The following is a 57318-nucleotide window of genomic DNA, read 5'->3' on the forward strand; positions in this document are numbered from 1 at the left end:
TCGAGAAGCCGGGGCGGATGAACTCGGTCTCGCGCATATGGGCGAGCAGCGAGAACAGCGGCTCCCAGAAGCCGTCGATGTTGGCCATCAGCACCGGCTTGGCGTGGCGTCCGAGCTGTTTCCAGGTTAACTGCTCGACCAGCTCCTCGAGCGTGCCGATGCCGCCGGGCAGCGCCACGAACGCATCGGAATGCTCGAACATCAGCCGCTTGCGTTCATGCATGTCGGGCGTGACGATGAGATCCTTCAGCGGCATCATGACTTCCTTCTTCACAAGGAAGTCCGGAATGATGCCGGTGACGTCGCCGCCATGGTCGAGCACCGCCTTGGCAACCGCGCCCATCATGCCGATGGAGCCGCCGCCATAGACGAGCCTGACGCCGTTCTCGGCGAGCGCCTTGCCGAGCGCTTTCGCTGATTCGATGAAGCTGGGATTGGTCCCGGGGCCGGAGCCGCAATAGACACAGACGGTGCGGATTTCAGTCATTGGACGGATGTGACACTGCAGTTGAAAGGCGTCAAGACGAGGGCGGAGGGCGTGGATTCGCGGGCTTTCACGGAATGATGCGGACTGGATGGATCCATTTGCCTGGGAATGGAGTATGCAAATACTGCGCCGCGGCAACGGAATCCGCCGACGCACGGGTGCATCCGGCGCCCGGACACTCTATATGACCAGCAACGCCGGCATCACAACATGCCGAGACACTCGCTGTTCCAGAACGTTAGATGCCGCCCGATTCCTCCTCCGAACCAGCCGCCAGCCAGCCATCGTCCCTCGAGCAGGGAACGCTGGCCGGCACGCTGCGCCATTTGTGGCCCTTCATCTGGCCGAGCGATCGCGCCGACCTGAAGATGCGCGTGCTATGGTCGGTGGTGCTGCTGATTGTGGCGAAGGTCGCGACGCTGGTCCTGCCCTTCACCTTCAAATGGGCGACCGACGCGCTGACCGGCGCCAACACCGCGCCGATTGCGCCCGCCAACTGGGCGTTCTGGCTGGTGGCCTCGCCGCTCGTCATGACGGCAAGCTACGGCGGGATGCGCGTCCTGATGGCGGTGCTGACGCAGTGGCGAGATGGTATTTTTGCCCGCGTCGCCATGCATGCGGTGCGCAAGCTCGCGACCATCACCTTCGTCCACATGCACGAATTGTCGCTGCGCTTTCACCTGGAGCGCAAGACCGGCGGCCTGACCCGCGTGCTCGAGCGCGGCCGCAACGCGATCGAGACCATCGTGCGCATGGTGATCCTGCAGCTGATCCCGACCATCGTCGAGGTCTCGCTGCTGACGGCGGTGCTGCTCTGGCAGTTCGACTGGCGCTACGTGCTGGTCACGCTCACCATGGTCGCAGCCTATCTCTACTACACCTACATTGCGACCGAGTGGCGCATCGAGATCCGGCGCCGCATGAACGACTCGGACACCGACGCCAACACCAAGGCGATCGACTCGCTCTTGAACTATGAGACGGTGAAATATTTCGGCGCCGAGGCGCGCGAGGCCGAGCGCTATGACCGTTCCATGGAGCGCTACGAGCGCGCCAGCGTGAAGACCTATACCTCGCTCGCGGTGCTCAACGCCGGGCAGGCCGTGATCTTCACGATCGGGCTGACGGTGGCGATGCTGATGTGCGCCCAGGGCGTGCGCCAGGGCCGCAACACGGTCGGCGACTTCGTCATGATCAACAGCATGATGATCCAGCTCTACCAGCCGCTGAACTTCATGGGCATGGTCTACCGCGAGATCAAGCAGGCGATCATCGACATCGAGAAGATGTTCGGCGTGCTCACGCGCGATGCCGAGGTGAACGATTCACCCGGGGCGACGCCTTTGGTGGTAACCTCCGGCCATGTCCGCTTCGAGGACGTCCGCTTCGCCTATGAGCCGGAGCGGCCGATCCTGCAGGGCTTGAGCTTCGAGGTGCCGGCCGGCAAGACGGTCGCGATCGTGGGTCCGTCAGGTGCCGGCAAGTCGACCATCTCGCGGCTGCTGTTTCGCCTCTACGACGTCTCCGGCGGCCGCATCCTGATCGATGGGCAGGACATCCGTGACGTCACCCAGGTGTCGCTGCGCGCCCAGATCGGCATGGTGCCGCAGGACACCGTGCTGTTCAACGACACCATCCGCTACAACATCCGCTACGGACGCTGGGATGCCGACGACGCCGCCGTCGAGGAGGCGGCCCGCCTCGCGCAGATCGACGGTCTGATCCGGATGGCGCCGAAGGGGTACGAGACGCAGGTGGGCGAGCGCGGCCTCAAGCTCTCCGGTGGGGAGAAGCAGCGCGTTGCGATTGCCCGCACCATCCTGAAGGGGCCGCCGATCCTCGTGCTGGACGAGGCGACCTCGGCGCTGGACAGCCATACCGAGCACGAGATCCAGGAGGCGCTCGATAGCGTGTCGCGCAATCGCACCTCGCTCGTGATCGCGCACCGGCTTTCGACCATCGTGGCGGCCGACGAGATCATCGTGCTCGACCGGGGGCGAATTGCCGAGCGCGGCACCCATGCCGAGCTGCTGGGCAAAGGCGGGCTGTATGCCGGCATGTGGAACCGGCAGCGCGAGGCCGAGGAGGCGCGCGAAAAATTGGCGCAAATCGGCGACGATGCGGCGGCGCCGAACCGCAATCCGCCGGATCGGAGCGAGCCGGACGCGGTCGGGCCCGATCGGACCGGCCAGGTGGCGAGTGCCGCCGAATGATGCCGCGGACCGCCCTGATCTGAACTCAAGAATGCATTAAGGATTCATTTTGACCTTCGCCGGCCATCGACCTAGTCAAGGCGGCGGTCCGCTCTGAGGTCAGAGCGACAACACTCAACGAAGCAGGCCATGTCGATCAGCAATTCCATCCGCGCTCAGATCCCGCCGATCCACCCGGAAGGTTATCCCTTCATCGGGGGATTTGCCCTCGTCAGCCTGATCCTGTTCTGGATATTCACCCCGCTCGGCTGGATCGGCACGCTGCTCACCGTCTGGTGCGCGCTGTTCTTCCGCGACCCGATCCGGGTCACGCCGCAGCGGGAAGGGCTGGTGGTGGCGCCGGCCGACGGGCGCATCTCCATGATCACGCGCGCCCTGCCGCCGGCCGAGCTCGGCCTCGGCGACCGGCCGCTGCTGCGGGTCTCGATCTTCATGAGCGTGTTCAACGTGCATGTGAACCGCAGCCCGGTGGCCGGCCGGATCGAGAAGATCTCCTACCGTCCGGGGGCCTTCATCAACGCCGAGCTCGACAAGGCGAGCGAGGACAACGAGCGCAACTCGCTCGCGATCTCGACGCCGCATGGCCGCATCGGCGTGGTCCAGATCGCCGGCCTCGTGGCGCGCCGGATCGTGTCGTTCGTGCGCGAGGGGCAGACCATCGGGGCTGGCGAGCGCTTCGGCCTGATCCGCTTCGGCTCGCGGCTCGACGTCTATCTGCCTGACGGCACGGAAGTTCTGGTCTCGGAGGGGCAGACGGCCATTGCCGGCGAGACGATCCTGGCCGATTTCGACGTGCCCGTGCCCGGCCTGACCTTCCGGAGCCAGTGAACCGTCGTCGGCCGATGATGACTCATTAAAGGTCCTTGAGGCACCTTCCGACACAAGGTTCCGACCAACCCACACGTGGTGTGATCATGAGCTTCGATCCGAACTCTCCCGAACTGCGCCGGCGCCGTTTCCGCCCGATCCCGGTGCGGCTGCTGGTGCCGAACATGATTACCTTGTTGGCGATCTGCGCCGGCCTGACCGCAATCCGGCTGTCGACCGAGGGGCGGATGGAGCTCGCCGTCGGCGCCATTGTCTTCGCTGCCTTCCTGGACGGCATCGACGGCCGCATCGCCCGCATGATCAAGGGCCAGTCGAAGTTCGGCGCCGAACTCGACAGCCTGGCCGATTTCGTCAATTTCGGCGTGGCGCCCGGTCTGATCCTGTATTTCTGGCAGCTCCATGAGCTGCGCGACGGCGGCTGGATCGCCGCCATGATGTACGCCATCAGCGGCGGCCTGCGGCTGGCGCGCTTCAATGCCAGCATTGACGATCCCAATAAGCCGCCCTTCGCCGCCAATTTCTTCACCGGCGTGCCGGCCCCGCTTGGCGCCATCACGGTGCTGCTGCCGGTCTATCTGGCGTTCCTGGATCTGCCGAGGCCGCCGGCGCTGGTGACGGCTTTCTACACGCTGCTGATCGCCTTCCTGATGGTGTCGCGGCTGCCGGTGTTCTCCGGCAAGACCACGCGGATGCGCGTCTCGCCCGAACTCGTACTGCCAGTGTTCGCCTCGGTGGTGTTCTTCGTGGCGCTGCTGGTGGTCTATCCCTGGCACATCCTGTCGGCAGGATCGATCCTCTACATCCTGAGCCTTCCGTTCGGCTGGCGGCTGTATCGGCAGCAGGCGGCGCGGCACTCCGCGGTCCTTGGTGCCGCGGCTGCAGCGCCGCACGCCTCGTCTTCATCCGCGACGGCTTTTGCGCCGACCGGCGCGCCAGCGGCGGAGCAGGGGCAGCGGCCGCCGGAACGGCTGCACTGAGCGCAGGGCCCCAAGACCCAGCGCGCGCTTTGCCGGCTTCGGCGCCTCAGTTATACCGGATGGCCAAGGACGGCCGCGAATGCCGTCCGCATCATCCGGAGAAAACGCCCGTGACAAGCACTGCCGCCGCGCCCCTCGCTGCTTCCGTTCTCGAGGCGCTCGCGCGCTACGATACGCCGACCATCTGCAACGCGATGGAGATCGTGGCGCCCGAACGCCGCCTGGTCGGCTACACGACCAAGCCGCTGGTGTGTCCGTTCCCCGATCTGCCGCCCATGGTCGGCTACGCGCGAACGGCGACGATCCGGTCCGTCGTCAAATCGGGTCTGCCGGCGGACGAGCAGGCGAGGCGGCGCACAGACTACTACGAATATGTCGGCACCGGTCATGGTCCCCGCATCGTCGTGATCCAGGACATCGATGGTCCCGACATCGGCTACGGCGCGTTCTGGGGCGAGGTGCAGAGCAATGTCCACAAGGCGCTCGGCTGCCTCGGCGTGATCACGGATGGATCGATCCGCGACATTCCGCAATGGGCTGCCGGCTTCCAGGCTCTGGCGGGCTCGATCGGTCCGTCGCATGCGTGGGTGCATGCCGAGAGCTTCGGCGGCGAGGTCCGCGTCGCCGGGATGACCGTGCGCTCGGACGATCTGATCCACTCCGATCGCCATGGTGCGATCGTCATCCCGGCCGACATCGCGGCGAAGCTTCCCGAGGCGGCCGAGCTGTGCGCTCGCCGCGAAACGCCGATCCTGGAGATCGCGCGGTCAGCGGATTTCTCGCTCGAGAAGCTCAAGGCCGCCTTGAAGCGGTCGGCGGAGATTCATTGAGCTTCGCTTCGCTCCGGTCCCAATCAGCGAGAGCCGTACCGCTCGGCGGTGCGGCCCCGTTCGGGCCCTGCGCAGGGCCGCTCGCCGAACTGCGACGCTGCAACCGCATCCGGATGACTACGGGGTGACGGCCGAGCTTCCGCCGAAAGTATCGAACGTGGTGGCGAATGACCCGCAAACAGGCCGGGATTCGCCGAAGGTTAAGCGGCCGTCGCTCGTTGAGAAGATTTTATCCATCAAGCTTTACCAGATGGCCAGCCTGTCCCGATAGGCATGTCGCCCGAGGGCGAAGGACATGCGCAGGCTGATATCGAAATCGAGGCCGTTGTTCGGGCGGCTCGACCGGACCGTCGACAAGATGGTTCGGCTGATCGGACATTTCGGCAGCGCCGCGATCGGCCTTTCGGCGATCGCCCTGGTGTGGGCCGGCATCTTCTACACGGTCTCCGAAGAGTATACTCGCACCGAGCAGTCGGCGCTGAAGAACGGCGCCAACCTGGCCCGCGCGTTCGAGGAGCAGATCATCCGCTCGATCCGCGCGGCAGATCAGACCTTGCTCTACGTCCGCGACTCCTATGCCAGGGACCCGCACAACTTCGACATGTCGCTATGGTCGAAGAACAGCCAGTTCCTGTCCGACTTCTCGTTTCAGGTCGTCGTGATCGGAAAGGACGGCATCATGCTGTCCAGCAACATCGATCCGAAGATGCGCGGCCTCGACCTGCGCGACCGCGAGCACTTCCGCGTTCATGCCGACGGCAAGGATGATTTTCTCTTCATCAGCAAGCCGATCTTCGGCCGCGTCTCCAACAAATGGTCGATCCAGCTGACCCGCCGCATCATCATGCCGGACGGTTCGTTCGGCGGCGTCGTCGTGGTCTCGCTCGATCCCGAATATCTGTCGAGCTTCTATAATTCGGTCGATCTCGGCAAGAAGGGCAATGTCACGCTCCTCGGTCTCGACGGCATCGTGCGCGCACGGGCCTCGGCCGGCCCGGGGGGCGTGGGATCCTCGCTCGCCGGCAGCCCGGTGATGAGCGCCATTCAGCACAGAAGCAACGGCTTCTACACCTTCAAGAGTCTGATCGACGGCGTCACGCGCATCTACTCGTTCCAGCGCATCAAGGATCTGCCGCTGGTGGTCATCGTCGGTCAGGCCTCCGAGGAGATCTTCAGCGCCTTCAAGCTCAACCGCGATCGTGATCTGCTGGTCGGGGCGTTGCTGACGGTGGTCATCGGCATCATCACGATCCTGATTGCGCGCTATCAGGCGGGGCTTGCCGCCTCACGCGACGCCGCCGAGGCAGGTACGCGGGCGCGCTCCGAATTCCTGGCGATGATGAGCCATGAGATCCGCACGCCGATGAACGGCGTCATCGGCCTTGCCGATCTCTTGCTGTCGGCGGACCTCGGGCCGGAGCAGCGCAAGATCGCGACGACCTTGCGCGAGTCGGCCGACTACCTGTTACAGCTGCTCAACGACGTCCTCGATTTCTCCAAGCTCGATGCCGATCGTCTGGAGATCGAGCACATCGAGTTCGACCTGCACCGGTCGGTGACGGCGACCGCCGAACTGCTGGTGTCCCGCGCCAAGGAAAAGGGTCTGCAGCTGACCACCTCGATCGCGCCGGAAGTGCCGAGCTACGTGGTCGGCGATCCCGCGCGATTGCGCCAGGTGCTGTTCAACTTGGTCGGCAATGCGCTCAAATTCACCGAATCGGGCGGCGTCCATGTCGATGTCCGTGCCGAGAACCTTGCCGGGCCGAACCTGACGCTGGTGTTCTCGGTGGCCGATACCGGCGTCGGCATTCCCGCAGACGCCGTCAGCCGGCTGTTCAAGCAGTTCTCGCAGGTCGACAATTCCATCTCGCGCCGCTTCGGCGGCACCGGTCTGGGGCTCGCGATCTGCAAGCGCCTCGTCACCTGCATGGGCGGCGACATCAAGGTGCAGAGCAAGGTGGGCGAGGGCAGCACCTTCACCTTCTCGATCCAGGTTCAGCCGCAGCCGGACGTCGAGCAGGTCAGCGCGCACGAAGCGACCATCGCGCCGGTCGGCGAGACGATCGCCGAGGAACGTCCGGCCAGCCTCGAGCCGCTGAAGATTCTCGTTGCCGAGGACAATCTGACCAATCAGTTCGTCGTCAAGAAGCTCCTGGACAAGCTCGGTCACCGCTACGACATCGTCGAGAACGGAACGCAGGCGATCGCGGCCGTGCAGAGGCAGAGCTACGATCTCGTGCTGATGGACATGATGATGCCCGAGATGGACGGGCTCACGGCGACGCGGATGATCCGCTCGCTGCCGCCGCCCGCCCAGGACATCTACGTTATTGCCCTGACGGCCAACGCCACCAGCCAGGATCATCTGGCGTGCACGGAGGCCGGCATGAACGACTTCGTGACCAAGCCGGTCACGCGCGATCGACTGAATGCCGCTCTGCTTCGCGCGGTCGCTGCTACACACAAGGAAAGGCTCTTCGCATGACCGACTTGGTGCAATTCGACGAATCCGTCTATCAGACCCTGGTCTCCGAGCTCGGCGAGGAGGATGCGCTGGAAGTCCTGCGCACGTTCCTCGACGATACCTCGGGAAAGTTCGGCACGCTTGCCGCCAAGTTCGAGGATCGCCTCGAACTGAGGCGCGAGGCGCATTCGATCAAGAGTTCGTCGGCGACGTTCGGTTTTTCGGCGCTGTCGCGCCTGTCGCGCGAACTCGAGGTCGGATCGTCGACGATGGAGCCGGCGCAGATGCTGGAGATGATCCACAAGATGCAGCGATCATTCGATCAGTCAGCCGTCTTCGCCGCGGCTAACCTGCTCAAGTCCGGAGCGTCAGCCGCTTGAGCGAGGTCGGCGTGGTCTGCGGCGCTGCTGTTTACCTTTCATTATGCCTACCGAATTCAGTAACTCGTCCTTAATGGCGGACATTTAGGGTCGTGACACGCGGTCCAGAAGCACCGCGTCGGTCCGGCAGGGTCCGTGGTTTGCGTACGCGGGTGGAGTTGACTCATGGATATTATGACGAGTGCGGGGCTCGTGGCTGGCGTGATCGTCATCGCGACGATGATGCTGCTGGGCGGCGATCTCGAGATGTTCGTCAGCGAGCACGCCGCAATCATCATCTTCGGCGGTTCGATCGCAGCCACCATGATTCGCTTCCCGCTGGGCGTCATGCTGCACGGCGTTCCGCTTGGAATGAAGTACGCTTTCACCATGAGCCGCCTGTCGGCCCGCGAGCTCGTCGACGAGCTCGCCCGCATTGCCGAGATCGCGCGCAAGCAGGGCCCGGTCGGCCTGGAAAAGGTCGAGACCGACGAGCCGTTCCTCGCCAAGGGAATCCGCTACGTGGCCGACGGCTACGATCTCGAATTCATCCGCGACAATCTCGAGCGCGACCGCGACAATTTCCTGATGCACCTGGACGAAGGCAGCAAGATCTATCGCGCCATCGGCGACTGCGCCCCGGCGTTCGGCATGGTCGGCACGCTGATCGGCATGGTGCAGATGTTCGCCAACATGACCGACCCCTCGAAGCTCGGCCCGTTCATGGCGACCGCGCTGCTCGCGACTCTGTACGGCGCGTTGGTGTCGAACCTGATCTGTCTGCCGATCGCCGACAAGCTGCATGGCAAGCTGCTGGACGAGGAAACCAACCGGACGCTGATCATCGACGGAATCCTGATGATCCGTGACTCCAAGAGCCCGGCCCTGGTCCGCGAAATGCTCCTGGCCTATCTGCCCGAGAAGCATCGCCACGCCGAAGGCGAGCCCGTGCCGGCCTGATCGGCTGCGGCGGGGCGATCCGGGGTGGGGTAGGCAATGGCAAAGAAGAAGAGGGGCGATGCGCATGGCGGCGGTCACGGCTGGTTCGTGACCTTTGCCGACCTGATGGGACTTCTGGTCAGCTTCTTCGTGATGCTGGTCGCGTTCTCCACCATGGACAACAACAAGCTGAAAGTCGTCGCAGGCTCGATGCGCGACGCCTTCGGCGTGCAGTCCGAGTCGCGCTATTCGGGCATCGTGGAATCCGACGGCCTGCCGACCCGGCCGAAGCTCAAGAACGCCGCCCACATCTCGCCGGAGGAGACCGCGCGCGAGCCGAGCCCCGAGCAGGAGGAGCGCCAGCATACCAATGGCGCCAAGCTGAAGATCGATCGCCAGTTCGCGCTGGCGTCCGCCTCGCTGCGTCAGGCGCTGCAGGACATGCCGGAGATGACCGAGATCTCCAAGCACATCATGTTCGAAGAGACCAAGCAGGGGCTCAACTTGGAGATCGTCGACCAGGACGGGCGTTCGATGTTCGCGGATGGCTCGAAGGTGCCCTTCGACCGCACGCGACGACTGATCGAGAAGCTGGCCGCGCCGCTGAAGGCGACGCCGCTTCGGGTCCAGATCACCGGGCACACGGCCGCCGGCTTCGTTCCCGCCCGCAGCGATTATGGCGGTTTCGACCTGTCGGCGGATCGCGCCAACGCGGTGCGGCAGATCCTGGAGCGGGAAGGGCTGCCGGCGAGCCACATCTACGCGGTCTCCGGCAAGGCGGACACCCAGCCACTGTTCCCGGACGACCCCTCACTGGCCGCCAACCGCCGCGTGACGATCACCCTGATGCGGGAAGACCCGCCATTGCCGCCCGATTTGAAGCCCTAGCCGGGACGCTTCGCTTCCCGCATCATATTGCCGCATCGCGGCTTGCGAACGGCAACGAAGAGCATCGGCAGGCACTTGATTCGCCCGAGGCAGATCCGACATCTGCCTCAGGATGCTTGGGCTGAAGGCACTTTCCGCGATGCGGCATGCGATATCGGCGTCAGCCGTGCCGTTTGGTTGCGGCCTGGGAACATCGGTCTGCTTACGGTAGAGGCTTGACCTGCGAACGGTCTGCGTTCACACGCGCCGGGCCAGACAGGAAGATGCGTTCCAAGCAACATGACGGCCAGCGCGACATCGACCGAAGGACAGGACACCGCGAGCACGTCGGGGTTCTGGGGGCTGACGCTAGGCAGCATCGGCGTGGTGTTCGGCGACATCGGCACCTCGCCCCTCTACGCCTTTCGCGAGGCTGCGCACGGCGCTGCTCAGGGGCAGCCGGTGTCGCGGATCATCGTGCTCGGCGTGCTTTCCCTGATCCTCTGGTCGCTGTTCATCGTGGTGACGGCCAAATACGTGCTGCTGCTGCTCCGTGCCGATAACAATGGCGAGGGCGGAACGCTGTCGCTGATGGCGCTGGGACAGCGCGCCCTGGGCCGGCGCAGCCTGTTCCTGATGTCGCTGGGCGTGATCGGCGCGTCGATGTTCATCGGCGATTCGATGATCACGCCCGCGATCTCGGTGTTGTCGGCGGTCGAGGGCCTCAAGCTCGCGGCGCCCGCGCTCGAGCACTACGTCGTGCCGCTGACCGTGTTCATCCTGGTCGTGCTGTTCGCGGTCCAGAGCAAGGGGACGGCGCGCGTCGCCTCCGCGTTCGGCCCGGTCATGATCACATGGTTCACCAGCCTCGCCGTGATGGGAATCGTCCACATCAGCGACGACCCCTCCGTGCTTGCGGCCATCAATCCCTATTACGCGGTGCAGTTCCTGCTCTCGCATGGCACGATCGGCCTGATCACCCTGGGCGCGGTGTTCCTCGCGGTCACCGGCGGCGAGGCGCTCTATGCGGATCTCGGTCATTTCGGCCGCAGGCCGATCCAGTCGGCTTGGCTGTTCTTCGTGCTACCGGCGCTGCTGATCAACTATTTCGGGCAGGGCGCCCTGGTGCTGTCCGATCCCGCCGCGATCGAGAATTCGTTCTACCGGATGGTGCCTGAACTGTTGCTGCTGCCGCTGGTGGTGCTGGCGACCGCCGCGACCGTCATCGCGAGCCAGGCCGTGATCACCGGTGCCTATTCGCTGGTCGGCCAGGCGGTCCAGCTCGGCCTGCTGCCGCGTTTCGAGGTCCGCTATACGTCCGAGAGCCATGCCGGCCAGATCTATCTGCCGCGCGTCAACCGGTTGCTGCTGATCGGCGTGCTGCTACTGGTTCTGCTGTTCCGGACCTCGAGCAATCTGGCCTCCGCCTACGGCATCGCGGTGTCCACCACCATGGTGGCCGACGGCATCATGGGCTTCGTGGTGATCTGGAAGCTGTGGAACTTGCGTGCGGCCGTGGCGGCGGCCGTGATCGCTCCCTTCGTCATCGTCGACATGACCTTCTTCAGCGCCAATCTGCTGAAGCTCCTCGAAGGAGCCTGGGTTCCGCTGCTGTTCGGTGCGGCGATGGTCGTGACGATCTGGACTTGGCGGCGTGGCTCGGCGATTTTGGTGCTCAAGACGCGCAAGATCGAGGTTCCGCTGGACGACCTGATCACCAGCCTGGAGAAGAGGCCTCCTCACATCGTCAAGGGCACGGCGGTGTTTCTCACCAGCGATCCGACCTCCGTGCCGACGGCCCTGTTGCACAATCTCAAGCACAACAAGGTGCTGCACGAGCACAATGTGATCCTGACCATCGAGACCGCGCAGACGCCGCGGGTCGATGTGTCGGAGCGCGTGCGCATGGAGAAGATCAGCGAGAAGTTTTCCAAGGTGCGGCTGCGCTTCGGGTTCATGGAATCCCCGAACGTGCCGCGCGCGCTGGCGGTGGCGCGCAAGCTCGGCTGGCAGTTCGACATCATGTCGACGTCGTTCTTCGTCTCGCGCCGCTCGTTGAAGCCATCGTCCCAATCGGGCATGCCGACCTGGCAGGACCATCTCTTCATTGGCCTGAGCCGGTCGGCCAATGACGCCACGGACTACTTCCAGATTCCGACGGGCCGGGTCGTCGAAGTGGGTACCCAGGTAACGATTTAATCGATTGATCTTCCCTGGCGGCTCATGCATGCTTAATTGCATGGCTGAAGCGCATTCTCTTCAGGTCCATAGCAGCGCTCTGCCGCTATAAGCCGCGCGCTCTGCCGCGTTGTGCAGTGAAGCATTAACGAGTCCTCGAGGGGGCTACCCCATGACAGTCGACGTCGCAGCTACGCCCGCGGAAGCGCCGGCGACCAACGGGCATGGCAACGCCCATTCCACGGCCAGCTTCGCGGCGCTGACACTGGGAAGCATCGGTGTCGTCTATGGCGACATCGGCACCAGCCCGCTCTACGCGTTGCGTGAAGCGGTCATGGCTGCGAGCAGCGGCGGCGAACCTGCGCCTCACGCCGTGATGGGGGTGATCTCGCTCATCCTGTGGGCTCTCATCGTCGTCGTAACCCTCAAATACGTCGTGATCCTGCTGCGCGCCGACAACCACGGCGAGGGCGGAACGCTGGCGCTGATGGCGCTCGCCCAGCGCGCGGTCACGCGCGGCGCCAGCGTCATCGTTCTGCTCGGCATCATCTCGGGCGCGCTGTTCTATGGCGATGCGGTGATCACGCCGGCCCTGTCCGTGCTGTCGGCGATCGAGGGCATCAAGCTGGTGACGGCGGCGTTCGATCCCTACGTCGTGCCGCTCACGGTCATCATCCTGGTCATGCTGTTCGCGGTCCAGGTGCGCGGCACGGCCAAGGTGGCAGCGTTCTTCGGCCCGATCATGCTGATCTGGTTCGTGGTGATCGGGATCGCGGCGCTGCCGCCGATCCTGCACCATCCGGAGGTGCTGTGGGCGATCAACCCGCTGTATGCCGTGTCGTTCATGCTGCATCACGGCATCATCGGCTTCATCACGCTCGGCGCCGTCTTCCTGGCCGTGACCGGCGCCGAGGCGCTGTATGCCGACCTCGGCCATTTCGGCAAACGTCCGATCCAGACCGCCTGGCTGTTCATCGTGCTGCCGTCGCTGGCGCTCAATTATCTGGGGCAGGGGGCGCTGGTGATCGCCGATGCCAAGGCGATCGAGAATCCCTTCTTCCTGATGTTCCCGGACTGGGCGCTGATCCCGATGGTCGGGCTGGCCACCGCCGCGACCGTGATCGCGAGCCAAGCCGTCATCACCGGCGCCTATTCGCTGACGCGGCAGGCGATCCAGCTCGGCCTGCTGCCGCGCTTCGAGATCCGCCACACCTCCGAGGCGCATTCGGGGCAGATCTACATTCCGCGCATCAACAAGCTGCTGCTGATCTCGGTCATGCTGCTGGTGCTGATGTTCAAGTCGTCGAGCGCACTGGCCTCGGCCTACGGCATCTCGGTCACCGGCACGATGGTCGTCACCGCGATGATGGGCTTCGTCGTGATCTGGAAGGTCTGGCGCTGGTCGCCGTTCGCGGCGGCCGCGCTGATCGCGCCGTTCCTCTTCCTGGACCTGACCTTCCTGGCGGCGAACCTCCTGAAGGTGCTCGAAGGCGGCTGGGTGCCGCTGGCGCTGGGCGGCTTCGTGATGACGCTGATGTACACGTGGCGGCGCGGCAGCCGGCTCTTGTTCGACAAGTCGCGCAAGCTCGAGTTCCCGCTCGCCGATCTCGTTGCGATGCTCGAGAAACGTCCGCCGCAGCGGGTGGCGGGAACGGCCGTGTTCCTGACCAGCGATCCCTTGAGCGCGCCAACCGCGCTGATGCACAGCCTCAAGCACTACAAGGTGCTGCACGAGAAGAACGTGATCCTGACCATCGAGACCGCGCCGACGCCGCGCATCGATCCGTCCGAACGCGTTCGCCTCGAGCAGATCAGTCCGACTTTCTCCAAGGTGACGTTGCGCTTCGGCTTCATGGAATCGCCCAACGTGCCGCGCGCGCTGGCGATCGCGCGCAAGCTCGGCTGGCAGTTCGACATCATGTCGACCTCGTTCTTCCTGTCGCGCCGCGCGCTGAAGCCGGCTGCGCATTCGGGCATGCCGCGCTGGCAGGATCACCTGTTCATCTCGATGAGCCGCTCCGCCAACGATGCGACCGACTATTTTCAGATCCCGAGCGGACGGGTGGTGGAGGTCGGCACCCAGGTCACGATCTGAGCTCTGGACCCGCCGCGCCAGTGTGCCGAAGCGCTTGATTTTCGTAACGTCTAGGGTGAGTTTGGCGGCCGGATCAGGGTCGGTACGGCCCTGCTGAAGGCTTGGAGGATGGGCGTGGCTGTTGTGCACGATTTGACCCCGCAGGACGTGGCCCAGGGGATCGCGGAAGGGCGAATTCTTCTGGTTGACGTGCGAGAGCCGAACGAAGTTGCTGCGGAAGCCTATCCCCACGGCGTCGTCGTTCCGCTGTCGGGCTTCGACCCGAAGCTGATCCCGGATCCCCAAGGCAAGGATGTCGTGTTCGCCTGCCGCTCCGGCAAGCGCTCGGTGACGGCCTCGCTGGCGGCGCAGGCCGCCGGTCTGCCCTACGACAAGCATCTCCAGGGGGGCATGCTCGGCTGGAAGGCGGCCGGCCTGCCGACCAGGACCGGCGGCTGACAGGCGATCATGATCTCGCAGAACAAGGTCTTCGCCGACCTGCCCGTCACCATTTTCGAGCAGATGTCGCAGCTCGCGCGCGACAACAACGCGATCAATCTGGGGCAGGGCTTTCCCGACGATCCGGGCCCGGAGGATATCCGCCGCGCGGCGGCCGACGCCGTCCTCAACGGCTACAACCAGTATCCGTCGATGATGGGCCTGCCCGAGCTGCGCCAGGCCATCGCGGCCCACTACCGGCACTGGCACAAGCTCGATCTCGACCCGATGAGCGAGGTCATGGTCACCTCCGGCGGCACTGAGGCGCTGACGTCGGCGATCCTGTCGGTGGTGGAGCCTGGCGACGAGGTGATCTGCTTCCAGCCGGTCTATGATTCATACTTGCCGATCATCCGCCAGGCCGGCGGCATTCCGCGCCTCGTCCGGCTCGAGCCGCCGCATTGGCGGCTCTCGGAGGAGATGCTGCGGCAGGCGTTCTCGCCGAAGACCAAGGCGGTGCTTTTCAACAACCCGCTCAATCCGGCCGCCGTGGTCTATCCGCGCGAGGACCTCGAGCTGTTGGCGCGCTTCTGCCAGGAGTTCGATGCGGTCGCGATCTGCGACGAGGTCTGGGAGCACGTGGTGTTCGACGGCCGTGCGCACATTCCGCTGATCACGATTCCCGGCATGCGCGACCGCACCATCAAGGTCGGCTCGGCAGGAAAGATCTTCTCGTTGACGGGCTGGAAGATCGGCTTCGTCTGCGCTGCGCCGCATCTGTTGCGCGTCGCCGCCAAGGTGCATCAATTCCTGACCTTCACGACCGCGCCGAACCTGCAGGTCGCGGTCGCCTACGGGCTCGGCAAGCCGGACGACTATTTCGTCAATATGCGCAGCGAGCTCGCGCGCAGCCGCGACCGGCTCACGGCCGGTCTCGAAAGCCTGGGGTTTCCCGTGCTGAAGGCGCAGGGGACCTACTTCCTGACCGTCGACCTTTCGCCGCTCGGCCTCAACGAGACCGACGAGCAGTTCTGCCGGCGCATCGTCCACGACTACAAGGTGGCCGCCATCCCGGTGTCGGCGTTCTACGAGACGGATGCCGTGACCTCCGTCGTGCGGTTCTGCTTCGCCAAGAAGGACGCAACCCTGGATACGGCGCTGGAGCGCCTCTCGGACGCCATCCACCGGCGCTAGGAGACAAGAGTGATGACGCGCGGCTGCATGGGTTCGGCTCTGGCGCTGGCTGTCGCGGCGTTGACGCTTTCCGTACCGGCGGGGCGCGCGGAGGAGCGCGTCGTCAACTTCTACAACTGGTCGAACTACATGGCGCCAGGTGTCCTTGACGACTTCACCAAGGAGACCGGCATCAAGGTCGTCTACGACACGTTCGACGCCAACGAGACCCTGGAGACGCGGCTGCTCGCCGGCAAATCCGGCTACGACGTCGTGGTTCCGACCGCGTATTTCCTGCAGCGCCAGATCAAGGCCAGGATCTTCCAGCCGCTCGACAAGGCGAAGCTGCCGAACCTCGCCAATGCCTGGCCTGTCGTGACCGAGCGTCTCGCCACCTACGACCCCGGCAATCAGTTCGCGGCCAACTACATGTGGGGTACGACCGGGATCGGCTACAACGTCAAGGCGGTCGAGAAGATCCTGGGTCCCGGCGCGCGGATCGACAGCTGGGACATGGTGTTCAAGCCGGAGAACCTCGCCAAGTTCAAGGATTGCGGCGTCCACATGCTGGATTCCGCCGACGACATCTTTCCGGCGGCGCTCAACTTCCTCGGTCTCGATCCGAACTCGACCAAGCAGGCCGACCTGGAGAAGGCGGGCGACGTGGTCGGCAAGGTCGCACCATCGGTGCGCAAGTTTCATTCGTCGGAGTATCTGAGCGCGCTCGCCACCGGCGAGATCTGCCTGGTGGTCGGCTGGTCGGGCGACATCATGCAGGCGAGGAGCCGGGCCGAGGAAGCGAAGAACGGCGTCGAGATCGGCTATGCCATTCCGAAAGAGGGCGCGCAGATGTTCTTCGACAATTTTGCGATTCCCGCCGACGCCCCGCACGTAGCTGAGGCGTATGCGCTGATCAACTACCTCTACCGCCCCGAGATCGCCGCCAGGAACTCGGACTTCCTGTCCTATGCCAACGGCAACCTGGCCAGCCAGAAGCTGATCGACCCGAAGATCCTCGGCGACAAGAACATCTATCCGGACGAGGCGATGCTGAAGAAGCTGTTCGTCATCACCGCCCGCGATCCGGCCACGCAGCGGATCATCAACCGGTTGTGGACCAAGGTGAAGACGGGGCGGTGACGCGACACCTGGTGTCCGAGACGATTGTCTCTGGATGACAACATCGCGCAACAGTCAGCAGCATGGCGAAGCGTAAAGGATGGCTCGAGCCCGTAGGCGCGTGGGCGCGTACGGGATCGTCGATGCGGTTGAACCTGACTCGAAAGGGTCACGACCAGCGCTGGAAAACGATGCTGGCGTTGACTCCGCCGAAGCCAAAGCCGTTCGAGATCGCACGGTCCATTCTCATTGATCTCGGTTCACCGCGGACCAGGTCCACACTGTCGGCCGCGGCGTCGGGCGTGGTGATATTGCGGGTCGGCGGCGCGATCTGATCGCGCAGAGCCAGAACGGTGAAGATCGATTCAAGCCCACCGGCTGCTCCGAGCAGATGGCCGGTCGATGATTTTGTCGCGCTCACGGCAATGCGCCTGTCGCACCCGAACACCGCCTTGATCGCTTCGAGCTCGCTGCGATCGCCCGATGGCGTGGAGGTCGAGTGAGCGTTCAGATGCTGCACGTCGCCCGGTTCGAGCCCGGCCTGTCGCAGCGCAGCCTCCATTGCGCGACGCGCGCCTTCGCCGTCCTCGGGCCCGGACGTGATGTGAAAGGCGTCGCTGGTTGTGCCATAGCCGACGATCTCGGCGATTGGCGACGCCCCGCGTGCAAGCGCATGCTCCAACTCCTCGATCACCAGGACGCCGGCGCCTTCCCCCATGACGAAGCCGTCGCGGTCTCGATCGAACGGCCGGGACGCGAGGTCCGGCGTGTCATTGAAGCGGGTCGATAGCGCCCGAGCCGCGGCGAAACCTCCCAAGCTGACGAGGTCGATGCAGGCCTCCGTGCCGCCACACACCGCAACGTCAGCTTCGCCCGATCGGATCAGGCGTGCTCCATCGCCGATCGCCTGTACGCCCGCTGCGCATGCGGTAACCGGCGTTCCTATGGGCCCCTTGAAGCCAAACCGGATGCTGACATGACCCGCTGCGAGATTGGGCAGGAATGATGGTACTGTGAAAGGCGACAGCCGTTGCACGCCTCGCTGCTCGGTGGTCCTGACCGCCTCGACGATAGCCGGAAAACCGCCGATGCCGGACGCGATGATCGTGGCGGTTCGTCCGGCCGCGTGTGCATCAGCGGGCGCCCATCCGGCCTGGGCGATCGCCTCGGCGGCAGCCGCCAAGGCGAAAATGATGAACCGGTCCATCCTGCGCTGGTCCTTTGGCGATGCGGCAAGGTCGGCATCGAAGCCACCCTCGGCATCCTCGCGCTTGCTGGGCACGATCCCGGCAACTTTGGCCGGCAAGGCTGCAGCCCATTCGGGTAGCGCGCGGAGTCCCGACCGGCCGGACAGCAGACGCGCCCACGCAAGTTCAACGCCGCATCCCAAAGGGGACACGACACCCAATCCCGTCACGACAATCCGACGCATGCTGCTCTCCTAGCTAGTCTGGCGAGGAAGACGTCTCCGGGCGCATTGCTCTGATCGAGGCGAGACGCTTGCGCATGCCTGCGCTTGCTCGCGGACCAGGGAGAAGCACCGCGTTCGTCGGCGTGATCGGCGTCTTGCTGCAGGCATCCACCACGACCGGATCGAACGTGCGTGCGCTGTTGCGATCAGCCATGACAATCGATTTGCCCTCGGGGGCGAGGTGCCTGTTTCCCCACGCGAACATCGCCACCACGACCGGGAAGAAGTCTTGGCCCTTGGGGGTGAGAACATATTCGTATCGGGGCGGGTGTTCGTTATAGAGCCGCCGTTCGAACATGCCCGTATCGGTGAGATGCGCGAGGCGACGCGACAGGATGTTGGACGCGATACCCAGGCTGTCCTGAAATTCGTCGAAGCGAGTGAGTCCCTGGAACGCGTCGCGCAAGATCAGAATGCTCCACCACTCGCCGACGCACTCGACCGCCCGGGCGGCGGGACATTCCGCAGATTTGAATTTCTTCGGCTGCATACCGCCACCATGCCCGAGTAACTTGCTAATTGCAAGTCACAGGCCAGAGCCGTGCCCGCACGCTGGTGCCGGGCGCTTCACACGCGCGACCATGACGGTCGGACAGCGCGGTTCGTCGCTCCCGGCGACTGAGGGGTTCGTCTGCAGGAGGGGTGGACGGCACTTCAGCGAGCTGGCGGCGTCTCGCGCGAGTGATGCGCCGCTTTGATGGCGTCGGCGCGGCCAGACGACCGCGTAGCCGTCACCGGCCGCGCCGAGATCCATTTAGATCAGCGTTTGGAATGACGGGGTCGTCGAGCTTGACCAGGTCTGGACGAAAGCCCTCTTGGCGGTCCGCTGTCGCGCGGCGTCCATCTTTTGCGCTGACTGGTGCGCGACCTGATCAGGCCCAACGGGCGTGTCCCAGTCGATCGTCAGCCCCGCGCTTTCATCGACCGGAACCGCCCGGCAATGGGCGATCCCCGCCGTTGGCAACCTCTCGGATCACCCCAACCGATGCATGGCGCAGAGCTTGTTGCCGTCGAGGTCGCGCAAGTAGGCGAGGTAAAGCTTGCCCGTCGAACCTTCGCGGATGCCGGGCGGATTTTCGCAGGTGGTGCCGCCGGCTTCCAGGCCCGCTGCATGCCACGCGTCAGCCTGTTCGGGCGAGCTGCAGGCAAAGCCGATGGTGCCGCCATTGGCAGGGGTCGCGGGCTGGCCGTTGATCGGCTTTGACACCGAGAAGATGCCGGTCGGCGTGATGTAGAAGATGCGGTGGCCGTCGACCCTGGCCGGGCGCACGCCCAGCGTCCCCAGCAGCTTGTCGTAGAAGGCCTTGGCCTTGTCGAGGTCGTTGGTGCCGATCATCACATGCGAAAACATTCGCGCTTATCCTCCCTGGAGCTTCCGAACAGCTATCGGATAGGTGGCCAAGGTAGCGGCCGTTGGTGCAAGAGGTAAGGGTTTTGTTCGGATGGGCCGATCGACGGAATGGGATGCTGCGGACCGGCTTCCTCGTGGTGGAATTTGGTGCGGCGCCGACTACCGCCAGCGCCGGTGCAGCCAAAGCCACTGCTCCGGATATTCGCGGATCCAGCCCTCGACGACGTCGGTGACCGCCTGCGTCGTGCCCTGGATGTCGATCTGACCGTCGGCCGTCCGCACCGGCTTCACTTCCTCCGACACTTCGGCGCGGAAGCGATTGCCGGGAAGGCGGATGATGCGGACGCCGTGCACGGGGCATTCGACCTGGCGTAACAGGCGAGCCAGCATCGGATTGGCGCGGGTCTTGCGGCCGAAGAAGGTGACCTCGACGCCACCGGTCAGATACTGATCGACCAGCATGGCAACGTGCTGGCCGTTCTTGAGCGCCTGTGCCAGCCGCAGCGGCGCGTCGCGGCCGGCCGGGACCAGTGTGCCCATCTTGACCTGCCGAATCTCCTGGATGATGCGGTCGGCGGCGGCGATGTTGGGTCGGCGATAAAGGATGGCCGTATCGAGCTTATGGGCGACCGCCGCCAGCGCCGGCATCTCCCAATTGGCGAGATGGCTGGCAAAGATCAGGGCCGGCTTGCCGTCGAGACGGAGCTGATGAAACAGCTCATGGGTGCGCGGCGACAGCTCGATCCGGCTGAGCTCGGGATGCGCCTCGTCGTAATCCCAGATCTTGTCGAGATGGGCGAACTCGGCGCCGACGCGGCCGAGATTGTCCCACACGCCGGCGAGGATCTTCTCGATCTCCGCGGGCGATTTCTCCGGGAAGGCCGCGGTGAGATTGTCGCGACCGATGCGCTGCTCGCGCAGGCGTGGCCCGATCATCTGCGCGATGCGCGCGAAGCGGTCGGCCGTCTTCTGCGGGTCGAAATAGCGCGTGGTCCTGAGCATGCCGACCGTCAGCGCGCCGACGGCGGAAGCCCCGGCCGACTTCACGACTCGGCGGATCACGAGCTTGGTCCGGAGTGGCAGGAGACTCATCGATGGCAGCGGCGGATCAGGCCGGTTCGCGCGTCAGGATCAGCGAGGCGTTCTGGCCGCCGAAGCCGAACGAATTCGACATCACGGTGGTGACCCGCGCGTCGCGGGCCTTGTTGCCGACCACGTCGAACAGGATCGCGGGATCCGGAATGTCGTAGTTGATGGTCGGCGGAATCCGCTGATGCTCGAGCGTCTGCAGCGAGAAGATCGCCTCGACCGCGCCGGCCGCCGAGATCGTATGCCCGACCATCGACTTGTTCGACGACACCGGGATCTTGCCGGTGTGCTCGCCGAACACCGCGGAGACGCCGACATATTCCATCTTGTCGTTCTCGGGCGTCGCGGTGCCGTGGGCGTTGATGTGGTCGATCTGCTCCGGCGCCATGCCGGCGTCGGCCAGCGCCTTGCGGATGCAGCCGATGATCGGCTTGCCGTCCGGCGAGGAGCGGGTGCGGTGGAAGGAGTCGGTCAGCTCGCCGCAGCCGGCGACGACGCCGAGGATCTTGGCGCCGCGCGCGACCGCCGCATCATAGCTCTCCAGCACCAGCGCCCCGGCGCCCTCGGCCATCACGAAGCCATCGCGGTTCTTCGAGAACGGCTTCGAGGCGCCTTGCGGCGGGTCGTTCTGGGTCGACAGCGCCGACAGCAGCGAGAAGCGCACGAGCCCCTCCGGATTGACCGAGCCCTCGGTGGCGGCGCACAGCGCGACGTCGGTCTCACCGCGTCGAATGGCTTCGACGCCGAGCTGGATCGCGGTCGCGCCCGAGGCGCAGGCGGTCGACAGCGAGATCGGCGAGCCCTTGGTGCCGAATGTGTCCGACAGCGAATCCGCCACCGAGCCGAACAGGAAGCGGTGGTGATAGTTGACGAACTTGCCGCCGCCGCAGACCTTCAGCAGGTCGTCATAGGTGAACTGGGTGCCGCCGACCTCGTGCGCGAGCTCGAGCCGCTGCGGCCATTCGATCTCGACCGGGGCGACGGCGAGAAACAGCGGCCCCGGGAAGTCGCCCTTGGAGCCGATCCCGGCCTGCGCGATGGCTTCCTCAACGGCCATGTGGCCCAGCCGTTCGGACAGACCCGTCGACGTGAACGGGGCCACGGGAACGAAGTCCACCGTGCCGGCCATCGTCGTCTTCAGGCCGTCGATCGGGAAGCGCGTGATGGTGCGGATGCCGGACTCGCCCGCAACGAGCTTGTTCCAATTGTCCGACTTGCCGGCCCCGAGCGAGGTGACGATCCCCATCCCGGTCACGACCACGATGGGACGTCCAAACTTGTCGCGTACACTCATGATGTCCCCCGTCGTGAATCGGTCTGCCGAGCCGCGTTCACTTGACTGCTTCGACCAAGGCCATGCCTTCGCCGCGGTAATGGCCGGCGCCGACCACTACGATCTGGGTCGGAGCCTCCTTCATGTCCGCCTCGACGCCCGAGGAGTCGCCCGGTGCGAACAGGGCACCGCGCGAGATCGACAGCGCCGCCAGCGCGAGATCGAGCGCGAAATGCGCCTCCATCGTGTGGCCGAAGCGGGTGCCGCTCGAGCGCACGGCGTAGGATTTGTGATGGTCGAGGAACGCGCGTTCCTCCGACGTCACGGGCTCGGCACCGGTCGCGCCGGTGATGATCGCGCCCGGCGCGTCATGCACGTCCAGCGCCGACCAAAGGCGGTCGAGCGTCCCGGTGACGGCACCTGCCTCCTTGCGGCGGGCGCGGTCGGCGACGACCTTGCTGAGCCGCGCCAGCGGCTTGGCGCCGCGGGCCTCGGCATGCGGCTTGGATTCCAGCACCAGGAACGCGCCGGCCGATCCGAGCGCGAAGCCCGGATGGTCCTTGCGGGCCCAGACCGGCTTGAACTCGTTCTTCAGATTGTAGTCGCCGAACTCGTACAGCACGAGCAGATCCTTGCGCTCGCCATTGTGCGAGCCGCCGACCAGCGCGATGTCGCTCTGGCCGCCGGCGATGCGGGCCAGCGCGATCTTGAAGGCGTCGACGCCCGCAACCTCCTCGCCCATGAAGGTGCGCGAGGTGCCGCAGACGCCGTGCGAGATCGCGATGTTGCCGGCGAGCAGGTTGGACAACTGCGCCAGGAACAGGGTCGGGCGCAGGTCGTTCATCAGCCGGTCGTTCAGGAAGCCGGGCGTGCAATTGCCCTGGGCTTCCGCGTTGAGGATCGCGATGTCGACGGAGATGTCGCGCTCGCCGCCGCCCGCGGCCACGATCATGTCCATCCGGGACAGGATGTCCTTGTTGCCCTTGAGGCCGGCGGAATCCAGCGCCAGCCCGGCGGCATAGGTGCCGATGCGCTGCCACGCCTCCATCTGGCGCTGCTCCTTCTTGGGGATCTGCGCTTCCAGATTCACCTTGGCCCAGGGATGCACGATGTAGGGCGCGAAACCCTGCTCGTCGATGTTGATCTGGCCGGAGTTGAGGGCGTCCCAGTTCGCATCGAGTCCCTCGCCAAGTGAGGTCGCAAGACCGATACCGGTGATCCAGACTTCGACGGGATTGGAGGTCACGGCTGTCGTCTCACTCATCGCTGCAGGACCTGTTGCGGAAAGCCGACGCGCTCGGCGACGGCGTCCATGTGTCCGCGCAGCTCCGGATTGGGGAAGGGGACGTGGCTGAAAGTGATCGTCGCGTTCGAGCGCAGCTTGCCGCCGACCTTCACGCGCGCTTCGGTCACGGCGTAGCCGGAGCCCTCGTGCAGCACGTTGGCCTCGACGGTCAGCACCTCGCCCGGCGACACGAAGCCGCGCATCTTGGCTTCCTTCACGGCGGCGAGGAACGGCATCCGCTCGAACTTCATCAGCGCGAGCAGCAGCCAGCCGGACGTCTGGGCCATGGACTCGATCAAGAGAACACCGGGCATGATCGGATAGCCCGGAAAGTGTCCTTCGAAGATCGTGCTCTCGGTGGGAACCTTGGCTTCGACAGTGATGGCCTTCTCGTCCAGTCGGAGGTCAAGAATGCGGTCGATGAGCAGGAAATATTCGATTTGCATGGCGGGCGCTCAGGCGCCCTTGGCGGCGACCAGCTCGTCGATGCGGGCGCACAGGTTCTTCAGCACGAAATACTGCTCGGTGCTGGCTTTGCCGTCGTTGACTTCCTGCGTCCACTTCTCGAGCGGCAGCTTGATCCCGAAGGCCTTGTCGATCGCAAACGCGATGTCGAGGAAATCGAGGCTGTCGATGCCCAGATCGTCGATGGCGTGGCTATCCGGCGTGATCGTGTCGCGCGGGATGTCGCAGGTTTCAGCGATGATCGTGGCGACCTGATCGAATGTTGAGGACATCACTAAGCCTTTGATATTTTGGAGCTAATCCGGTAGGTGGCGACGGGAGGACACCGCGCCCCCGGGGCCGTCTGATGCGAGCCCTTCTACCCCCCCGCCGCCCGGGAGTCGTGTGCCCGTATATCGGAGCGACGCGGTGAGTTCAATGGAGCCGGACACGGCGGTTGTGGCGGGATTGTGATGCTCCGCCGCTGGCGGCCGAGAGGCGTCCAGCAGGGATCAGGGCGTGTAGGTCTCGGTGATGATGCGGGCGCAGTCGCGCCGTCCGGTCAGCAGGCAGTCCTGGGTCTTGCGCAGGTCGGCAATGCTCATCGCCAGCCAGATGCCGATCGCGGTCAACGCGACCGTGAAGGCGATCGCCGCGATGTTGGCCAGGATGCGGTGCCGGAAATCGTCGGGCTCTTCGCGCGGCTGCTCATATCGGGAGAGATCGAGTGTCGGCCGCTCGCGCCGATGCAGCTGAATCGGTGGGCTGCCGCCCTCGGTCACGCGCCGCACCGGACTGCTGCGCGGCCGGAACGGCACCACGCGATGCTCCTCCTCCGCTGCAATGGGGCGCTGGGACTTCATGCCTCGACTCCGATGGTCCTTTTTAGCACGCGGGCCCAACCTCTCACAAAGAAACTTTGCCACAATTGAGCTGCATCAGCAAAACATCTCCCTCCTCGGATCCATCCAATCGGTGCCCGCTCCGCGGGTGATTGGAACCTGCCGCGGCCGGTCCGAACGGCGTCGCAGCTACGGGCAGATGCACTGGAACGGCTCGGCAGGCGTGGCATAATGCTGATCATCCCCCGGGAGCCCAGGCCATGGCCAATACCCGCGAGCCGCTGCTTCATCCCGTGCCGATCCTGTCGCTGCGCCCGACGCAGATGACCGTCGGCATGCGCGAAGTGAAGGAGAAGCGCGAGCGCTGGCGCGAGCACAAGTCGAAGAAGAAGCAGGCCGAGCTGCTCGGCAAGCACATGATCCCGGTGGTGCTCGGTCCCGACCAGCGGCACTACGTCGTCGACCACCATCACCTCGCCCGCGCGCTCCATGACGAGGGCGTCAAGGACGTGCTGGTCACGGTGATCGGCGATCTGTCGATGGTCGATCGCGAGGCGTTCTGGGGCGTGATGGACAACAAGCGTTGGGCCTATCCTTACGACGCCAAGGGCGAGCGGCGGCATTTCAAGGACCTGCCGAAGACCGTCGCGGATATGAAGGACGATCCGTTCCGCAGCCTGGCCGGCGAGTTGCGCCGCGCCGGCGGCTTTGCCAAGGACACGACGCCGTTCAGCGAGTTCCTATGGGCCGACTTCCTGCGCCGCAAGGTCAAGCGCAAGACGGTCGAGACCCATTTCGCCGCCGCCATGGAGCACGCGCTGGCGGCCGCAAAGAGCCACGACGCCGTCTATCTGCCCGGCTGGTGCGGACCCGCGTCGGACGACTGACTGGCTCACTTCGCCTTGGGCAGCCGCCCCATCAGATAGAACTCGTCGTTGGGCCGCATGCCCGTGACATTTGCCATCCGGTTCGACAACGCGAAGAACGCCGCGATTGCGGCGATGTCCCAGATGTCGTCGTCGCTGAAACCGTGGCCGGCCAGCGCCTTGAAATCGGCGTCCCCGACCGTCTGCGCTTCCAGCGCCACCTTCATTGCGAAATCGAGCATCGCCCGCTGCCGCGGCGTGATGTCCGCTTTCCGGTAGTTGATCGCGATCTGGTCGGCGAGCAGGGGATTCTTGGCGCGGATGCGCAGGATCGCGCCGTGCGCGATCACGCAGTACTGGCACTGGTTGGCGCTCGACGTCGCGACAACGATCATCTCGCGCTCGGCTTTGGTCAGCCCGCCGTCCTTCTCCATCAGCGCGTCGTGATACGCAAAGAACGCGCGGAACTCGTCCGGCCGGTGCGCGAGTGTCAGGAACACGTTGGGCACGAAGCCGCTCTTCTCCTGCACGCCGAGCAGCCGGGTGCGGATGTCGTCCGGCAGGGCTTCGATTGCGGGAACGGGAAAGCGGCTGATGGCGGGCTGGGTCATGGCAACGGGTCCGGCATGTGTGGCAGGGGACGAACCTTAGTGGATCGCGGCGCAGGCGCAACGTTCCAGCTCAGCCCATCACCTCGCCCCGTGGCGGAATGCCCGCGACACCTTCTCGAAGGCGTCGTCGATCGAGATTTGAGAGGGGCCGCCGCCGTATTTAGCGCAGCGGCTTCTTCAGCAGCGAGAAGCGGTCCGGATCGAGGCCCATCGAGGGCTGCAGCATCGGCGCGTCCAGCGAGGCCGACAGGTTGCCGCGATCTCCGAGGCTGCCGGCGCCGCTGTCGCCGCTCGCAGCGTCGCGGCTCGAGGTCGCTCCGCGCCAGCGCTCCAGCACGGCACTGACGAAATGCATGTCGTGTCCGGCATTGACCGAGCGGACAGTCGCGATCGTCGCCTCGCTGCGCGGCAATTGATGCAGCGGCACCTCCTTGAAGCGCAGTCGGGTTGGTAGCGCGACGCCTTCGCCGAAGGCCAGCACCTCGCGGGTGCCGAGCGAGGGAACGAAGGAGAGCAGGTTGGCGGCGGCGTCGGAGACCGCCGAGCGCAGCAGCGACTGGTCGCGCTCGTTGGCGAGGCGCATCGTGAACAGCGTGTTGCACTGGGAGATGATGGTGGCGTCGAGCTCGGCCGGCCGCTGGGTGATCAGGCCGAGATAGACGCCGTATTTGCGGCCTTCCTTGGCGATGCGCGAGATCGCCTTGCGGGTCGGACCGAAGCCGATCGAACGGTCTGCGGAGGCGTAGCGGTGCGCTTCCTCGCAGACGAACAGCAGCGGCGAGACGCCGTCGCTCCACAGGCCGAAATCGAACGCCATGCGGCACACGACCGAGACGACGGAATCGACGACCTCGGCCGGGAAGCCGGCGAGCTGCATCACCGTCATCGGGCGGCCGTTGGCCGGCAGGCGGAACAGATGGCTGATGACCTCCGCCATGGTGTCGCCGCCGACATTGGCGTTGTCGAACATGAAGGCGTAGCGCGGGTCGTTGCGCACGGTCTCGATGCGCGAGATCAGCTTGTGATAGATGATGCGCGAGGAGCGGTTCTCCAGCTTGCCCATGCGCTCGTCGATCAGGTTGATGAGGTCGACAAGGCGGTAGGGCACCGGCGTATCGACGGTGTAGCCGACCATCTTGGGATCGACGCGCTTGAGCCCGATGCGGTCCGTATTCTGGTATTGGGTGTAGATGCCCTTCGCCAGCGGGATCACCTCGGCGAGGATGTCGAGCTCCTCCGGCACGCCGGGCCGGCCGCCGAACAGGACGTCGACGATCTCCTCGAAATTGAACAGCCAGAACGGCAGCTTCAGATTGCGGGGGTTCAGCACCAGCGCGCGCTCGCCGAAGCAGCGGCCATATTCGTTGTGGACGTCGAGCAGGAAGATGCGCAGGTTCGGCCGCGCCTTGAGGATCTCGTTGAGCAAGAGCGACACGCCCGTCGATTTGCCGACGCCGGTCGAACCGAGCACGGCGAAGTGTTTCGACAGCATTTCCTCGACGTTGACACAGGCGCGCACGGAGGTGTCCTGCTGCAGCGCGCCGATGTCGATGTGGTCGCCGGCGGTCGGCGTGTAGATCGTGCGCAGCTCCTCGCTCGTGATCATGTCGACGGCGTCGCCGATGGTCGGGTAGTGGGTGACGCCGCGCTGGAACTTGGGCCGTTCGGCCGGTCCGAGGATCTCGCCCAGCAGGTCCACCGACGCCGTCGCGACGTATTCGCTGGCATGCGACAGGTCTTCGCTGGTCACCTCGGTGATGATCGCAATGATCGTGGCGCTCGGGCAGCGAATGCTGATGAAACGGCCGACTGTGGCGCGGATATCGGAAACGGTCATCTGCTGGGTCGACAGAATGCCGACGCGGGCCTGGGAGCCCCGCACCGAGATCACGCGTCCGAAGGATGTCACGGTCATGAAACCTGTGGTGAATTGTTGAGCTGACACCTTCTCTGCTGGGACTGGAAAATTTGTTAAGCGGGCAATGTTTGTGAACGTGCTGCCGCCCAGCCCGGCGGTCCGGAGGGGCGCGCGGAGCGTTGCGAATGCACCTTCTCAATGGCGCCTAACACCTTGCGGCATAAGGCTTTCTGCATCCTTCCCTAAAGCGTCGCGCGAGCCGCTCGGATTAACGTCCGGTTCACCATCTCCAAGGCTCTTCCTGGAGGCTCTTCCTGTAAGGCTCTTCAGCTCTGGGGCGCCGGCGTGGATGGACCGTCGAGGCTCCTTTGAATGATCCCGTGCCGATCGGAGTGCGTCCCGGGCCGCTCAGCGATTTGATCGCAATCAATCTGGAACCGGGGCGTGCCTGCAATATTTTTCCCGTCAAGCGCGAGGGAGCGGATGCCGGCCGATCTCGTCGAACGCAATGGTCGCGCCCATGCCGCGGCAGACCTGATCCTCGCGTGAAGCAGGAGGATGATGTCATGGCTGAACCTACCAAGCTGCCCGTCAACACCGAGAAAGCAGGTGCGCCATCCATGCAGGGATGGCGGCCGTTCGAGAACCTGCGCCGCGAGATCGATCGCGTGTTCGAGGACTTCCATGGCGGGATCTGGCGCACGCCGTCGCTGTTCGACCAACTGCCGGGTCTGGCCCGCGCACGGTCCTTTGCCGTGCCGGCGGTTGACGTCGCCGAGCACGACAATGCCTATGAGGTCACGGCTGAGCTGCCGGGCCTCGACGAGAAGAACGTCGAGGTGAAAGTTGCGAGCGGCGTGCTCTCGATCAAGGGCGAGAAGCAGGAGGAGAAGGAGGAGAAGAAGAAGGACTATTACGTCCGTGAGCGCAGCTTCGGATCCTTCGAACGTTCCTTCCAGATCCCTGACGGCGTCGACACCGACAAGATCGAGGCCGTGTTCAAGCAGGGCGTGCTCAAGGTCACCCTGCCGAAGAAGCCCGAGGTGCAGAAGGCCGCCAAGACCATCGACATCAAGGCTGCCTGACCGGGCGCGGAGTCGCGCAAGCGCGCCGCGCTGTCCCATGATCATGGGACAGACGATGGATTGGACGCCGAGGAAGGGCCGCGCGCGCGGCCCTTTTTTTCGCGGAGCTGCAGGGGTAATCTGCCTCCCAAGCAAACGGTCGGCGATGCCGGACCGGGGAACGACCGGAAGGGAGACGAGAGGATGGGCAAGCTCGCACTGGCGGCCAAGATCACGCATGTGCCGTCGATGTATCTCAGCGAGCTGGATGGTCCGGCCAAGGGCAAGCGACAGTCGGCGATCGACGGTCATATCGAGATCGGCCGGCGCTGCCGCGAGGCCGGCGTCGACACCATCGTCGTGTTCGACACCCATTGGCTGGTCAATGCCGGCTACCACATCAATTGCGCGCCGCATTTCGAGGGGCTCTACACCTCCAACGAGCTGCCGCACTTCATCGCCAACATGACGTATGAATACAACGGCAACCCGGAGCTCGGCCACATCCTGGCCGAGGGCGCCAACGCCCATGGCGTTGCCACCATGGCCCACGATGCGACGTCGCTGGCGCTGGAATACGGCACCTTGGTGCCGATGCGCTACATGAACCCCGACCGCCACTTCAAGGTCGTCTCCGTCTCGGCGCTCTGCACCTCGCATTATCTCGCCGACAGCGCCAAGCTCGGCTGGGCGTTCCGCCGCGCGGTCGAGGATCATTACGACGGCACGGTGGCCTTCTTCGCCTCGGGCTCGCTGAGCCATCGCTTTGCCCAGAACGGCACCGCCGACGAATATCGCGACCGCATGTTCAGCCCGTTCCTGGAACGGCTCGACCACGAGGTGATCCAGATGTGGGAGCACGGCGAGTGGCCGGATTTCTGCGACATGCTGCCGGAATATGCCAGCAAGGGCCATGGCGAGGGCTTCATGCACGATACAGCCATGCTGCTCGGCGCGCTCGGCTGGAACCATTACGACCGCGGCGTCGAGGTGGTGACGCCGTTCTTCCCGTCGTCGGGGACGGGCCAGATCAACGCGGTCTTCCCGGTGACCCCGATGCCGCATGTGCTCGATGATGTCGGCCGCCCGCGCGCTGCGGCGCTTGCGGGCGGACGGCTGTAGCAGGGAGCCGTCACCACACGCGTGCACGCGTCAATATGTCGATGATGTCCTCGGGGTGGACGGTGTCGGCCGCTTCCGCGAGCTCGGCCTGCCGCCACCAGTGCTGTCCTGCAATCGCGGCGCGCTCGAGTTCGGTCCAGTGCATCGACGACAGGTCGGCGCGCGCAACTCTGACGAGGAAATAGCGCTCGTCCGAGCTGACCTCCTCGCCATCGACCATCGTGAAGGTGACCAAGCGCTGCGCGATCTGCGGCCCAGGGTCGTCGATGCAAATGCCTGTCTCCTCGAACATCTCGCGGCAGGCTGCGGCCTCGTAGCTCTCGCCTGGATGGACGCCGCCGCCCGGCGTGGCCCAGAACTGCGTCCCAGTCAGCGCGCCGGCAAGGTGGACGAACTTGAACAGCAGAAGCCTGTCGTGGGGATCGAGCACCAGCAGGCGGGCGGAGGGGCGTTCACGCATCTGACGACTTTTTTCGGGTCAGCTTCGTGCAAGCATAACACCTTCTCGAATGAAGCAGGCAGTCTTGCGTGAGGGCCGCACCCATGGCCAGGCTCCATCGAGGCAGCCGATGCGCATGGCGGGCCCGGCGCAGTCGCCTATCGCGCGGCGTTGAACTGCGGCGCTCGCGGCACGACCAATCCGAGAGGAATCCGAGGCCGGTTGACCGCATGACGCTGACGAAAATTCTGTTGCTGACGGCGCTGCTCGCGGCGCCGAGCGTGGCCGCTGCGCAGGCGCCTCATCGCGAAGCCTGCAACGTCGAGGTCGACATCGCCGACCGCGATCCGAACGGCGCCAATGTCCGCGCGGAGCCGGGCGGCAGCATCATCAAGGCGCTGAAGAATCCGACCAGCGACGGCTGGATCGTCGTGCATCTCACCGCGCAGCAGGGCGACTGGTTCGAGATCGACCGGGCTGTGCTGAACGACGTCGATCAGGGCAAGGAGAGCGTGATCTTTCAGGGCAGGGGCTTCGTGCATCGGAGCGTGGTGGGCGTCGGCGGCCTGCAGAACGGTGCGGTGATCTATCGCGACCATGCCGCCTCGAGCCCGAAGCTCGATCCGCATGCGAACGGCGACCAGGCTGTCGAACTGCTCGGCTGCTTCGGCGACTTCGCCAAGATCCGCATGAAGAAAGGCGTCGGCTGGACCCGGCAGCTCTGCACCAACATGGTGACGACCTGCTCGTGAGCGGCCGCGTCCGCCGCCGACGGAAGCGGATCAAACCCCTCAGGCCGCGTGCTGCCGGTGCCGCGACAGCCGCTCGCGCTCGCGCCGGCACTTGGCCGCGAATTGGCGCAGCCGCTCGATCGTCAGCGTGTCCGTGATGCTCCGCTCGAGCCGCTCGGCCCGCTCAATCTGGTCGTCGAGGTCCGTCAGCTTGGTCATGTCACGTCTCCCTGGCCAGACAATTTGAAGCAAATTGCATCGTTCCGGCTGGATGAGGATCGTGGTGAATGACGGGTTAATTCCGTGATCGGGCGCACGTTGGCGGAATCGTGACGGCGAGCCGACGATGATCGGCGGGACTGCGTCATCGATGCACCGCAAGCGTCGGCATGGGTCGAACGGCGCACGGGCGCGACGCTGTGCCGGCCGGACGAGATCTGATTCAAGCGCTAGCCGGTCGTCGCTCGTGCGCAATAGTCACGCCAGAACGTCCGGTATCCCTGCTCCACATGCTGCGTGTAGAGCGCGCCGTTTCCGGCGGTTGAATTCAATACCCTGGCCGGCAGCTCAGCGCGGAGCTCGGCAAGCTCGCTGGGGCGGGAGCAGAATTTCAGCGCTGCCGCGAGATAGCCTTCGTCGTCATCGGCGACCCACGCGTCGAGGCCGACCGCCTTGACGATCGCTCCGCCGGCGCGTGCCGAGGGGGGGCTGCCGAGCTTGGTGACGACAGGCACGCCCATCTGCAGTGACTCCCACGTCGATATGCCGCCATTTTGCGGGAACGGATCGAGTGCGATGTCGATATCGGCGAACATCGCAAGATGCTCCTCGCGCGACGTCTTTCCGACGCAACGGAGGCGTTCCGCGGCGATGCCGTGGGCGACGAAGCGGGCGATCAATCGGTCGCGCAGCAGGGGATCGCTCATCGCATGGTTCTTGACGACGATCATAGAGCCCGGCGTCGCAGCCATCAGCTTCGACCATAGAGCCAGAGTGGGCTCCGAAAACTTGTCGGCGCGATTGAATGAGCCGAAGGTGACGTGACCGTTGCGAAGCATGGGCAGCGGCGACGGTGGAATTGGCGGCGGCGGTTCGATCGTGATCAGCGACGGTAGGTCGTAGATCCTTTCGGCAAACAGATGCCGGACCGCGGCCGGGATCGTCACCGCATCGGCCAGCAGATAGTCCATCACTGGCAGCCCCGTGCCGGTGACGCTGCCGACGGCGGAGACCTGGATCGGGGCGGGCTTGCGCGCAAACAAGGTGAGCCGATGGCCGGCGGAATGCCCCGAGAGGTCGACGAGGATGTCGACCTTGTCGGCCCGGATCTGCTCGGCGAGCCTCTCGTCGGTCAACTGCCAGGCGTCGACCCAGCGATCGACCAGCGAACGGCACAACTCCGTCTTGGCGTCCTTTGCCGGCGAACAGGAATAGGCGATGATTTCGAACTTGGCGCGATCGTGATGGCGCAGGATCGGCAGGAAGCCGAGAGCCGCCGAATGCTCGCGGAAATCGGAGGAGACGTAGCCCACGACAAGCTGCCGATCGGGGTCGAGATCTCGCCCACCGAGTTGGACACGGGGTAATCGCGAGCCGATCGCTTCCCACCAATATCTCCGTTCTGCCTGGAGACGTTCGACTCCGATCTCGGGCAGGAAATCCAGCGCGAAGATCTTCTTGGTGATCGCGTCCTCGTAGTTCGGGTTGATCGCGAGCGCGCGGTCGTAATCTGAGATTGCCGTGGCGATGTCGCCTTGCATCGCAGAGCAGACCCCGAGCAGGGTCCAGGCGCTCTCCTGCTTCGGGTTCTGCGCCAGGATCTTGTCGACGAACGAGATCGCCAGGGCGATGTTGCCGCGCACGAGCGAAACTGTGGCCTTGCCGCGCAGGGCGTCTTCGAGCAACGGTTCGAGGACCAGTGCCGCGTCAAAATCGGCTTCTGCCTCGTCGAACTTGCCCTGCTCCTGATAGGCCCGCCCGCGCTGGGCGAGGGCAGGGGCCGCATTCGGATTGATGGCCAGCGCCGCAGTCAGCGCCGCCAGTGCAGCATCGAAATTCCGCAGGTTCATGCTGACCAGGCCCTTGCCGAACAGGGCCGTCAGCAACCGCGGCTGCAGTGCAAGCGCGCGATCGAAGCTCTGGCCGGCGTCCTCGTACCGGCCCGTGAGCAGCAGCGCCATCCCGCGATTGGCGTGGGCGTCGCCATAGCCGGGCTTCAGCGCGATGGCGCGGTCATGCGCAGCAATCGCCTCCTCGAAACGCGAGAGGCTCATCAGCGTAGTGCCGAGATTGGTGAGCGCGGCCGGGAAGTTCGGCTGGAGTTCGACGGCGCGTTCGTAACGAGCGCGGGCCTCCTGATAGCGGCCGAGCCGGAACAGCGACAGACCGAGATCGGACTGGGCTTCGGCCGAGCGCGGGTCGATCTCGACCGCGCGTGTCAGGACGAGCACCGCCTGGTCGAAACGGCCGCAATCCCGTTCGGACACGCCGAGCAGATGCAGGGCGCCGAAATGATGCGGCAGGTCCTGCAGGATCTGCTGGCACAGTGCCTGAGCTTCCGGATGTCGGCCTTCGCGGTAGGCCTTGACCGCCGCTGGCAACAGCACGTCCGCCTGCTTCTTGGCGCGCTTCTGCAGCCTTGCGTTTTGAAAGGCGCGGGAGCCAACGCTGCTCTGCAAGTGCAATCCTCCGGGGAGCGCTTCATCGCTCGCAATGGTTGTTTTGTTTTCGCCGATTCGCAATCGGGAGGACTGTGTTCCCGGCAATTCGGCGCCGGGTCAGGCGGTGTCGACCATCCGCCATCGCAAGCATCGCGCTGGAGGATCTGGAAGAACAGGGCACCGCTGCGATCGAGAAAGCTCTCCGAGGACGAAGTGCGCGGAGACGCCGAGGTGCAGTGACGGGACGAAGTGTGCGCGACAACGGGGTGACATTTCGTTCGCGAGTCGAAACCGGCTGACCTCAAGAATAGTGGGTCAGCGCCGAAATGGCTGGGGAACCTGGATTCGAACCAAGACAAACAGAGTCAGAGTCTGTTGTGCTACCGTTACACCATTCCCCACCGAAGTCACTGATATCGCAGTGATTTTTTCGGAAGTTTTGCAATCAGGGCCAGAAGTTTTGCAAATCAGCCCCAACGCAGCGCCCATATAGCCGCCTAGCTGTTCGCGGTCCAGTCCCCTTTTTTCAACCTGCCAGTGGTGGAAAACTCGCCGAGTGTAAAATTCCAACACTCGCGGTTCCGGAGGCGCAGCCCCATATTCCCGGCGAAGGCGTTGAGGGGGACTCCAATGGACTGGTTTGAGCGCTTTACTGCCAGCCTCGCGGCTGGGATCTTCTTGAACTATATTCTCGTGCCCCTAATCATGTCGACGGCGCTGGGTGGAATGATCCGACTAGCCTTCGGCAAACTCAAGGATCGGAAGCAGCAAATTGCGTTCGGCGCTACATCCTTCGTCCTTTTCTTGCTGCTGATCTTTTCAGTTGGGACGCGATCTCCGCGACCCCAGTTGTCTGGTGGGATTCAAAGCGTGATGGCTGGAAATGCCGGCCAGGACGAGCGCAATACGATTGCTGTGCTTGCGCTTAACGTAGTCAATACGGGATCGATGCAGACGATCGTCAAGAACTGGAGAGTATCAGCAAGATCGAATGGTAGGATTTATGACGCTGTTTTTCCTACAATGCCCGACAACTTTGTATTCAACAACATTCCATCGACGGTTCCGGGTCAACCGGAAGCAGTCACTTTTCACAAGGTTGATAGTCTCCTCGAGAAGAGCCTGACCCCGATTCAAACGGGCGCAATGCTGCCTGGCATTCTCTTCGTAATGTTTCAGAACGTAGATCCGGCCGTATTCAAAACCGGAGTCGATTACTTAGTGACATATGAAGACGTGCTATCACATCAATATTCAATGGAGATCAAATCAAGCGGTAGCTTTGGAGCGATCGGTCTCACACCAGGGGTCAAAATGGAGGCCACGTGTCGGGTTCCACCCGGAGGCCTACCAAAGCTCGGAAATGACATAACAAGCTCTATCAAACCTGCGGATTCGCAAGCGGTCTCTCGATGATGGATTGCCTATTGCCTCCGGCCCCGGATGCAGCCACGGCGGCAGTGGGTAGCGACACCAGAGAATGCAACCTAATCCAGTGTCCCGTTCAATGAGACTAGTTAGACGGCGCTCGAGTTGTTGATTAGGCGCAGTCGCTTTTGACCATCTACCCTGACCTTCATCTGGTCCTTGAACCGCATGTAGTGCTCGACGTTCTGCCGGGACATGCCGATGTCGTTGGCGATCTGGTTGACCTTGCCCCTCGGGCTTAATCCAGCTTGAAGTTCGTTCTGGCTCCAACGAGGACCAGAGCATGAAGCGCAGCCGCTTTACGGAAGAGCAGATCATCGGGATTTTGAAAGAGCACGAGGCCGGCGTTCCGGTCGCCGATCTGTGCCGCAAGCATGGCGTGAGCGACGCCAGCATCTACAAGTGGAAGGCCAAGTTCGGCGGAATGGACGTCTCGGAGGCCAAGCGGCTGAAGACGCTGGAGGACGAGAACACGCGGCTCAAGCGGCTGCTGGCGGACGCCATGCTGGACAATGCAGCGCTGAAGGATCTCCTGGGAAAGAAGTGGTGACGCCCGCTGCGAAGCGGAAAGCTGTCGCACATCTCATGGGTGTTCACGGGATGAGCGAACGGCGGGCGTGTAAAGCCATCGGATGTTGCCGCATGACGGTCAGATATCAAACGAGCCGGGCCGATGATGCCGGGCTGCGGCAGCGCATGAGGGCGATCGCCCATGAGCGCCGCCGCTTCGGCTATCGTCGCCTGCACGTCCTGCTCAAGCGGGAGGGCTATCTGGTCAATCGCAAGAAGCTGTTCCGGCTGTACCGGGCGGAACGGCATGGCGTCGGCGAGGGCGTGTCCAACGCGGAGATGGCGCGGCAGTAGGCGAAAAGAAGCGGCGGATTATTCCGCCGCTTCCTTGACCGGACCTGCCGCTGCGGTCTCGGGCTCGTGGTCGATATGCGTGCGGCCCCAGCGCGCGAAGGCGTTGTTGACCTTGTCGAGATAGAGATAGACCACCGGCGTCGTGAACAGCGTCAGCATCTGGCTGACGATGAGGCCGCCGACCATCGCATAGCCGAGCGGCTGGCGGATCTCCGAGCCGGTGCCGTTGCCGAGCATCAGGGGCACGCCGCCGAGCAGCGCGGCCATGGTCGTCATCATGATCGGACGGAAGCGCAGCAGGGCGGCTTGGCGGATCGACTGCTCCGGCGGCAGATGCTGGTCACGTTCGGCGGCGATGGCGAAGTCGACCATCATGATGCCGTTCTTCTTCACGATGCCGATCAGCAGAATGACCCCGATCAGCGCAATCAGGCTGAAATCGTAGCCGAACGCCATCAGGATCGCGAGCGCGCCGACGCCGGCCGAGGGCAGCGTCGAGAGAATCGTGATCGGGTGGATGTAGCTCTCGTAGAGGATGCCGAGGATCAGATAGACCACGACGAGGGCGGCGAGGATCAAGAGCGGCACGGTCGACAGCGACTGCTGGAACGCCTGCGCAGTGCCCTGAAAGCTCGAGTTCAAGGTTGCCGGCGCGCCGAGCTCGACCATCGCGCGCTGCACCGCATCGGTGGCCTGGCCGAGCGCGACGCCCTGGGCGAGGTTGAAGCTGATCGTGATCGACGGGAACTGGCCCTGGTGGCTGATCGACAGCGGCCGCACCGGCACGTTGGTCCAACTGGCGAAGGTCGAGAGCGGCACCTGGTCGCCGGTGGTCGGCGATTTCACGTAGAGCTTGTTGAGCGTGTCGATGTTGCCCTGCAGCTCAGGCAGGATCTCCAGGATCACGCGGTAGGAGTTGAGCTGGGTGAAGTACTGCGCGACTTGGCGCTGGCCGAACGCGTCATACAGCGTGTCATCGATCAGCTGCGGCGAGATGCCGTACCGCGAGGCGGTGTCGCGGTTGATCGTGAGCTGCACGGTGGTGCCGTCGGCCTGCTGGTCGGTGGCGACGTCGCGCAGCTGCGGCAGCGAACGCATCTTCTCAAGGATCTTCGGCGCCCATTCGTTCAGCTCTGCGACGTTGGGATCCTGCAAGGTGAACTCGAACTGGGTGCGGGACGGGCGGCCGCCGAGCCGGATGTCCTGCGCTGCCTGCATGTAGAGCCGCGCACCCTCGACCTTCTCGAGCTGCGGCCGCAGGCGGGTGATGATCTGCTGCGCCGTCGCGTTGCGCTCCTCGCGCGGCTTCAGCGTGATGAACATGTTGCCGTTGTTGCCGGCGCGGCCGGAGCCGCCGATTGCCATGGCCACGCTGGCGACGTCGTGATCGGCCATTACAATGTTGGCGAGCGCCTCCTGGCGCGACTGCATCGCTTTGAACGAGATGTCCTGGGAGGCCTCCGAGGTCGCGGTGATCAGGCCGACGTCCTGCTGCGGGAAGAAGCCCTTCGGGATCAGGATGAACAGATAGACCGACAATCCGAGCGTGGCGAAGAACACCATCAAGGTGGCGAAGCGCCAGCGCAGCGCCACATCGAGCCCCTTCTCATAGGCGCGCAGCATCGCGTCGAACGCGGCCTCGCTCCATTGATAGAACTTGCCGTGCTGCGCGGCGTGCTCGTTGCGCAGGAAGCGCGAGGCCATCATCGGCGTCAGCGTCAGCGACACGATCATCGAGACGAAGATGGTCATCGCCAGGGTGACCGCGAATTCGCGGAACAGCCGGCCGATGATGCCGCCCATCAGCAGCAGCGGGATCAGCACCGCGACCAGCGAGATCGAGATCGAGACGATGGTGAAGCCGATCTCCTTGGCGCCCTTGTAGGCGGCGGCCATCGGCGATTCGCCTTCCTCGACATAACGCGAGATGTTCTCGAGCATGACGATGGCGTCGTCGACCACGAAGCCCACCGCGATCGTCAGTGCCATCAGCGACAGATTGTCGAGCGTGTAGCCAACCCCCCACATCATCGCGCAGGCGCCGAGCAACGCCAGCGGCACTGTGATGGTCGGGATCACCGTCGCCCAGAAGCTGCGCAGGAAGATGAAGATGACCATCACCACCAGGAAGATGGTCAGGATCAGCGTGAACTGAACGTCCTCAACGGCGGCGCGGATGGTGGTGGTCCGGTCGGAGATGAGATCGATCTTGATCGCCGGTGGGATCGCCGCGACCAGCCGCGGCAACAGCCCCTTGATGCGGTCAACGGTCTCGATGACGTTGGCGCCGGGCTGCTTGAAGATCACCAGGAACACGCCGCGCTTGCCATTGGCCCAAGCCGCCTGCTTGGCGTCCTCGGCCCCGGTCACAGCCTTGCCGATGTCGCGGATGCGCAGCGGGCCGCCATTGCGGTAGGCGATGATGACGTCGTTCCAGTCCTTCGACTCGGTGAGCTGGTCGTTGGCGTAGATCGTATAGGCCCGCCGCTCGCCGTCGATGTTGCCCTTGGGCGCGTCGACCGTGGTGATCGCGATCTGGCTGCGCACATCCTCCATCGACAGCCCTTTGGCGACGAGCTTGGCCGGGTCGATCTGGATGCGGATGGATGGTTTCTGCTGGCCGCCGATGATCACCTGGGCGACGCCCGAGATCTGGCTGATCTGCTGAGCGAGACCGGCGTCGACCGCGTCGCTGACGGTGGTCAGCGGCAGCGTCTCGGAGGTCGCCGACAGCAGCAGGATCGGCGAGTCCGCCGGGTTGACCTTGCGGTAGGTCGGCGGCGACGGCAGATTCTTCGGCAGCTGGCCGGAGGCGGCATTGATTGCGCCTTGGACGTCGTTGGCGGCGCCGTCGATGCTGCGATTGAGGTCGAACTGGATCGTGACCGATGCGGTGCCCAGGTAGCTGGTCGAGGTCATCTGGGCGATGCCCGGGATCTGGGCGAACTGCCGTTCCAGCGGCTGGGCGACCGAGGTTGCCATCGTCTCGGGGCTGCCGCCCGGCAGGTTGGCCGTGACCTGGATCGTCGGGAAGTCGACCTGCGGCAGCGGCGCGACCGGCAGCAGGGGATAGGCGACGAGGCCGATGAACAGGATGCCCGCCATCAGCAGCGAGGTACCGATGGGGTATTTGATGAAGGGTGCCGAGATGCCGCCGCCGTTCATTCCTGCCGGACCTTAGCTGGCGCCGGCTCCGAGCTGGCCACCGCGGTGGTCACGACCGAGCCTGGCTGCACTTTGAATTGACCGCCCGTAATCACCTGCTGGCCGGGGGTCAGCCCCTCTTCGACCACGGTACGGCCATCGATCGAAACGCCGACCTTCACCTTGCGCAGCTCGGCCTTGTTGTCCGGGCTCACCGTGTAGGAATAGAGCCCGTTGGTCGAATGCTGGACGGCGTCGTCGGGAACCACCGTGGCGTCCTTCAGTGTCCGCACCAGGAGCCGCGTCGACACCGACTGTCCAGGCCACAGCACGTGGTCCTTGTTGTCGAACACCGCCTTCAGCCGGATCGTTCCACTCGACGTGTCGACCTGGTTGTTCACGACCATCAGCTTGCCTTCGGCGAGCTGCTTCTTGCCGTCGGTGGTGAGCGCAATCACCTTCAGGGCAGCAACCTTCTGCGCCTCGTTGATATAGGGCAACTGCTCCTCCGGCGCGGTGAAGATCACCGCAATCGGCTCGATCTGCGCGATCGAAACGATGCCGGTCTGGGTCGAGGCATTGACGATGTTGCCGATGTCGACCTGGCGCAGGCCGGCGACGCCGGAGATCGGCGCCTTGACCTGCGTGTAGCTGAGCTGGGTCTGGGCATTGGCGATCGCGGCGTCGTCGGCTGCGATCTGAGCGGTGAGCTGCGCGACGGTGGCGCGCTGCGTGTCCTGCTGCTGCCGGGTCGCGAACTCGCCGAGCTTGGTGGTGCGCTGCAGGTCGAGATTGGCGTTGTTGAGATTGGCCTCGTCCTGCGCCCGCTTGGCCTTGGCCTGATCGAGCGCCGCCTGGAACGGCCTCGGGTCGATCTCGACCAGCAGGTCGCCCTCGTTCACGAGCTGGCCTTCGGTGAAGGCGATCTTGTCGATCTGGCCGTCGACGCGGGTGCGGACCTGGACCGTATTGAAGCCTTGCACGGTCCCCAGGCCGGTGAGGAAGACCGGGAAGTCCGTCTTCTGGACCAGCACGGTCGAGACTCGAACGGCCTGCGGCCCGGCCGATTTCTGCGCAGCCGTCTTCTTCGCTGCCTCAGCGCCCTGATAGCGCTGCCAGCCGTAATAGCCGGCGCCGCCGAGAGCCGCCAGCAGCAGGATCCAACCTATGGTTCGCGATGTCTTCATGCTGGCCCACATGCTGAGACGAACAGGATAACCGGTCTTTAAAACCATTCCCAGCACGCCAGATATAGTACGCACGCAATTAATGTGTAAACACACGAGCGCGTGGACAAACCTAAACAATCGGCAAGCTTCGAGGGATCGCAAGGGAGTTCACAGCCATGTCGCTGGATATGAGACGTCAGCTCGTTGCGCAGCTTGTCGAAAGCTCGCGCATCCTGCGCAACTATATTGATCATCGTGCCAAACAGCGCGGCACGACCCGCGCACAATGGGTGGTGCTGTTTCGGCTGCGCGCGCATGAGGGGATGTCACAGGTCGATCTCGCAGAAGTGCTGGAACTGCAGCCCATTTCGCTGGTGCGTCTGCTCGACAGGCTGGTCGAGCAGGGGCTGCTGGAGCGCCGGCACGATCCGAGGGATCGCCGCGCGAACCGTCTCCATCTCACCGCCGCGGGACGAAAGCTCGTCGATGATCTCGACGAGCTGCGCGATGCGATTGCCGGCGAGGTTCTGCACGACATTCCGGACGAGGCCGTCGCGACCAGCCTGTCCACGCTCAGGGACCTGAAGGATCGGATCAAGACGCTATCCGATCCGAAAGCCGAGGTCGCGCTCAAATAGCCGAGCCGCAGCGCGGACCGTCTTGATCCCATCTTGAGTTGCGTCGTTATACTAAAACATCTTGAGTGCGAAAAATGGCGCAGAAGCTTGCCATTGCCGCGGTGCGGCCTGCGCGAGAGCAGGGCGGTCTGCGGCATTCCTCTGCCGCCATCGTCGGCCAGCGCGCCGCGCCGGATCTGTCGCTGACCGCGCGGGTCTCTCGTGCGAAAGCCGCACTCCGACCTATTCTCGCCGTCTTGTCGCGCCCGATGGGAGCTGATTAGAAGCCGATGAGTCCGGCCGCCGTCATGGCGCCGTCGGGCAGGGGCAGGATTCAACCGGAGCGAGGCTGCGTCGCCCGACGATGCGCCGTGCGACGATAGCGAATGGGGAGCTCACGATGGAAGAACTGAATGGAAAGATGCTCGCGTGCCAGATCCTGGTCACCGGCCTGATCGCGCGCGTCGCCAACGAGCAGCGCGATCCCTTGCGCTTCCTGACCGATTTTCGCGATGAGATCAGGGCCGTCGTCAAGGGCGTGCGGATCGCGGGGGTCGATGATTCCGATCGCGTGCGCCAGATCGCGGTGCAGACCGTGGACGAGCTGTTCTCGCTGATGAAGCCGCCGAGCAGCGACGAGCCGGCTGGCTCGTCGAATTGACAAGCGCAGCGATTCGACGGCAGCGCGAGTCAATTCGCGCTGTTTAGAACGATTTCAAGTTTCGCATGTTGTTAGTTGAGCGTTTTAGAATTGTTTTGATCTGGAACTATTCAAGGCCAAATTAGGGCTCCTCAAATTGACCCCCTGAAACGCGCCCGATACCAACGACACATCGTTGCAGCGCAAATGATCCGCGTTCGCGATGTGGAATGAAAAAATCTGGGGCGCGTGAAAATAAAATGGGACAGGTGAGAGCACCGCGTTCGCTGCGTGGGGTCGCAGCGATGAAGTTCAATGACGGACGAGGAGAGGGGCCCTCCGTCACCAAGGTGTCGGCGATGGCCGGGCTGATGGCGGTGGCATCGATGTCCTCGGCCGAGGCGCAGCCGGCTTCCGACCTGCCCCCGGTCAACGTCGATGCGCCGATCGCGCGCGCCAAGCCGACGTCCTCCAAGCCGACCGCCGAGCAGGTCCGCGCGCGCAATGCCCTACGCCGCGCGGCGGCCCGTCAGCAGGCGGCGCAGCAGGCCGCGGTGGCGTTCCCGAACGCAGGCGGGCTGTCCGCGCCGGACGCCAACCCCTACGCGGACGCAGCCGAGCCCTACAAGGTCAACCGCGTGCAGGCGTCGGGCAAGTTTCCTGAGCCGCTCCTGAATACGCCCAAGACCATCACGGTGATGAGCAAGGAGGTGCTGCAGGACAAGCACATCACGGCGCTCAAGGAGATCGGCCGCTCGACCGCCGGCGTCACGCTCGGATCGGGCGAAGGCGGCAATGCGTTCGGCGACCGCTTCTTCATTCGCGGCTTCGATGCCCGCAACGACGTCTTCATCGACGGCATCCGTGATCCCGCCGTGTCGATCCGCGAGAACTTCTTCACCGAGCAGATCGAGATCCTGCGCGGTCCGGCCTCGTCCTATGCCGGACGCGGCACCGCCGGCGGCGCCATCAACATCGTCACCAAGCAGGCTGGCGATACGAACTTCAAGCGGATGGATACCGAGTTCGGCACCGACCAGCAGAAGCGCGTCACGCTCGACGTGAACCAGGTGATCTCGCCAACCTTCTCGGTGCGCACCGGCGGCCTGTTCCAGGACTCCAATGTGGCGGGGCGCAACTTCGTCACCGACGACCGCTGGGGCGCCTTCCTCTCGACCAAGTGGACGCCGATCGACGATCTCAAGATCACGACGAACTATGTCCATACCGATCTGTCGGGTTATCCGGATTTCGGCGTACCCTACTACAAGCGAGGCAACGTCCCCGTGACCTCCGCGGGCATTCCGCGCGGCACCTGGTATGGCTTCCTCAATCGCGACTTCCAGACGGCGCGGCAGGATTTCGGCACTGCCGCGGCCGAGTACAAGGTCAACGAGGCGATCACACTCAGCAGCAAGTTCCGCGGCGAGCACTCGCTGCTCAACTATATCGGCACCTTGCCGCAGAATCCGAACACGACCAGTCCCAATCCGCTGCTCTGGACCACCACGGCGAGCGCGCAGAGCCGCTATCAGACGGTGGACGTCTGGGCCAACCAGAACGACGCCACGTTCAAGCTCGATACCGGCGGCGTCAAGCATACCGCCGTTCTCGGCACCGAGTTCTCGAACGAGAACATCTCGATCGATCGCTACACCGGCCTCTCGTCCGAACTGTTCGGCGGCGGCTCGACCAGCTCGGGCGCGGTCACCGGCGTCAACGTGTACTCGCCGCAGTACACCTACATCCCATTCAGCAATACGCCGTCGCTGGTCGGCAACCCGACGCGCTACGGCGTCAACACCAACAGCGTCTACGTCATGGACACGGCCAACTGGCAGGACACGGTCATCCTGAACGGTGGGGTGCGCTATGACGGCTACACCATGAGCTCGTCGACCAATTCGCCGAAATACCTCAAGATGAACGCGGATCTGGTCAACTACAATGTCGGCCTGGTCTACAAGCCGATGCCGATCGGCAGCATCTACGCGGCCTATGCGACCTCGGCCAATCCGTTCGGCTCCGAACTCGACGCCACCGGCACCGATTACGGCGGCGTGCCCGCCAACACCGCGGTCCTGCTCGGACCCGAGCGCAACAAGGCGGCCGAGCTCGGCACCAAATGGGAGCTGGTCGACCGCCATCTGCTGGTCTCAGCCGCGCTGTTCCAGACCACCAAGGACAATGCCCGCGAGACCGTCGGCGGCCTGCTCACCTCGGGCGCGGCCTACCGCATCCAGGGCATCGACATCGAGGCGGAAGGCAAGCTCACCGATCGCTGGAGCATCTTCGGCGGCCTGGTGCTGATGCAGTCGAAGGTCACGCAGAGTGGCGTCGCTTCCAACATCGGCCTGCAGCTCGCCAACATCGCCCACCAGTCGTTCAGCATGCTGTCGAAGTACAAGCTCGACAATGGCTGGGAGATCGGCGGCCAGGCGGTCTACCGCTCCAAGGTCTATGGCGGCACCTTCGCGGCGAACACCGGCAACGAGCTACCGAGCTACTGGCGCTTCGACGCGTTCGTCGAGAAGAAGCTCGACGCGCACTGGACCATGAAGCTTTATGCCCAGAACCTGACCAACAAGCTGTACTACGACACGCTGTATCGGAGCGCGGTGCCGTTCGTCGCCGTGGCCCCGGGGCGCGCCTTCTACATCGTCACCACTGCGAAGTTCTGATCATGCTGATCTGCATCCCCGACGTTCTGTCGAAAGACGAGGTGGCCGAGTTCCGCCGCATCATGGATGCGGTGGAGTGGGAGGACGGCCGCTCGACGGCCGGGGCGCAGTCGGCCATGGTCAAGCGCAACGAGCAATTGCCGCCGGATGGCGAGGCGGCGCGGGTGCTCGGCCAGCGCGTCATCCAGGCGTTGACGAAGCATCCGCGCTTCCTGTCGGCGGCGATCCCGCTGCAGATCTTTCCGCCCTTGTTCAACCGCTACACTGCCTCGCGCGGCGACCATTTCGGCATCCATGTCGACAATGCCGTGCGCGGCGATCCGCTGACCGGCCTGCGCATCCGCACCGATCTGTCGATGACCTTGTTCCTGGCCGAGCCCGACAGCTATGACGGTGGCGAGCTTGTGATCGAGGACACCTACGGCTCGCACGAAGTCAAGTTGCCCGCGGGGCACGCGGTGCTGTATCCGTCATCGAGCCTTCACATGGTCACGCCGGTCACGCGCGGCGCCCGGGTCGCCTCTTTTTTCTGGATGCAGAGCATGATACGGGATGCCCACGTCCGGAGCATGATCTTCGATCTGGACACGGCGATCCAGAGCTTGGCGGAACGCCTCGGGAGGGACGATCCCGATGCTGTCAAGCTGACCGGCATCTATCACAATCTGATCCGGCAATGGGCCGAGGTCTAATGGGCCGAGATATGATGACATCGTTCCTCGTTAGGTTTGCAATCGTCCTGTCATGTCTGTCTGTTGCTGCGGGGCTACCTGCATATGCGCAGCAGGAGCCGGCCAGGTCCGCCCCGGCGGTCTCGACCGATCCGTCCGCGACGGCGCCGGGCACGGCACACACGATGGCACCACCGGCATCGGTCCAGGCCGCGCTGACGGCTGCTGCGCCGGCCGGCGCAGAGAGCGGCACCCGAAGCGGCAAGTCGGTTGCCACCGGACTCGACGAGCTGTCGCCACTCGGCATGTTCCTCAAGGCCGACATGGTCGTCAAAGCGGTCATGATCGCGCTGGCGCTGGCTTCGGTCGCGAGCTGGGCGATCTTGATTGCCAAGAGCATCGAGTTTTCCGTGCTGCGCCGGCGGCTCGTCGGCGCGCTGCGCAAGCTCACCGGCGCCAAGTCGCTGGCGGAAGCGCAGCTCGCGCTCGGCCATGGAAGAAACGTTGCGGCGGTACTGCTGCAGGCGGCGATATCGGAGGCCCGGCTGTCGGCAGGGCTGAACAGCGATGAGGGCATCAAGGAGCGCGCGGCCTCGAGCTTCACCGAGATCGTGCGTGCCGAGGCCCGGCGCGTGCGCGTCGGCATGGGCCTGCTCGCCACCGTCGGCGCAATCTCGCCCTTCGTCGGGCTGTTCGGCACCGTCTGGGGCATCATGAACAGCTTCATCGGCATTTCCAAATCGCAGACCACCAACCTCGCAGTGGTCGCGCCGGGCATCGCCGAGGCGCTGCTGGCGACCGCGATCGGGCTTGCCGCCGCGATCCCTGCCGTCATCATCTACAATCACTTTTCGCGCGTGACGAAGGGCTATCTTGAGCTCGTCAACCGCGCATCGGGCGCCGCCGGCCGCCTGCTGTCGCGTGATCTCGACCGCAGCCAGGTCGGCATTCACGTGCGCGCGGCGGAGTAGCAGGCGATGGCCGTTTCGCTCTCCGAAGGCGATCTCGACGACGATTTCGACGAGACCCACGACATCAACGTGACGCCGTTCATCGACGTCATCCTGGTGCTCTTGATCATCTTCATGGTGGCGGCGCCGCTGTCGACCGTCGACCTGCCGATCGACCTGCCGTCCTCCAGCGCCACGCCGCAGAAGAAGCCGGACAAGCCGACCTATGTCTCGATCAAGCCGGACCTGTCGCTGGCGATCGGGGAAAACCTGGTCAAACGCGTCGACCTGGTGCGCGAGCTCGACGCCATGACCGATCAGCCCAAGGACCGGCCGATCTTCCTGCGCGCTGACAAGCTGGTGCCCTATGGCGAGCTGATGGGAGTCCTGGAGCTGCTGCGCGCCGGCGGCTACACCAAGATCAAGCTTGTGGCCCTGGAAGCGCCGCCAGCCGCGGCCGCCCAGGGACCTGCGCCAGCGCCGCCGGCCCAGCCCGCGCAGCCGTGAGGAGCGCCGACTTGTGATGAGCGACCTCGACATCGGGCACTCCCCCTCGCGCCGTCTGTGGTTTCTGGCCATCATGGGCGCGCTGATGCTGCATGTCGGCGGCGCCGCACTGGCGCTGACGCATCTGAAGGACGACGAGGACGCCGGCGGCCTCGGCGCGGCAGGCGCTGAGGTCATCGACATCGACATGGGCTCGCCGAAGGTCGAGAACGACGAGGTTCCGGTCGGACAGGACTCGGTGGCGCAGACCGCCGCTCCGCAGATGCAGGAGCAGAAGGCCGAGGTCGAGCAGACTGATCTCCAGAAGGACGTCCCGACCACGACCGAGGAGGCCGACCGCGAGGTCACGACCTCCGACGTGAAGAAGCCGACCGAGGAGCAGAAGGTCGCGACGGTCCAGACACAGGCATCAGAGGCGCAGGAAGCCTCCGAGGACACGGCGCGCAAGGCCCTGGACGAGAAGGTTCCTGAAGCCGAGAAGACCAAAGCGCCGAATGCCGGCATCGGCAAGGACGTGCAAAGGCTGACGGCCAATTGGGGCCGCAAGATCAGCGCCTATTTCGAACTGCACAAGAAGTATCCATCCGGAAAGAAGGTTGCGGCCCAGCTCAAGCTGGCGCTCGTGCTCAACCGGCTCGGCCGTGTCGTCTCGGTGGACGTCAGGGAAACGTCCGGCGATCCGGAGTTCGATCAGGCCGCCGTCAGCATGGTCCGCCGTTCGGATCCCGTGCCAAAGCCTCCCGCGGGCCTCACCGACGACGAATTCTCCTTCATCCTGCCGGTCAAGTTCAACCCGCCGAAATGAGCGGGTAGGGTTCGGCTGACCTCACTGCCAATACAGCCTGACTCCGACATAGACCGCGCAGAGCGCGGCGAAGATCAGCGCGACCGGCAGCTTGCGCGGAGCGGTCGTTCCGCTCTGCGCGGCCTTCGGCTTCGGCGGCAGCTTGCGGAAGGCGGTGACGTTGTCGGTCACCGGCTCGGCGGCGACCGGCTTGACTTCGGGCGGGGCGCCGCCACCGCCCATCTCGGCATAATAGGCCTTGTACATCTCGCGGATGGTGGCCTCGGTGGCCTCGTCCTCCGACATGTCGCCGAGGCGGGTCTTGTAGCTTGCCAGAAAGTCCTGCGCCGCCGGCGGCAGGCCGGAGGCGCCGTTCAGTTTGGCGATCATCTTCCAGGTCGCGAAATCGGCACGGGCGCGGGTGTCGGCGCGGCGTGCGATCATCATGTCGGCGGCTTTGACCAAGAGTGCCTCGGGGCTCGTTCGTTACCATCCCTGACGGGTAGATTTAGACGTTACCCGTCAATAACAGAAGCAGCTGCTTCAGAGAATCGGTCGTGGCGCGGAGCAGCCCCGACACAAGATCAAGATTGAGACCGAACTGGGAACCCGCCAGCGGCAGAAGGATCAAAAATCCGATCAGAATCAGCATGCCATAGGGCTCGAGCCGGGCAAGAGGCCGCGCCAGCACCGACGGCAGCAGGCCGACCGCGACCCGGCCGCCGTCCAGCGGCGGTATCGGGAGCATGTTGAACACGGCGAGCAGGATGTTGAACGAGAAGGCATTCAGCAGGTTGTGGGCAACCCACTGCGCGCCCCCGGCCGGCACGAACGGCATGAGGTGAAAGGCCAGGGCGGCCGCAAGCGCCAGCGCGATGTTGGTCGCCGGGCCCGCGAGCGCCACCATCACCATGCCGGCCCGCAGCGGCTGCAGATTGCGAAAATCGACCGGCACCGGCTTGGCGTAGCCGAACAGGAACGGCGAGCCGGACAGCAGCAGCATGCCCGGCAGCAGGATCGTGCCGAACGGATCGATGTGCTTGAGCGGGTTGAAGCTGACGCGACCGAGTCGCAACGCCGTGTCGTCGCCGAAGCGCCAGGCGACGAAGGCGTGAGCGGCCTCATGAAAGGTGATGGCGATGATGATCGGCAGGATCCAGACGGAGATGCCGTAGAGGGAGATGTTCAAGGATCGGGGTTCCGGACGCGTTACGGCCCTACATAGGCACGATGGTTCCCCGATGCTACGCGGGATTCTCCGGAAATTGCGGCAGGCCGTCGTTGAGTTGCACCCAATCCATCTTTTCAGAGACCCAGATGTGCTCGGTCGGGGCAAAGGCGTTGCGGTCGTCGAAGCAGGCCAGGGCCACGCCGACCACCGCGCGCGTGTTGCGCCATGAGAACAGCCTGACGCCGCAGCGCGGGCAGAACATGCGGTCGAGCGCGTCGGAGGAGGGGAAGCGCGCGGTTTCGCCGGTGATCGTCAGCGCGTCGTGCGCGAACAGCGCGCGGGCGAAGAACGGCGCGCCCGTCGCCCGCTGGCAGTTGCGGCAGTGGCAGACGCGCACGTTGATCGGCTCGCCGGTGCATTGGAAGCGCACCGCGCCGCAGAAGCAGCCGCCGTGGTGGGTCATCAGGCAAGCTCCATGGGTCAGAAATCGTGTCGTCAGCGAGACGTGTAGGGTGGGCAAAGGCGCGAGGCAGTCATGCCTGTGTTCTCGCAATATCTCCGGCGCGCTGTGCCCACCGTCCTGATGGGCGAAAGCCGATGGTGGGCACGTCGCCGTCTGCGACGGCGCCTTTGCCCACCCTACACATGGGACGTACCAAACTAACCAAACTAATAAGTTGCGCGGCCGCCGGAAATGTCGAATACGGCGCCTGTCGAGAACGAGCATTCTTCCGAGGCGAGCCACGACACCAGCGCGGCCAGCTCCTCGACCAGCACGAAGCGGCCCTTCGGGATCTTCGACAGCATGAAATTGATGTGCGCTTCCGTCATCTGGTCGAAGATGGCGGTCTTCGCCGCGGCGGGCGTCACCGCGTTGACCGTGATGTTGTGCTGCGCCAGCTCTTTGCCGAGCGACTTGGTCAGCGCGATCAGGCCGGCTTTGGACGCCGAGTAGTGCGCAGCGTTCGGGTTGCCCTCCTTGCCGGCGATCGAGGCGATGTTGACGATGCGGCCATAGCCCTGCTTCAGCATCACCGGCACGATCGCCTTGGCGCAGATGAAGGGACCGTCGAGATTGATGCGCAGCACCTTGCGCCACTCCTCGAGATCGGTCTCCCACACCGTCTTGTTGATGCCGGCGATGCCGGCATTGTTGACCAGGATGTCGATGCCGCCCAACGCGGCCAGCGTCGCGTCACGGGCGCCTTCGACCGCTTTGGTGTCGGTGACGTCGACCTGCAGCGCCAGCACCTCCGAACCGATCGCCTGCGCGGTCTTCTCCGCCAGCGCGATGTCGTGATCCCAGATCGCGACCTTCGCGCCCGACGCCTTGAAGCGCTCGGTGATGGCGCGGCCGAAGCCCTGCGCGCCGCCGGTGACCACGGCGCAGCGGTTGGTAAGGTCGATGTGGTTCATGATGTTTCCCCGGTCGATCTTTGTTGTCGTCATTCCGGGGCGCGCGCAGCGCGAACCCGGAATCTCAAGATTCCGGGTTCAGCCCTGCGGGCTGCCCCGGAATGACGGAGCAGAACTACAGCGTCCAGCCGCCGTCGATGGTATGCGCGACGCCGGTCGTGAACGCGCTCTCGTCGCTGGCGAGATAGACCGCGAGATGGGCGATCTCCTCCGCCGTGCCGAGCCGGCCCATCGGCTGGCGCGAGATGAACATCTCCAGCCCGTTCGGGCCGGCCGAGGCCGCGCGTCCCAGCATCGAGGGCGTTTCGATCGTGCCCGGGCAGATGCAGTTGCAGCGGATGCGCTTGCCCACGAAATCGGCGGCGACCGAGCGCGTCAGCGCCGCCACGGCCGCCTTGGTCGCACCGTAGACGTAGCGGTTCGGCGCCGCCTTGAACACGCCCGCGGCGGAGGCGATGTTGACGATGGCGCCGCCGCCCTGATCGAGCATCTTCGGCAGGAAGGCGCGGATGGTGCGATGCATCGACTTGACGTTCAGATCGAACGAGAAATCCCAGTCGTCGTCGGAGCAGTCGAGGATGGTGCCGTTATGCACGAAGCCGGCGGCGTTGAGCAGGATCTCGACCTTGCCGACCCGCTCGGCCATCGCGTTCACGGCCGCGGTGTTGCGCACGTCGAGCGTCGCGACCTCGGCAATGCCTTCGCTCTTCAGCATGTTCAGGCCGTTCTCATCGATGTCGGTGGCGAATACGGTGGCGCCTTGACGCGCGAAGGCAATGGCACAGGCGCGGCCGATGCCGGCAGCGGCGGCAGTGACGAAGGCGCGCTTGCCCTTGAGACGGTCGGACATGGGGTCTCCCTGGAGATGCGATTTGATGTCTTCCGTCATCGCGAGCGCAGCGAAGCGATCCAGGGGCCGAACGAGGACTCCGGATTGCTTCGTCGCTTCGCTCCTCGCAATGACAGGGGTTGGCTTTGTGCGTTGTGATTAGTGATTATGCCGCGCCACACCGACGGTGCCGGCGATGTTGTGATAGCGCGTGGCAAGCTCCATGCAGGCGCCGGTGGACTGCTGGCCCACCGTGTTGCGATAGAGCTCCTGCCACGGCGTCTGGTTGGCGGGGTGCGGGAAGCCGCCCTTGGCCTTCAGCTCGGCGCGCCGCTTCGCGAGCTCCTCGTCCGAGATCAGGATGTTGGCCGAGCCCTTGTTGAGGTCGATGCGCACGCGGTCGCCGGTCTTGAGGATTGCGAGCCCGCCATCGGCGGCGGCCTCCGGCGACGCATTGAGGATCGAAGGCGACCCCGAGGTGCCCGACTGCCGGCCGTCGCCGATGCAGGGCAGGGACAGGATGCCACGTTTGATCAGCGCCGCCGGCGGCTGCATGTTGACCACCTCGGCGCCGCCGGGATAGCCGATCGGCCCGGCGCCGCGGATGAACAGCACGCAGTGCTCGTCGATCGCAAGCGACGCATCGTCGATGCGGTCGTGATAGTCCTCCGGACCCTCGAACACGATGGCGCGGCCCTCGAACGCGTTGGGGTCCTTCGGGTTGACGAGATAGCGGTCGCGGAATTCCTTGGAGATCACGCTGGTCTTCATGATCGCGGAATCGAACAGGTTGCCGCGCAGCACCAGGAAGCCGGCGTCCTTCACCAGCGGCTTGTCGTAGGACCAGATCACGTCGCCGTCGGGCTTCGGCGCCTCGCGGCAATTCTCACCCATGCTGCGGCCGTTGACGGTGATGACGTCCTCGTGGATGCGCTTGTGGCGCATCAACTCGCCGATCACGGCCGGCACGCCGCCGGCGCGATGGAATTCCTCGCCGAGATAGAAGCCGGCCGGCTGCATGTTGACGAGCAGCGGCACGTCATGGCCGAACGTCTGCCAGTCGTCGATGTCGAGCTCGACGCCGACATGGCGCGCCAGCGCGTTGATGTGGATCGGCGCGTTGGTCGAGCCGCCGATCGCGGAGTTGGCGACGATGCAGTTCTCGAACGCCTTGCGGGTGAGAATGTCAGAGGGCTTGAGGTCCTCCCACACCATGTCGACGATGCGTGTTCCCGTCTCGTAGGCGATCTGGCCGCGCTCGCGATAGGGCGCTGGGATCGCGGCGCAGCCGGGCAGGGACATGCCGAGCGCCTCGGCCAGCGCATTCATCGTCGATGCCGTGCCCATGGTGTTGCAATGGCCAACCGACGGCGCCGAGGAGGCGACGATCTCCATGAACTCCTCATAGCCGATCTCGCCGGCGGCGAGCCGCTCGCGCGACTTCCACACCACGGTGCCGGAGCCGGTGCGCTGACCCTCGTGCCAGCCGTTCAGCATCGGGCCGCCCGAGAGCACGATGGCGGGGATGTTCACGGTCGCCGCGGCCATCAGGCAGGCCGGCGTCGTCTTGTCGCAGCCGGTCGTCAGCACCACGCCGTCGAGCGGATAGCCGAACAGGATTTCGACCAGGCCGAGATAAGCGAGGTTGCGGTCGAGCGCGGCCGTCGGGCGCTTGCCGGTCTCCTGGATCGGATGGGTCGGAAATTCCATCGCGATGCCGCCGGCGGCGCGGATGCCCTCGCGGACGCGGTGCGCCAGCTCGATGTGATGGCGATTGCAGGGCGAGAGATCGTTGCCGGTCTGGGCAATGCCGATGATCGGCTTGCCCGACTGCAGCTCGGCGCGGGTCAGGCCGTAATTCAGATAGCGCTCGAGATAGAGCGCGGTCATGCCCGGATTGTGCGGATCGTTGAACCACGCCTGCGAGCGCAGCTTGCGGCTCTTGTCAGCGCCGTTGCCGGCATGCCCGTTCGACTTCGTCATGTGTCTTCTCCCGCAGTGCAAACGTGGCGAGGCCGGTCCGTCGTCTGCGCGCCGTCGGCCCGCTGTCGAAGATCGCCTACGTCTTTCGTTCAAGTCGTTGTTGGTTCGAGTGGTTCTAGTTCATGGTCTTTGGTTGCGCTACCATTTTGTTCCGGAAGCGCGCCCCGACGCGGGCTGCGGACTTGCGGCGGCGCGCTGCAAGGTCGAGCTCTGCCGTTCGATCACCTCGAAGCCGAGATCGACGACGCGCTCCGCCACGGGACGCCCTTCGACGGCGTCCATGATCATCGTCGCCGCGCGCCGGCCCATCTCGTAGCGATTGGTGCGCACGCTGGTGAGCGTCGGAACCGCCGCGGCCATGAATTCCATGTCGTTGAAGCCGACGATCGCGACCTGCTCGGGCACCGCGATGTGCCGGCGCTGGCATTCGAACAGCACGCCGAGGGCGAGATCGTCATTGGCGCAGAACACCGCGTCGAGATCCGGCGCCTTCATCAGCAGATCGGAGAACAGGCTGCCACCCATTGTGGTCGAGGTCGGAACAGGCGCCGTGACGATGAGACGCGGGTCGAACAAGCCGGCCTCCTTCATCGCGTTCTGATAGCCCTGCAGCCTGCGCTGCACCCTTGGGTCCATGCGGGCGCCGATGAAGCCGATGCGGCGGCAGCCCTGCGCGAGAAGGTGTGAAATGGCTGCAAAACAGGCATCGACGTGCGAAAATCCGATCATCATGTCGATCGGGTCGGCGCCGAGCTCCATGATCTGCACGACGGGACAGTCCGCTGCCTGGATGATCGACCGGCTCTCCGCCGTCTGGTCGAGACCGGTCACGATCAAGCCGGCCGGCTTCTGCATCAGGAACAGCCGCAACAGGCGTTCCTCTTGCAGCACGCTGTAGCGGGTGTTGGCGAGCTGGATGCTGTAGCGGCTACCCTCGAACGCGTCATAGATGCCGCGCAGCACGTCGGAGAACACGTTGTTGGTGAGGGACGGTATCAGCACGCCGATCACTTCGGTGCGCTGCGAAGCGAGCGCGCGGGCGGCGAGGTTCGGCACATAGCCGAGCTCCTTGGCGGCACTCTCGATCCGCGTGCGGCGGCCGGCCGAGACCGTGGCGGGATTACGGAAGAAGCGTGACACCGTGATCGGGCTGACGCCCGCCAGTGCCGCAACTTCGGTCAGCCGGACTTTGCCCGGCTCGATGCGTTTCCGTCCCATGCCTCGCTCATAGCATAGGCGGTCTGGTACACAAGCGATATTGACAGCGCTATCACGCGGTTGCTAAGCGAGGCATTGCGGAAGCGAACTGAACTGCGGACAATGTCAGCCGAGCTGGTCCTTGTTTCAGATCCAGTCGGAGCGACCAGAGCCAACAACAAGACCACCAAAAACAAGACTGCCAAAAACAAGACTGCACGACCAAGACTACAAAACGACAAGCGGCCTGATCAAACGGCCGAGAACAACGGTCAGAATGCCGCCGGCAAGCAGCCAATGCTGTCGGTCTTTGAGGAGGAAATTGATGTCGTCGGTGCAAATTCGCGACGTGCGCAAATCATTCGGCGGATTCGAGGTGCTGCACGGCGTGACGATTCCGATCGAGGATGGCGAGTTCGTCGTGCTGGTCGGGCCGTCCGGCTGCGGCAAGTCGACGCTGCTGCGCATGCTCGCAGGGCTCGAGAACATCACCGCCGGAACCATCTCGATCGGAGAGCGCGTCGTCAACAACGTGCAGCCGAAAGAGCGCGACATCGCGATGGTGTTCCAGAACTACGCGCTCTATCCGCATATGACGGTCGCCGACAACATGGGCTTCTCGCTGAAGCTGCGCGGCGCACGGCCCGAGGACATCAAGAAGGGCGTCGCGCGCGCCGCCGAGATCCTGGCGCTGACGCCGCTGCTCGACCGCTATCCGCGCCAGCTCTCCGGTGGCCAGCGCCAGCGCGTCGCGATGGGCCGCGCCATCGTGCGCGATCCGCAGGTGTTCCTGTTCGACGAGCCGTTGTCGAACCTCGATGCCAAGCTGCGCGTCGCGATGCGCACCGAGATCAAGGAGCTGCATCAGCGGCTCAAGACCACCACCGTTTACGTGACGCACGACCAGATCGAGGCCATGACGATGGCCGACAAGATCGTCGTGATGCACGACGGTATCGTCGAGCAGATGGGCTCGCCGCTCGATCTCTACGACAAGCCGGACAACCAGTTCGTGGCCGGCTTCATCGGCTCGCCGGCGATGAACTTCCTCAACGGCCACCTCAAATCCAACGGCTCGGTCTATGTCGAGACCGAGAACGGCGCCAGGCTGCCGATCCTCACCGCGCCGGCTGCCTCCGACGGCCGCCCCGTCGTCTACGGCGTCAGGCCCGAGCATCTCGAACTCGCCGATGACGGCATCGAGGCCGAAGTGGTCGTGGTCGAGCCGACCGGCTCGGAGACGCAGATCGTCGCCCGCATCGGCACCCAGGACATCATCGCGGTGTTCCGCGATCGCCACGAGGTCAATCCTGGGGCGAAGATCCATTTGCGTCCGCGCGCGTCGGCGGCGCATCTGTTCGACAAGGACAGCGGCCGGAGAATTTGACCAGCCGCACGGCGCGGAACTGACAACAAGCAAAACAAGCAAAATACTCAACGGGAGAAAACTTCAGATGGCTCATTTCCCCACCGATCGACGGTCTCTGCTCAAGGGCGGCGCGACCTTGCTGGCGGCTGCCGCGACCATGTCGGCCGAGGACCTGCTCGGCTACGCCAAGGCCTGGGCGCAGACCTCGCCCTTCAAGCCGGAGCCCGGCGCCAAGATCAACATGATGCGCTGGAAGCGCTTCGTCGAGGCCGAGGACGTGGCCTTCATGAAGATCGTCGACGCCTTCCAGAAGGCCAACAACGTCACCATCAACGTCTCCAACGAATCCTATGACGACGTCCAGCCCAAGGCCTCGGTCGCGGCCAATACGGGGCAGGGGCTCGACATGGTGTGGGGCCTCTACACGCTGCCCTTCCTGTTCTCCAACAAGTGCGTCGACATGACCGACGTCGCCGACTACCTCGGCAAGAAGTGCGGCGGCTGGACCGACTCGGGCAAGGCCTATGGCATGCTCGACGGCAAGTGGATCGGCATCCCGGTGGCCGCCACCGGCGGCCTCGTCAACTACCGCATCTCGGCGGCCGAGAAGGCCGGCTTCAAGCAGTTCCCGAAGGATCTCGCCGGCCTGTCCGAGTTCTTCAAGGCGATGAACAAGAACGGCACCCCGGGCGGCATGGCGCTCGGCCACGCCTCGGGCGACGCCAATGGCTGGGTGCACTGGGCGCTATGGGCGCATGGCGGCAATCTGATCGACAAGGACAACAAGGTCGTCATCAACTCGCCTGAGACCGCCAAGGCGCTCGAATACGTCAAGGGCCTGTACGACAATTTCGTGCCGGGCACCGCGTCGTGGAACGACTCGTCCAACAACAAGGCGTTCCTCGCCGGCCAGCTCTACGCGACCGTCAACGGCATCTCGATCTATGTCACCGCCAAGAAGGAGGCGCCGCAGATCGCCGAGGACATGAACCACGCGCATCTGCCGCCCGGCCTCGACGGCAAGACCCGCGAGATGCATTTGGGCTTCCCGATCCTGGTGTTCAACTTCTCCAAGTACCCGCAGACCTGCAAGGCGTTCACCGCCTTCCTGCTGGAGCCGGAGCAGTTCAATCCGTGGATCGAGGCGGCGCAGGGCTATCTGTCGCACTTCCTCAAAGGCTACGACGCCAACCCGATCTGGACGGTCGATCCGAAGAACACGCCGTATCGTGAGGTCGCGGCGACCGCGACCACGCCGGCCGGCCTCGGCAAGCTCGGCGAGGCGGCTGCGGCCGCGATCGCCGACTTCGTCCTGGTCGACATGTTCGCGAACTACTGCACGGGCCGCGAGGACGTGAAGACGGCGATGGCGAGCGCCGAGCGCTCCGCCAAGCGCATCTTCCGCTGAGGAGGATCGCCGACCTTGTAGGGTGGGCAAAGGCGCGCCGAGATCGAATCGAGAGATCGCGATCTATCGCGCGCCGTGCCCACCATACGGGTTGCTGACTGTCGTCATTGCGAGGAGCCGAAGGCGACGAAGCAATCCAGTTTCTTTGCTCGGCCCTGGATTGCTTCGCTTCGCTCGCAATGACGGAACGACTTTTCTATCCGTCCCGAACGCCGGTGGGCACGCTACGCTTTGCCCACCCTACGGTTCGAAGGGAGCTGCTCGACCCATGAGTACCATTCAGACCTCGTTGCCGCGAGGCGCCGCCGTCGGCGAGCCCTCGGCATGGGTGCGCATCAAGACCAACCGCAATGTCATCGCGCTGTGGTTCATGCTGCCCGCGGCGGCTTTCCTGATCCTGTTCCTGGCCTATCCGCTGGGGCTCGGCGTCTGGATGAG

The 57318-nt window shown here is 64.6% G+C and carries 53 protein-coding genes, 1 tRNA gene and 1 pseudogene (2 of these 55 only partly in view); 30 read left to right on the forward strand and 25 right to left on the reverse strand.

Features of this window, described 5'->3' with window-relative positions; translation table 11 throughout:
- A protein-coding gene (locus QX039_RS00885; RefSeq protein WP_315739659.1) for a TIGR00730 family Rossman fold protein crosses the window boundary here: on the reverse strand, positions 1–487 show its 5' portion. It extends 116 nt beyond the left edge of the window; only the first 487 of its 603 coding nucleotides appear in the window; it begins with the start codon at positions 485–487; its stop codon lies off the left edge, out of view.
- Positions 488–729: 242 nt separating this feature from the next.
- Between QX039_RS00885 and QX039_RS00890 the strand changes: the two genes are divergently transcribed.
- From QX039_RS00890 to QX039_RS00950, 13 genes are all read left to right on the forward strand, one after another.
- The gene (locus QX039_RS00890) at positions 730–2700 is read left to right on the forward strand and encodes an ABC transporter ATP-binding protein/permease (RefSeq protein WP_315739661.1); all 1971 of its coding nucleotides are present in this window, start codon (positions 730–732) and stop codon (positions 2698–2700) included.
- A gap of 93 nt (positions 2701–2793) precedes the next feature.
- Positions 2794–3528: a phosphatidylserine decarboxylase gene (locus QX039_RS00895; RefSeq protein ID WP_315739724.1), complete on the forward strand. Its 735-nt coding sequence runs from the start codon at positions 2794–2796 to the stop codon at positions 3526–3528.
- Between the two features lie 86 nt (positions 3529–3614).
- Positions 3615–4505 (forward strand): phosphatidylcholine/phosphatidylserine synthase, encoded by an 891-nt coding sequence (locus QX039_RS00900; protein WP_315739662.1) that lies wholly within the window; start codon positions 3615–3617, stop codon positions 4503–4505.
- 110 nt (positions 4506–4615) lie between these two features.
- Positions 4616–5335 (forward strand): RraA family protein, encoded by a 720-nt coding sequence (locus QX039_RS00905; RefSeq protein ID WP_315739663.1) that lies wholly within the window; start codon positions 4616–4618, stop codon positions 5333–5335.
- 295 nt (positions 5336–5630) lie between these two features.
- Positions 5631–7820, forward strand: coding sequence for a hybrid sensor histidine kinase/response regulator (locus QX039_RS00910; protein WP_315770893.1), 2190 nt, complete (start codon positions 5631–5633; stop codon positions 7818–7820).
- Positions 7817–8179, forward strand: coding sequence for an Hpt domain-containing protein (locus QX039_RS00915; RefSeq protein WP_315770895.1), 363 nt, complete (start codon positions 7817–7819; stop codon positions 8177–8179). Before QX039_RS00910 ends, QX039_RS00915 begins: the two co-directional genes overlap by 4 nt.
- Before the next feature lie 165 nt (positions 8180–8344).
- A complete protein-coding gene (locus QX039_RS00920; RefSeq protein ID WP_315714499.1) occupies positions 8345–9118 on the forward strand; it encodes a motility protein A in 774 nt (257 codons plus the stop codon).
- A 36-nt stretch (positions 9119–9154) separates the two neighbouring features.
- On the forward strand, positions 9155–9985 hold the full coding sequence (locus QX039_RS00925) for a flagellar motor protein MotB (RefSeq protein WP_315739667.1): 831 nt from the start codon (positions 9155–9157) through the stop codon (positions 9983–9985).
- A gap of 279 nt (positions 9986–10264) precedes the next feature.
- Positions 10265–12163 carry a potassium transporter Kup gene (locus tag QX039_RS00930; RefSeq protein ID WP_315770897.1) on the forward strand — a complete coding sequence of 633 codons (1899 nt, stop codon included), beginning with the start codon at positions 10265–10267 and terminating at the stop codon, positions 12161–12163.
- Positions 12164–12314: 151 nt separating this feature from the next.
- The gene (locus QX039_RS00935) at positions 12315–14237 is read left to right on the forward strand and encodes a potassium transporter Kup (protein WP_315770898.1); all 1923 of its coding nucleotides are present in this window, start codon (positions 12315–12317) and stop codon (positions 14235–14237) included.
- Positions 14238–14345: 108 nt separating this feature from the next.
- Positions 14346–14675, forward strand: a complete 330-nt coding sequence (locus tag QX039_RS00940; protein ID WP_315739670.1) for a rhodanese-like domain-containing protein — start codon at positions 14346–14348, stop codon at positions 14673–14675.
- A 9-nt stretch (positions 14676–14684) separates the two neighbouring features.
- Complete coding sequence (locus QX039_RS00945) at positions 14685–15848, forward strand: aminotransferase (RefSeq protein ID WP_315770900.1); 1164 nt, start codon at positions 14685–14687, stop codon at positions 15846–15848.
- Positions 15849–15860: 12 nt separating this feature from the next.
- Positions 15861–16967 (forward strand): polyamine ABC transporter substrate-binding protein, encoded by a 1107-nt coding sequence (locus tag QX039_RS00950; protein ID WP_315770902.1) that lies wholly within the window; start codon positions 15861–15863, stop codon positions 16965–16967.
- Positions 16968–17115: 148 nt separating this feature from the next.
- On the opposite strand, the gene fabF is transcribed toward QX039_RS00950, so the two are convergent.
- The 9 genes from fabF to QX039_RS00995 form a co-directional block, all read right to left on the reverse strand.
- Positions 17116–18378, reverse strand: coding sequence for a beta-ketoacyl-ACP synthase II (gene fabF, locus QX039_RS00955; RefSeq protein ID WP_315770904.1), 1263 nt, complete (start codon positions 18376–18378; stop codon positions 17116–17118).
- Between the two features lie 13 nt (positions 18379–18391).
- Positions 18392–18907, reverse strand: a complete 516-nt coding sequence (locus QX039_RS00960) for a helix-turn-helix domain-containing protein (protein WP_315739674.1) — start codon at positions 18905–18907, stop codon at positions 18392–18394.
- A gap of 483 nt (positions 18908–19390) precedes the next feature.
- A complete protein-coding gene (locus QX039_RS00965; RefSeq protein WP_315739675.1) occupies positions 19391–19768 on the reverse strand; it encodes a VOC family protein in 378 nt (125 codons plus the stop codon).
- Positions 19769–19927: 159 nt separating this feature from the next.
- Complete coding sequence (locus QX039_RS00970) at positions 19928–20860, reverse strand: lipid A biosynthesis lauroyl acyltransferase (protein WP_315739676.1); 933 nt, start codon at positions 20858–20860, stop codon at positions 19928–19930.
- Positions 20861–20876: 16 nt separating this feature from the next.
- Complete coding sequence (locus tag QX039_RS00975; RefSeq protein WP_409997704.1) at positions 20877–22151, reverse strand: beta-ketoacyl-ACP synthase; 1275 nt, start codon at positions 22149–22151, stop codon at positions 20877–20879.
- A 37-nt stretch (positions 22152–22188) separates the two neighbouring features.
- A complete protein-coding gene (locus QX039_RS00980; RefSeq protein ID WP_315739677.1) occupies positions 22189–23394 on the reverse strand; it encodes a beta-ketoacyl-ACP synthase in 1206 nt (401 codons plus the stop codon).
- Entirely contained in the window at positions 23391–23861 is a 471-nt protein-coding gene (locus tag QX039_RS00985; protein ID WP_315739678.1) for a 3-hydroxyacyl-ACP dehydratase FabZ family protein, read from the reverse strand. Before QX039_RS00985 ends, QX039_RS00980 begins: the two co-directional genes overlap by 4 nt.
- Before the next feature lie 9 nt (positions 23862–23870).
- Entirely contained in the window at positions 23871–24152 is a 282-nt protein-coding gene (locus QX039_RS00990) for an acyl carrier protein (RefSeq protein WP_006609130.1), read from the reverse strand.
- A gap of 219 nt (positions 24153–24371) precedes the next feature.
- Positions 24372–24722, reverse strand: coding sequence for a hypothetical protein (locus tag QX039_RS00995; RefSeq protein WP_315739679.1), 351 nt, complete (start codon positions 24720–24722; stop codon positions 24372–24374).
- A gap of 239 nt (positions 24723–24961) precedes the next feature.
- Between QX039_RS00995 and QX039_RS01000 the strand changes: the two genes are divergently transcribed.
- Positions 24962–25588 carry a ParB-like protein gene (locus QX039_RS01000; protein ID WP_315739680.1) on the forward strand — a complete coding sequence of 209 codons (627 nt, stop codon included), beginning with the start codon at positions 24962–24964 and terminating at the stop codon, positions 25586–25588.
- Between the two features lie 5 nt (positions 25589–25593).
- Here QX039_RS01000 and QX039_RS01005 read toward each other — a convergent pair whose 3' ends face one another.
- Together QX039_RS01005 and QX039_RS01010 are read right to left on the reverse strand one after the other, a co-directional pair.
- Positions 25594–26178: a peroxidase-related enzyme gene (locus QX039_RS01005; protein ID WP_315739681.1), complete on the reverse strand. Its 585-nt coding sequence runs from the start codon at positions 26176–26178 to the stop codon at positions 25594–25596.
- 160 nt (positions 26179–26338) lie between these two features.
- Positions 26339–28093, reverse strand: a complete 1755-nt coding sequence (locus tag QX039_RS01010) for an ATP-binding protein (RefSeq protein WP_315739682.1) — start codon at positions 28091–28093, stop codon at positions 26339–26341.
- Positions 28094–28602: 509 nt separating this feature from the next.
- Here QX039_RS01010 and QX039_RS01015 point away from each other — a divergent pair.
- Entirely contained in the window at positions 28603–29121 is a 519-nt protein-coding gene (locus tag QX039_RS01015) for an Hsp20/alpha crystallin family protein (protein WP_315739683.1), read from the forward strand.
- Between the two features lie 183 nt (positions 29122–29304).
- Positions 29305–30222 carry a 3,4-dihydroxyphenylacetate 2,3-dioxygenase gene (gene hpaD / locus QX039_RS01020; protein ID WP_315739684.1) on the forward strand — a complete coding sequence of 306 codons (918 nt, stop codon included), beginning with the start codon at positions 29305–29307 and terminating at the stop codon, positions 30220–30222.
- A 10-nt stretch (positions 30223–30232) separates the two neighbouring features.
- Here the strand turns inward: hpaD and QX039_RS01025 are convergent, their stop codons facing one another.
- Positions 30233–30682: an NUDIX hydrolase gene (locus QX039_RS01025; protein ID WP_315739685.1), complete on the reverse strand. Its 450-nt coding sequence runs from the start codon at positions 30680–30682 to the stop codon at positions 30233–30235.
- 209 nt (positions 30683–30891) lie between these two features.
- Between QX039_RS01025 and QX039_RS01030 the strand changes: the two genes are divergently transcribed.
- Positions 30892–31413: a hypothetical protein gene (locus QX039_RS01030; RefSeq protein WP_315739686.1), complete on the forward strand. Its 522-nt coding sequence runs from the start codon at positions 30892–30894 to the stop codon at positions 31411–31413.
- A 39-nt stretch (positions 31414–31452) separates the two neighbouring features.
- On the opposite strand, the gene QX039_RS01035 is transcribed toward QX039_RS01030, so the two are convergent.
- The 3 genes from QX039_RS01035 to QX039_RS01045 all read right to left on the reverse strand — a co-directional run bounded on the left by QX039_RS01035 (position 31453) and on the right by QX039_RS01045 (position 34453).
- The gene (locus QX039_RS01035; RefSeq protein ID WP_315739687.1) at positions 31453–31611 is read right to left on the reverse strand and encodes a hypothetical protein; all 159 of its coding nucleotides are present in this window, start codon (positions 31609–31611) and stop codon (positions 31453–31455) included.
- A 230-nt stretch (positions 31612–31841) separates the two neighbouring features.
- A complete protein-coding gene (locus tag QX039_RS01040; protein WP_315739688.1) occupies positions 31842–34070 on the reverse strand; it encodes a tetratricopeptide repeat protein in 2229 nt (742 codons plus the stop codon).
- 309 nt (positions 34071–34379) lie between these two features.
- Positions 34380–34453, reverse strand: a tRNA-Gln gene (locus QX039_RS01045).
- A 229-nt stretch (positions 34454–34682) separates the two neighbouring features.
- Between QX039_RS01045 and QX039_RS01050 the strand changes: the two genes are divergently transcribed.
- Both QX039_RS01050 and QX039_RS01055 read left to right on the forward strand, forming a co-directional pair.
- Positions 34683–35468 carry a hypothetical protein gene (locus tag QX039_RS01050; RefSeq protein WP_315739689.1) on the forward strand — a complete coding sequence of 262 codons (786 nt, stop codon included), beginning with the start codon at positions 34683–34685 and terminating at the stop codon, positions 35466–35468.
- 295 nt (positions 35469–35763) lie between these two features.
- Positions 35764–36296: pseudogene (locus QX039_RS01055) on the forward strand (transposase); the annotation flags it as partial.
- Between the two features lie 66 nt (positions 36297–36362).
- Here the strand turns inward: QX039_RS01055 and QX039_RS01060 are convergent.
- Together QX039_RS01060 and QX039_RS01065 are read right to left on the reverse strand one after the other, a co-directional pair.
- Positions 36363–39509, reverse strand: a complete 3147-nt coding sequence (locus QX039_RS01060) for a multidrug efflux RND transporter permease subunit (protein ID WP_315739690.1) — start codon at positions 39507–39509, stop codon at positions 36363–36365.
- Complete coding sequence (locus QX039_RS01065) at positions 39506–40675, reverse strand: efflux RND transporter periplasmic adaptor subunit (protein WP_315739691.1); 1170 nt, start codon at positions 40673–40675, stop codon at positions 39506–39508. Before QX039_RS01065 ends, QX039_RS01060 begins: the two co-directional genes overlap by 4 nt.
- Before the next feature lie 158 nt (positions 40676–40833).
- On the opposite strand from QX039_RS01065, the gene QX039_RS01070 reads away from it, so the two are divergent.
- The 8 genes from QX039_RS01070 to QX039_RS01105 all read left to right on the forward strand — a co-directional run bounded on the left by QX039_RS01070 (position 40834) and on the right by QX039_RS01105 (position 47528).
- The gene (locus QX039_RS01070; protein ID WP_315739692.1) at positions 40834–41295 is read left to right on the forward strand and encodes a MarR family transcriptional regulator; all 462 of its coding nucleotides are present in this window, start codon (positions 40834–40836) and stop codon (positions 41293–41295) included.
- A gap of 74 nt (positions 41296–41369) precedes the next feature.
- Complete coding sequence (locus tag QX039_RS01075) at positions 41370–41558, forward strand: hypothetical protein (RefSeq protein ID WP_315770906.1); 189 nt, start codon at positions 41370–41372, stop codon at positions 41556–41558.
- Positions 41559–41674: 116 nt separating this feature from the next.
- On the forward strand, positions 41675–41935 hold the full coding sequence (locus tag QX039_RS01080) for a hypothetical protein (protein WP_315739693.1): 261 nt from the start codon (positions 41675–41677) through the stop codon (positions 41933–41935).
- Positions 41936–42174: 239 nt separating this feature from the next.
- Entirely contained in the window at positions 42175–44595 is a 2421-nt protein-coding gene (locus tag QX039_RS01085; protein ID WP_315739694.1) for a TonB-dependent receptor, read from the forward strand.
- 2 nt (positions 44596–44597) lie between these two features.
- Positions 44598–45287, forward strand: a complete 690-nt coding sequence (locus QX039_RS01090) for a Fe2+-dependent dioxygenase (RefSeq protein ID WP_315739695.1) — start codon at positions 44598–44600, stop codon at positions 45285–45287.
- 11 nt (positions 45288–45298) lie between these two features.
- Entirely contained in the window at positions 45299–46237 is a 939-nt protein-coding gene (gene exbB / locus QX039_RS01095; protein ID WP_315739696.1) for a tonB-system energizer ExbB, read from the forward strand.
- Between the two features lie 6 nt (positions 46238–46243).
- The gene (gene exbD, locus QX039_RS01100; protein WP_315739697.1) at positions 46244–46723 is read left to right on the forward strand and encodes a TonB system transport protein ExbD; all 480 of its coding nucleotides are present in this window, start codon (positions 46244–46246) and stop codon (positions 46721–46723) included.
- 16 nt (positions 46724–46739) lie between these two features.
- The gene (locus QX039_RS01105; protein WP_315739698.1) at positions 46740–47528 is read left to right on the forward strand and encodes a TonB family protein; all 789 of its coding nucleotides are present in this window, start codon (positions 46740–46742) and stop codon (positions 47526–47528) included.
- 21 nt (positions 47529–47549) lie between these two features.
- On the opposite strand, the gene QX039_RS01110 is transcribed toward QX039_RS01105, so the two are convergent.
- The 7 genes from QX039_RS01110 to QX039_RS01140 form a co-directional block, all read right to left on the reverse strand.
- A complete protein-coding gene (locus tag QX039_RS01110) occupies positions 47550–47954 on the reverse strand; it encodes a hypothetical protein (protein ID WP_315739726.1) in 405 nt (134 codons plus the stop codon).
- A gap of 61 nt (positions 47955–48015) precedes the next feature.
- Positions 48016–48696 carry a site-2 protease family protein gene (locus tag QX039_RS01115; protein WP_315739699.1) on the reverse strand — a complete coding sequence of 227 codons (681 nt, stop codon included), beginning with the start codon at positions 48694–48696 and terminating at the stop codon, positions 48016–48018.
- A gap of 55 nt (positions 48697–48751) precedes the next feature.
- Entirely contained in the window at positions 48752–49141 is a 390-nt protein-coding gene (locus QX039_RS01120; RefSeq protein WP_315739700.1) for a GFA family protein, read from the reverse strand.
- Between the two features lie 206 nt (positions 49142–49347).
- The gene (locus QX039_RS01125; RefSeq protein WP_315739701.1) at positions 49348–50094 is read right to left on the reverse strand and encodes an SDR family NAD(P)-dependent oxidoreductase; all 747 of its coding nucleotides are present in this window, start codon (positions 50092–50094) and stop codon (positions 49348–49350) included.
- A gap of 115 nt (positions 50095–50209) precedes the next feature.
- Positions 50210–50944 (reverse strand): SDR family oxidoreductase, encoded by a 735-nt coding sequence (locus tag QX039_RS01130; RefSeq protein WP_315739702.1) that lies wholly within the window; start codon positions 50942–50944, stop codon positions 50210–50212.
- 138 nt (positions 50945–51082) lie between these two features.
- Positions 51083–52906: an IlvD/Edd family dehydratase gene (locus QX039_RS01135; protein WP_315739703.1), complete on the reverse strand. Its 1824-nt coding sequence runs from the start codon at positions 52904–52906 to the stop codon at positions 51083–51085.
- A 138-nt stretch (positions 52907–53044) separates the two neighbouring features.
- Complete coding sequence (locus QX039_RS01140) at positions 53045–54124, reverse strand: LacI family DNA-binding transcriptional regulator (RefSeq protein WP_315739704.1); 1080 nt, start codon at positions 54122–54124, stop codon at positions 53045–53047.
- 304 nt (positions 54125–54428) lie between these two features.
- On the opposite strand from QX039_RS01140, the gene QX039_RS01145 reads away from it, so the two are divergent.
- The 3 genes from QX039_RS01145 to QX039_RS01155 all read left to right on the forward strand — a co-directional run.
- Complete coding sequence (locus tag QX039_RS01145; protein WP_315739705.1) at positions 54429–55490, forward strand: sn-glycerol-3-phosphate ABC transporter ATP-binding protein UgpC; 1062 nt, start codon at positions 54429–54431, stop codon at positions 55488–55490.
- A gap of 67 nt (positions 55491–55557) precedes the next feature.
- Complete coding sequence (locus QX039_RS01150) at positions 55558–56880, forward strand: ABC transporter substrate-binding protein (protein WP_315739706.1); 1323 nt, start codon at positions 55558–55560, stop codon at positions 56878–56880.
- Positions 56881–57148: 268 nt separating this feature from the next.
- Positions 57149–57318: the start of a sugar ABC transporter permease gene (locus tag QX039_RS01155; protein WP_315739707.1), read on the forward strand. 784 nt of this gene lie beyond the right edge of the window; only the first 170 of its 954 coding nucleotides appear in the window; its start codon is at positions 57149–57151; the stop codon falls past the right edge of the window.

Origin of the sequence: Bradyrhizobium sp. SZCCHNR1043 (assembly GCF_032489675.1) — a bacterium.
Lineage (GTDB): Bacteria > Pseudomonadota > Alphaproteobacteria > Rhizobiales > Xanthobacteraceae > Bradyrhizobium.

Coding starts and splice junctions, on each gene's coding strand:
- QX039_RS01075 (WP_315770906.1), top strand. CDS start 41,370: ATGGCGCAGAAGCTTGCCATTGCCGCGGTGCGGCCTGCGCGAGAGCAG.
- QX039_RS01010 (WP_315739682.1), bottom strand. CDS start 28,093: ATGACCGTGACATCCTTCGGACGCGTGATCTCGGTGCGGGGCTCCCAG.
- QX039_RS01065 (WP_315739691.1), bottom strand. CDS start 40,675: ATGAAGACATCGCGAACCATAGGTTGGATCCTGCTGCTGGCGGCTCTC.
- QX039_RS00960 (WP_315739674.1), bottom strand. CDS start 18,907: ATGCAGCCGAAGAAATTCAAATCTGCGGAATGTCCCGCCGCCCGGGCG.
- QX039_RS00900 (WP_315739662.1), top strand. CDS start 3,615: ATGAGCTTCGATCCGAACTCTCCCGAACTGCGCCGGCGCCGTTTCCGC.
- QX039_RS00925 (WP_315739667.1), top strand. CDS start 9,155: ATGGCAAAGAAGAAGAGGGGCGATGCGCATGGCGGCGGTCACGGCTGG.
- fabF (WP_315770904.1), bottom strand. CDS start 18,378: ATGCGTCGGATTGTCGTGACGGGATTGGGTGTCGTGTCCCCTTTGGGA.
- QX039_RS01000 (WP_315739680.1), top strand. CDS start 24,962: ATGGCCAATACCCGCGAGCCGCTGCTTCATCCCGTGCCGATCCTGTCG.
- QX039_RS00935 (WP_315770898.1), top strand. CDS start 12,315: ATGACAGTCGACGTCGCAGCTACGCCCGCGGAAGCGCCGGCGACCAAC.
- QX039_RS01070 (WP_315739692.1), top strand. CDS start 40,834: ATGTCGCTGGATATGAGACGTCAGCTCGTTGCGCAGCTTGTCGAAAGC.
- QX039_RS00950 (WP_315770902.1), top strand. CDS start 15,861: ATGACGCGCGGCTGCATGGGTTCGGCTCTGGCGCTGGCTGTCGCGGCG.
- QX039_RS00975 (WP_409997704.1), bottom strand. CDS start 22,151: ATGAGTGTACGCGACAAGTTTGGACGTCCCATCGTGGTCGTGACCGGG.
- QX039_RS01130 (WP_315739702.1), bottom strand. CDS start 50,944: ATGTCCGACCGTCTCAAGGGCAAGCGCGCCTTCGTCACTGCCGCCGCT.
- QX039_RS00940 (WP_315739670.1), top strand. CDS start 14,346: ATGGGCGTGGCTGTTGTGCACGATTTGACCCCGCAGGACGTGGCCCAG.
- QX039_RS01080 (WP_315739693.1), top strand. CDS start 41,675: ATGGAAGAACTGAATGGAAAGATGCTCGCGTGCCAGATCCTGGTCACC.
- QX039_RS01135 (WP_315739703.1), bottom strand. CDS start 52,906: ATGACGAAGTCGAACGGGCATGCCGGCAACGGCGCTGACAAGAGCCGC.
- QX039_RS01145 (WP_315739705.1), top strand. CDS start 54,429: ATGTCGTCGGTGCAAATTCGCGACGTGCGCAAATCATTCGGCGGATTC.
- QX039_RS01035 (WP_315739687.1), bottom strand. CDS start 31,611: ATGACCAAGCTGACGGACCTCGACGACCAGATTGAGCGGGCCGAGCGG.
- QX039_RS01125 (WP_315739701.1), bottom strand. CDS start 50,094: ATGAACCACATCGACCTTACCAACCGCTGCGCCGTGGTCACCGGCGGC.
- QX039_RS01015 (WP_315739683.1), top strand. CDS start 28,603: ATGGCTGAACCTACCAAGCTGCCCGTCAACACCGAGAAAGCAGGTGCG.
- QX039_RS00915 (WP_315770895.1), top strand. CDS start 7,817: ATGACCGACTTGGTGCAATTCGACGAATCCGTCTATCAGACCCTGGTC.
- QX039_RS01085 (WP_315739694.1), top strand. CDS start 42,175: ATGGGACAGGTGAGAGCACCGCGTTCGCTGCGTGGGGTCGCAGCGATG.
- QX039_RS01050 (WP_315739689.1), top strand. CDS start 34,683: ATGGACTGGTTTGAGCGCTTTACTGCCAGCCTCGCGGCTGGGATCTTC.
- QX039_RS00970 (WP_315739676.1), bottom strand. CDS start 20,860: ATGAGTCTCCTGCCACTCCGGACCAAGCTCGTGATCCGCCGAGTCGTG.
- QX039_RS01060 (WP_315739690.1), bottom strand. CDS start 39,509: ATGAACGGCGGCGGCATCTCGGCACCCTTCATCAAATACCCCATCGGT.
- QX039_RS00910 (WP_315770893.1), top strand. CDS start 5,631: ATGCGCAGGCTGATATCGAAATCGAGGCCGTTGTTCGGGCGGCTCGAC.
- QX039_RS00920 (WP_315714499.1), top strand. CDS start 8,345: ATGGATATTATGACGAGTGCGGGGCTCGTGGCTGGCGTGATCGTCATC.
- QX039_RS01140 (WP_315739704.1), bottom strand. CDS start 54,124: ATGGGACGGAAACGCATCGAGCCGGGCAAAGTCCGGCTGACCGAAGTT.
- hpaD (WP_315739684.1), top strand. CDS start 29,305: ATGGGCAAGCTCGCACTGGCGGCCAAGATCACGCATGTGCCGTCGATG.
- QX039_RS01120 (WP_315739700.1), bottom strand. CDS start 49,141: ATGACCCACCACGGCGGCTGCTTCTGCGGCGCGGTGCGCTTCCAATGC.
- QX039_RS00980 (WP_315739677.1), bottom strand. CDS start 23,394: ATGAGTGAGACGACAGCCGTGACCTCCAATCCCGTCGAAGTCTGGATC.
- QX039_RS01110 (WP_315739726.1), bottom strand. CDS start 47,954: ATGATGATCGCACGCCGCGCCGACACCCGCGCCCGTGCCGATTTCGCG.
- QX039_RS01090 (WP_315739695.1), top strand. CDS start 44,598: ATGCTGATCTGCATCCCCGACGTTCTGTCGAAAGACGAGGTGGCCGAG.
- exbD (WP_315739697.1), top strand. CDS start 46,244: ATGGCCGTTTCGCTCTCCGAAGGCGATCTCGACGACGATTTCGACGAG.
- QX039_RS01150 (WP_315739706.1), top strand. CDS start 55,558: ATGGCTCATTTCCCCACCGATCGACGGTCTCTGCTCAAGGGCGGCGCG.
- QX039_RS00990 (WP_006609130.1), bottom strand. CDS start 24,152: ATGTCCTCAACATTCGATCAGGTCGCCACGATCATCGCTGAAACCTGC.
- QX039_RS00985 (WP_315739678.1), bottom strand. CDS start 23,861: ATGCAAATCGAATATTTCCTGCTCATCGACCGCATTCTTGACCTCCGA.
- QX039_RS01030 (WP_315739686.1), top strand. CDS start 30,892: ATGACGCTGACGAAAATTCTGTTGCTGACGGCGCTGCTCGCGGCGCCG.
- exbB (WP_315739696.1), top strand. CDS start 45,299: ATGATGACATCGTTCCTCGTTAGGTTTGCAATCGTCCTGTCATGTCTG.
- QX039_RS00930 (WP_315770897.1), top strand. CDS start 10,265: ATGACGGCCAGCGCGACATCGACCGAAGGACAGGACACCGCGAGCACG.
- QX039_RS01105 (WP_315739698.1), top strand. CDS start 46,740: ATGAGCGACCTCGACATCGGGCACTCCCCCTCGCGCCGTCTGTGGTTT.
- QX039_RS00995 (WP_315739679.1), bottom strand. CDS start 24,722: ATGAAGTCCCAGCGCCCCATTGCAGCGGAGGAGGAGCATCGCGTGGTG.
- QX039_RS01025 (WP_315739685.1), bottom strand. CDS start 30,682: ATGCGTGAACGCCCCTCCGCCCGCCTGCTGGTGCTCGATCCCCACGAC.
- QX039_RS01005 (WP_315739681.1), bottom strand. CDS start 26,178: ATGACCCAGCCCGCCATCAGCCGCTTTCCCGTTCCCGCAATCGAAGCC.
- QX039_RS00890 (WP_315739661.1), top strand. CDS start 730: ATGCCGCCCGATTCCTCCTCCGAACCAGCCGCCAGCCAGCCATCGTCC.
- QX039_RS00965 (WP_315739675.1), bottom strand. CDS start 19,768: ATGTTTTCGCATGTGATGATCGGCACCAACGACCTCGACAAGGCCAAG.
- QX039_RS00945 (WP_315770900.1), top strand. CDS start 14,685: ATGATCTCGCAGAACAAGGTCTTCGCCGACCTGCCCGTCACCATTTTC.